The sequence below is a fragment of the Acinetobacter bouvetii genome (assembly GCF_902753875.1).
Lineage (GTDB): Bacteria > Pseudomonadota > Gammaproteobacteria > Pseudomonadales > Moraxellaceae > Acinetobacter > Acinetobacter bouvetii_A.
This window is the reverse complement of sequence record NZ_CADDTS010000039.1, coordinates 1-56,611: the sequence shown is the minus strand read 5'-3', so window position 1 is coordinate 56,611 and position 56,611 is coordinate 1. Positions and strand designations below refer to the sequence as shown.

Here is a 56,611-nt window from a genome sequence, read left to right as displayed (position 1 = left end):
GTTCTTGGGATGAATGACCAGGGAAACACCCATGGCTTGCGCTTTTGCACCGGCAATTTGCGGGTGTCGTTCTGTGGCAGAAGCAGGAAGTTTGGAAATGTTGATGTGCGAGAACATCACGCCACCTTTTTCAATCACCTCGCCATTTTGCAGCACACGGGAACGGCCACCACCGCCTTCAGGACGTTGCCATTCATCAATTTCAAACTGTGCCGTACTTCCACTTTCTGCCTCACGTTGCTCTAAAGCCGTGCAAATTCGGGCTTGTAAATCGAGAAGAAATTCGCGAACGCGTTGAATATCAGCGGAATTGGGATGCTGCATCAGAACCCTCATAGGGAAAGATAGAGAATGCCTACATCAAACCATAAAATCATAAAAAGATTAAGGGATTTTTCCCGATTGAGCTGATTGAAAATGCCGTCAAATTTTTAAAGCAAGTACATGAATCGAAAATATTCCGACTAAAAGGCTAGGTTGAATTCATCCATCAAGCTCAGCACAATAACAACAGCAGACCGTTCCTATTGGGTTCGTACGATTCATTTCTAGGGGGCAATCTTGATGTCAAAGCCGGCGAGTTCTTTAATTCAAAAATACAATGTGCCTGGGCCGCGCTATACCAGTTATCCGACTGTGCCGTATTGGGAAGAACAGGATTTTTCCCTAGAGCTTTGGAAACAAACCCTGAAACGTTCTTTTGATGAGTCGAATCAAAGCGAAGGGATCAGCCTGTATATCCATCTGCCATTTTGTGAAAGTTTATGCACCTTCTGTGGTTGTCATAAACAGGTCACCAAACGTCATGAAGTCGAGCAGCCTTATATTGCTGCGCTGTTGAGAGAGTGGGATTTATATTGCCAGTTATTGGTGGATAAACCGGTCATTAAAGAAATTCATTTGGGTGGTGGCACGCCGACCTTCTTTTCGGTGGAACATTTAACTCAGCTGATTGAAGGGATTCTGGACAAAGCTGCAATTGCTCCACAGCACGAATTTAGCTTTGAAGGACATCCGAACAACACCACGCGCGAACATTTACAGGCCTTGTATGATCTGGGCTTCCGCCGGGTCAGTTACGGGGTGCAGGACTACAATGAAAATGTGCAAAAAGCTATTCACCGCATTCAGCCTTTTGAACATGTAGAGCAGGTCACCCAGTGGGCACGTGAAATTGGTTATACGTCTATTTCACATGATTTGGTGTTCGGATTGCCATTTCAAAGTCTGGACGATGTCCTGAATACCATTGATCAGACCAATCGCCTGATGCCGGATCGTCTGGCATTTTATAGCTACGCGCATGTGCCGTGGATCAAGGGCAATGGTCAACGTGGTTTTAAAGATGCCGATGTGCCGAAAGATGACATCAAACGCCAGTGCTATGAAGAAGGTAAAAAGAAACTGCTCAGTCACGGCTATCATGAAATTGGCATGGATCATTTTGCTTTGGCGCAAGATGGCATGTATCAGTCATTTCAAGCCGGGACTTTACACCGTAATTTTATGGGTTATACCGCGTCTAAAACGCAAGTGATGATTGGCTTGGGCGTTTCATCGATTAGCGACAGCTGGTATAGCTTTGCGCAAAACGAAAAAAAACTGCCCGACTATTATGCGCGCTTAGAAAACAATGAAATTCCGGTATATCGCGGGCATGTGCTGAGTGCAGAAGATTTAATGATTCGCCAACATATCCTGAATTTGATGTGTAGCTTTAGCACCTCATGGGACAAGGCAGACCTGCGTTTTCCGGAAATTCCAGAAGTGCTGCAACAGCTTGAGGAAATGCAGCAAGATGGCTTGCTGGAGATTCAATCTGAGGGAATTGCCATTACCGAAAAAGGTAAACCCTTTGTGCGGAATATTTGTATGGCCTTTGATTTACGCTTAAAACGACGGGTGCCTGAAAACCGGATTTTCTCGATGACGATTTAAACCCCTTCAACCTCCCTTTAATAAAGAAGAGGCTTTTCCCCCTCTTGATTAAAGAGGGGTTAGGGGAAATTCTTGTAGAATGATTTTAAGTTTTAAAAATCGCCTTTTTTATACATATGCGCCATGCGTTCATGTTTGGTCTTTAAATATTCGGCATTAAACGGATTTAAACCGACAGTCAGCGGAACACGATCGACTACATCAATGCCTAACTCTTGTAAGGCTTTAATTTTGAGCGGGTTGTTAGTGATCAGTTTGACCTGTTTGACTTGCAGATAATCCAGCATGATGGTGCACATGTCATAACGTCGTGCATCGGCAGGTAGGTTGAGCATCAAATTGGCATCCACCGTATCGTGACCTTGATCTTGTAAGGCATAAGCACGAATCTTGTTGGTCAGTCCAATCCCTCGACCTTCTTGGCGCAAATACAAAATGACCCCTTGACCGACTTCATTAATCAGTTTTTGAGTGGCTTGGAGCTGGGGACCACAATCGCATTTGAGAGAGGCAAAGGCATCACCGGTTAAACATTCAGAATGGATACGCACCAAGACGGGTTCATCGGGTGGTGTATCCAAACCTTTAGAAAGTGCTACATGTTCTTCACCCGTTTTAGGATCTTGAAATACCGTGATTTTAAATTCACCAAAAGCGGTTGGTAATCTTGAAGTCGCGACAAATTCTATAGGCACTGTTTAACTCTTCAAATAGTTCATTAATTAGCTAAAGTATAGCTGAATGCTAGGACATTAGTTGAATTGCATTGAGGAATTTATGCAGAAGATTTTCTTTTTTGTATAAAGCGAACGATAATAGTTGATAAATAGTAAGATTATTCTGGATAATCTCGCTAATGAACAAACACCCAGTGTAGAGATTTGCCTCTAAACTGCATCGCTAGAAATGTGGCTGATTTAAAGGTGATACAATTCGACTATTATGCTCGAATAACCCATTTACCTAGCTTAGGATTTGCCAGGCTTTAGAAGGCTTTGCCATTTATGTTGTATACAGAAATACCGACTCACCGCCCTGTAACACCGTTGCTGGATGCGATTGATCATCCTCAACAATTAAGATTGCTCGAGCGCAGCCAATTAGAACAAGTGGCGGATGAGTTACGTCAGTACATTTTGTATGCAGCAGGCCAAAGTGGTGGACACTTTGGTGCCAACCTCGGTGTGATCGAACTGACGGTGGCTTTGCATTACTGTTTTAATACACCGCATGACCGACTGATTTGGGATGTCGGTCATCAGGCGTATCCGCATAAAGCCTTGACCGGTCGCCGTGAACAGCTCACGACTATTCGTGCCAAAGATGGTTTGGCTGCTTTCCCGGCGCGTGATGAGTCAATATTCGACACCTTTGGCGTAGGACATTCCTCAACTGCAATTTCAGCCGGTTTGGGTATGGCACTGGCACGCCGTTATCAAAAAGACCCATGTGAAGTGGTGTCAATTATTGGGGATGGAGCCATGACGGCCGGTATGGCCTTTGAAGCCATGAATGATGCCGTCGCACACGATGCCGATTTAATCGTGGTACTGAATGACAATGACATGTCCATTTCATGCAGTACCGGCGGATTTGCCAAGCATTTGGCCGCCATCTGGGAACGTGGCCAGTCGGTCAATATTTCTGATGCAGGTGAAGCCTATCTGCAGCCGCATCCAGAATGGAATTACAACTCACGTTTGCATAGCTCAGCGACCGATGCAGCGGACAACCTGTTTAAAGCCATTGGTTTTGACTATTTTGGGCCTTTTGATGGCCATGATGTCAATCAACTGGTTCAAGTGTTTAATGCGCTAAAAAAACGTAAAGGCCCACGTCTAATCCATGTCTATACCAAAAAAGGCAAGGGCTTTGCACCGGCTGAAACTGATCAGATTAAATACCATGCTATCAGTAAATTAAATGCAGCCGCTTCAAACAATACAGCACCAAAATATTCAGATGTCTTTGGACAATGGCTGTGCGATGAAGCTGCTCAAGATGAACGCTTACTGGCTATTACTCCGGCCATGTGTGAAGGTTCAGGCATGGTACAGTTTGCCAAACAGTTCCCGGAACGTTTCTTTGATGTGGCGATTGCCGAACAGCATGCGGTAACACTGGCAGCCGGAATGGCCTGTGAAGGCTTAAAACCGGTGGTGGCGATTTATTCGACTTTCCTGCAACGTGGTTATGACCAGCTGATTCATGACGTGGCTTTGCAAAATCTGGATGTGACTTTTGGCATCGACCGTGCCGGTTTGGTCGGTGAAGATGGCCCGACGCATGCCGGGGCCTATGACTATGCCTTTATGCGTACCGTTCCGAATATGGTGATCATGGCGCCTAAAGATGAAAATGAATGTCGTCAGATGCTGCATACCGCTTATTTATACAATGGTCCTGCAGCCGTGCGTTATCCGCGCGGTAACGGGGCAGGCGTTGAAATTCAGCAACAATTAACTGCTTTGGAGCTGGGTAAAGCTGAAATTGTGGCCCGTTTTAATGAACAGCAAGAAGAGCAAATCAGTCTTTTTGCGTTTGGTAGCCGTGTCAATGCGGCTGTGGAAGCAGCACAAGTTTTGGCCGCTGCTCATGAAGTTGGCGTACGTGTCGTCAATATGCGTTTTGTGAAACCGCTGGATGAGCAGATCATTGAACAACTTGCAGCGACAACCAGTTTATTTGTCACTGTTGAAGAGCATGCCGTGATGGCAGGTGCGGGCAGTGCGGTGAATGAGTATCTGGCTCAGGCACAAATTGTCAAACCGATCTTAAATCTCGGCTTGCCGGATACGTTCATGCACCAAGCCACCCATGCACAGATGTTGCAACAGGCCGGACTAGATGCCAAAGGCATTGAAAAATCAGTTGAATTGACCTGGTTGAAACTTGTGCAGTCAGCGTCTTTATAATTTTAGAAACATTTTTCCCCTAAAAGCTCTGACATTTGCTAAAATGTGAGGGCTTTTATGCATTATTCTTTATCAGTATCTTCAAATTTGTAGTGGGTGTTCAATGGAACCTATGGTGGTGATGGCTGCGCGTGCGGCTCAATTAGTTGGTCAAGAGCTTTTAAAAGCGCATCAAAATCGTCATAAACTCGATCTACAAGTCGAAGAAAAAGGAATTGATGGTCCAGTAACACGTGTAGACCGTTACTTGGAACAATTGACCATCGATACCCTACGTAAAAGCTATAAAAACCACAGCTTCCTGGGTGAAGAGTTTGGTCTGCAAGAAGGTAAAGGTCACGACGCTGATTGGTGTTGGGTGATTGATCCGCTTGATGGCACTCTAAACTTCATTAACGGTTTCCCGCATTTCTGTATTTCTATTGCTGTTCAACATAAAGGTGTGACTCAACACGGTGTTATTTATGACCCTGTGAAAGACGAGCTATTCTCTGCCAGCCGTGGTCGCGGTGCCATGTTGAACCAACGCCGTATTCGCGTAAATGTCAAAGACAGCCTGCAAAATACTTTCCTTGCTGTAGGTCATGCTTACCGCGCGAAACGTGGTGGCGAAGTAATCTCTTATGCAAAAAACCATTTTGATTCATTATTAAATGTTACTGAAGCCGGTGCACAATACCGTCGTGCAGGTTCTGCTGCATTAGACTTGGCGTACGTGGCTGCAGGTCGTTTGGATGGTTATTTTGAACTTGGTTTGAAACCTTGGGATATCGCAGCAGGCGAGTTAATCGTGAAAGAAGCGGGTGGTACTGTAGTGGATGCACGTGGTGGTGCCGATTCTATGGAAAATGGTCAAGTCATTGCTTGCTCTATGAAAATGCTTAAACCTTTAATGCAAGCTGTTGTTCCAGCTTGGGGTGACGCAGCCAAGTAAGCTTGATTGAATCGAGTGATATGACCAAGAAAAGCTCTCCAGGTGAGGGCTTTTTTTGTTTTTGAAGTAGCCTGATCCGCATGGATCACATCGCAGTTTTCATCTATAAACAGACATATTCAGTCATGGATATATTTTGAAATTAAAATATTTGCTTAAAATTTAAACAAAATTGAGTTGTAAAATAGACTGTTACTGAAAAAAACAGTATCTAATCCACATTTGATCGAAAAAAATGATTACTTTTTAAAATGATTCTGTTATCATGCCGCCACGCACTTAAATTTCCGTTCTTTACCTGAACATTATCTTCTAATCATTGTATGCGCGTCCTGTCCATAGAGAGGACATATCCTTCGCGCCCCAATCGCTTAAGCGATTCCTTCAGGTTTGCGGCCGTAATCATGCGTGCGTTATATCCACATCGTCGTTATTCGGATCGCTGCTGAATCCTAAATTTTCAGCGCTAATTGCTGTGCCGCTTTTTGCCGATGTCCATATTGTAATTTATTAAATGGAGCACCCATTTCAGGGTGAATACTCTCTATGAGCAAAACTTTTGCTGATTTTTCCCTTGATGAGTCATTAACTCAGGCTCTCGAAGGTTTAGGCTTTACTACGCCAACTCCTGTACAAGAACAAGCTATTCCTGCTGCGCTTGAAGGTAAAGACCTTTTAGTATCTAGCCAAACTGGTTCTGGTAAAACTGCTGCATTCTTGCTTCCAACTTTGAATGCGCTTGCAAATCAAGACACTTTTGTACCGTTCAAAGAACGTATGAAAGCAATTACACAACCTTCTATTCTGGTGATTTCTCCGACTCGTGAGCTTGCACAACAAGTATGTCAGGATGCGATTGCATTCGTTCGTCATATGAAAGGTGTTCGTGTAGCAGCGATCATGGGTGGTATGCCTTTTGGTAAGCAAATCCAACAGTTAAAAGGCGCACAAGTAGTTGTAGCGACTCCAGGTCGTTTGCTTGATCTTGTAAACCGTCGTCAAATTAAACTGGATAAAGTTGATTCATTAATTGTCGATGAAGCTGACCGTATGCTTGACCTCGGTTTCTCTGAAGACCTAGAAGCAATTGGTGATTTGGCTGCAAACCGTAAGCAAACACTTATGTTCTCTGCGACTTTTGCACCACGTATCATTACTCTTGCTGAACGCATGATGAATGATCCAATGCGTATTTCGATTGAAACTGGTCACTCTACAAATACTGACATTACTCAGACTTTGCACTGGACTGATGGTTTTGAGCACAAGAAAAAATTGCTTACTCACTGGTTAAACGAAGAAGACGTTGACCAAGCTGTGGTATTTGCTTCAACTCAAGAAGACACAGATATGTTGGCTGAAGAGCTTGCTGAAGCAGGTTTATCAGTTGTAGCACTTCACGGTGCGATGCCGCAAACTGTTCGTAACCGTCGTTTACGTAGCATCCGTGAAGGTCGTGCTAAGATTCTAGTTGCAACTGACGTTGCTGCTCGTGGTCTTGATGTACCAACAATCTCTCACGTAATCAACTTCGGTCTTCCAATGAAGAACGAAGATTATGTACACCGTATTGGTCGTACTGGTCGTGCAGGTCGTACAGGTAAAGCGATTACCCTTGCAACTTACCGTGAACGCGGCAAAATCCGTGCTTTAGAAGACTTCCTTGAAGCGCGTTTAAACGTTTCTGAAATTGAAGGTCTTGAGCCATCTCCACCTCCTGCACGTGGTGGCCGTGATGGTGGTCGTGGTCGTCGTGACGGCGGTCGTGGTGGCCGTGGTGGTTTCGGTGGCGGCCGTCGTTTTGAAGGCGAAAGCAACTTCAAACGTCGTGAAGGTGGTGATGACCGTCCACGTCGCAGCTATGATGACAAACCTCGTGGCGAGCGTCCTTCATTTGGTGAAGATCGTCCACGTCGTGAATTTAACAACGACCGTCCACGTCGCGAATATAATGGCGACCGTCCACAACGCAGCTTCGGTGGCGAAGATCGTCCACGTCGAGAATTCAATAACGACCGTCCACGTCGCGAAGGTGGTTTTGAAGATCGTCCACGTCGTGACTTTGGTGATCGTCCACGTCGTGAAGGTGGTTATGGCGACCGTCCACAACGCAGCTTTGGCGACAAACCGCGCTCGAATGATGACAACCGTGGCAACCGTGTAGACTACAAACCAGCTCGTGAAGGTGGTGATCGTCCACGTCGCGAATACAACGGTGACCGTCCACAACGTAGTTTTGGTGATCGTCCACAACGTTCGTTTGGTGATGACCGTCCTAAACGTGATTTTGGCGACCGTCCGCAACGTAACTTTGGTGAAGATCGTCCTAAACGCAGTTTTGGTGAAGATCGCCCACGTCGTAAATTTAACGACTAATCAAAATCGATAGATTTTGATAGAAAAAAACCGGTGGAAACACCGGTTTTTTTATGGGATTAATCTTTGACCTGAATCAATAAAAATGTATACTGGATCATATTTTATTTTAATTTCGTTAAATATGGATAATAAGTCAATTCCTTATGTTTCGAGCTTCAATCAAGAGGTGATTATGCCTTATATTGGTTTGATTTTATTGCTATGTAATATAGCGTATTATCTCTATAGTTCTGTTGTGTAACGCAGCGTCCTGTTTTTGGCGCTCTATTTTTAAAAAAATCAAACTATAATTAAAAGAATTAAAAATTATGGTAAATCGGTTACTTTTTATCTAGAGGTAACATTTCTAACCCGAATCCTTTATAGTATGCATGCTGAAAAATGTAGGAAAACGCTCAGCTATGAATAATCAAATCCCCCCTCAATCGCAATCATTGATTGAGATTAAAAATCTGAGCTTTAAACGCGGGGAGCGTGTTATTTATGACAATGTCAATTTAACCATCCGTCGTGGTCAAATCACTGCCATCATGGGACCGTCAGGTACCGGTAAAACAACTTTACTGCGTTTGATTGGCGGGCAACTGATTCCCGATCAAGGGCAAGTTTTGCTTGATGGTAAAGACATTGCACGAATGTCGCGTACTGAACTGTTTGCTACGCGGGCACGTATGGGTATGCTTTTTCAAAGTGGCGCCTTGTTCACCGATATGTCGACCTACGAAAATGTGGCATTTCCGCTGCGTGCACATACCCAATTACCAGAACATCTGATTGCGGAAATTGTGGCATTAAAATTGGAATCGGTCGGTTTGCGTGGTGCCGAGCAATTGATGCCATCTGAGCTGTCTGGTGGTATGAATCGTCGTGTCGCATTGGCACGAGCGATTGCACTAGATCCGGAACTGATTATGTACGATGAGCCATTTGCAGGTCAGGATCCAATTGTGAAAGGGGTGTTAACCCGTTTGATTCGTTCTTTACGTGAAGCGTTGGACTTAACCACCATTATTGTCTCGCATGATGTCGAAGAAACACTATCGATCGCCGACTATATTTATGTGGTGGCTGAAGGCAAGATTCAAGGCGAGGGCACACCTGCCGAATTGAAGCAGCATGCTTCATCTTTTGTCCGTCAGTTTCTGACTGGTTCTCTGGAAGGTCCGGTTGATTATCAATTTAGCCATCAAGCTTATTTAAGTGATGAGGTACGTTCATGAATGCCATTGCCTCATTAGGTAGACGCGTTATTGAACGTGTACGCGGTATCGGCGTAGCAACGGTAATGTTGCTGCAAATTTTATTTTCTCTGCCGACCAAACTGGGCGTCAAACTGTTTGTTTATCAGATGTACCGTGTCGGGGTCATGTCTTTACTGATCATCTCGGTTTCTGGTTTGTTTATTGGTTTGGTGCTGGGTTTACAAGGTTATTCCATTTTGGTCAATGTCGGTTCCGAAGCCATGCTGGGCACCATGGTCTCATTGACTTTATTGCGTGAGCTGGCGCCGGTGGTTGCTGCGCTGTTGTTTGCAGGTCGTGCCGGTTCCGCACTGACTGCAGAAATTGGCCTGATGAAAGCCACAGAACAGCTGTCCAGTATGGAAATGATCGGGGTTGATCCGCTGAAGCGTATTGTTTCACCGCGGTTGTGGGCGGGTATTTTCAGCTTGCCGATGCTCACCGTGGTTTTTGCTGCCATTGGTATTTTGGGCGGCAAAATGGTCGGGGTCGATTTTCTAGGTGTGGATGAAGGTTCTTACTGGAGCGGTATGCAAAGTAGCGTGCAATTCTATAAGGATATTTTTAATGGCACCATCGTCAAGAGTTTTGTTTTTGCATTAATTTGCACATGGATTGCGGTATATCAAGGTTATGCTTGTGAGCCAACATCAGAAGGTATAGCAACATCTACAACACGTACAGTGGTGTATTCATCGTTGTGTGTATTAGGTTTTGATTTCGTGTTGACTGCGGTCATGTTCGGAGGTGTTTAATGAAATCACGTACAAGTGAGCTGGCCGTCGGTTTTTTTGTCATTCTGTTTGGTGTGGCCTTATTTTTCTTGGCCATGAAAGTGAGTGGTTTAGTTGGCACTAATTTGCGTGACAGCTATAGCATGACGGCCAATTTTGACAATGTAAATGGTTTGAAACCACGTGCCAAAGTTACCATGAGTGGGGTCACCATTGGTCGGGTAACTGAAATTACGCTTGATCCTGTTTCGCGTTTGGCTACAGTTCATTTTGAACTGGATGGCAAGTTGACTTCTTTTAATAAAGAACAGCTGAAAACCGTCAAGAAAAATGCTCTGGAAGAATTGCGCTATAGCACAGAATATACTGAAGCAACGCCTGAGCAACAAAAAGTAATGGAAAAGCAACTTGCTGATAACATGAACTCCATTACCAGTATCGATGAAGATGCTTATATTATGGTCGCAACCAATGGTTTATTGGGTGAAAAATATTTGAAAGTAGTTCCAGGCGGTGGTCTGAACTATGTCAAACGTGGTGAGAGTATTGCTAATACGCAAGGCACCATGGATCTTGAAGATTTGATCAGCAAATTTATTACTGGTGGTGCAGCGAAGTCGTCAGATAAAGCCGCAGAAGAAAAGACATCAACTGAATCAACAGATGCGCAAACTTCATTTGTTGAGTAATTGGGAGGAGAGATTTTAGTGAATACTTTATTTAAACAATCGCTTACAGCAAGTGTTTTATCAACAATGATCGCAGGTACTGTCTTTGCAGCACCCACTGAAACTCCACCGGCTTTTGTTAAAAAAGTGGCCGATGGTTTGGTTTCACGTTTAAAAGCGGATCATGCCAAATTGCAGAATAATCCAGCTGCTGTCAAAGCGATTGTGCGTCAAAATCTTGACCCTTATATCGATTCACAATCTTTTACCCGTATTGTGATGGGAACTTATGCGACCAACCAATACAGTACTGCTGCTCAGCGTGCCCAATTTGAACGTAATTTCCGTGAATCTTTAATTGAAAACTATGGCAGTGCATTTGCCAAGTTCTCTAATCAAAGCTATAACCTTCGTCCATACAAAGACACCAACAGCAAAAACCCTGTAGTGACTATGGACTTCAATAACAAAGGCGAAAAAATTCCGGTCTCTTTCCAGTTGGTAGATAAAGGCAATCAATGGAAAATCCGCAACATGAATGTTTCAGGCATTGATTTAGGTTTGCAGTTCCGTAATCAGTTTGCGGCAACAGTAAAACGTAATGGCGGTAATATTGATAAAGCGATTGCGAACTTTGAGCCAGATGCAGACGCAGCTGTAAATAAAAAATAACAGAGTAGGTGTTTAGTGATTGAATTCATTCATCAGGAATTACAGGTATCTGGCAAAATTGATTATGCCAATGCTGAAAATTACTACCAGCAAGGTTTAAAGCTGATTCAATCTCAGAACCAGTTTCCTGTGGTCGTAAATTTGGCCCAGCTGGAACAAGGAAGTACCTTGGCACTGGCAGTACTGGTGCGCTGGTTACGCCAGACACCGAAAGCTCAAGGTCTGCAATTCAAAGCGGTGCCTGAGAAAATGATGAAAATCATTCAGGCCTGTCATTTGCAAGATGACCTGCAATTGATTGCCTGAACACTGAATTTAAAAAAGCACCTTAAGGTGCTTTTTTATGGTCGGCATCTTTTCCTCTACCAAAGGAAGATGAGGAATATATTCGGTAAAGGATAAAGGTTGCACATTTAGATTTTTTTATTTGTAGCTACATCATGACACGTAAAAACAGCATTAGGGAGCTATCACATTTAAGGGATGGACAAGACCTCCCTCTAACTCCCTCCTAAAAGGAGGGAGAATATAAATGTATTAGATCCATTTCCTCCAGCGGAAATAAATCAGTGGCCCAATAAAGAAGGCGACTAAAATAATACTGACGACGACAAAGCTGGTGGTTCCTCGGGCAAAAGGCAGCACGTCAGTGTTCATCCCATAGACACTGGCCACCAGCATCGGTGGTGCAAGCATACTTGGCAAGATCGAGAATCGACGGATGGTATCGTTCTGTTCGGTGTTAATGAATCCGGATGTCGTATCCAGCAAGAATCGAACCTTTTGGAACAGGAAGGCATCATGTTCAACCAGAGAGCGGACATCTTCACTGAGCTCTCGAATGTCGGCATCATAAATATGACTGCCTAAAGCCCGTGGACGGGACAAGAAGGTGAGGACACGACGTAAATCAATTAAACATAGCTGTGCTTTCCCCAGCATATCTTCCAATTGCGCCAAACGGGTAATCATGTCATCCAGATCTAGAATCTGTTCACGATGGCGGTTATTGAGTACTTCAGTGGAATATTTTTCCAAATCCTTGTGGATATCTTCCAAGATATCCGCAAGTTCATCCAGTTTGGCTTCCAGTAAACCTAACAAGACCCAGGTCGGATCTTTATAGTCAATTTCGTAGTCATTACGACGCGCACGGGCACGAAACGCGCGGAAAGCCACCAGTTTTTCACCACGTAGGGTAAACAGGCGTTCTTTATGTAGAATAAAAGCCACGGTTTGTACAGTGGCCAAAATACTCGAGTTGTCGTCAGTTTCACCATCGACCTGAAAATTTTTATTTTTAGTTAAAAAATAAGTACTGATATGTAAAATTCCGTCATCATCACGGTAAAATCGAGCAGATGAGGAAATATCTTCTAAGGATTTAAGTGTAGGCAGGTTTTGCTCATAAGCATCCAAGACCCATTGCTGTTCTTCTTGTGATGGGGCAATGAGGTCAATCCACACTAATTCTGGATGAAGATCAAAACCACCGTTAATGGTGGCATCTTCCAAACTACCGCGCTCTGTGGCGTAAAAGGCTTCAAGCATGCTGTCTTTTCTCCCTTGCGCAGTGTGGGTTAATCAATGGGTGTATTTTAGACAAGGAATTGAATAAAAACACTGATTCAAGCGCTTTTTTATTAAAAAATCTCCTGAAAATTTACTTTAATAGTATGACATCTTCAAAACATGGTGAAAAAATGACAAATGCTATCGCAGTTTTTTGTGGCTCGGCTGTGGGGACAGATTCCATTTTTTTAGATACGGCGCAAAAACTGGGCCAGACACTTGCAGAGCAAGGTAAAACTCTGGTGTATGGCGGTGGGCGTTCAGGCTTAATGGGGGTGGTGGCAGACAGCGCCTTACAGGCTGGAGGTAAAGTCATTGGAGTAATTCCAAATGTTCTGGTGGATCGTGAGCTGGCTCATCCCGATTTAACAGAATTGCATGTGGTGTCTAATATGCATGAACGCAAAACCAAGATGTCGGAACTATCCGATGCGTTTATTGCCATGCCGGGTGGGGCTGGCACCCTGGAAGAAATTTTTGAGCAGTGGACTTGGGCTCAGCTGGGTATACATTTGAAACCTTGTGCCTTTTTAAATGTGGCGGGTTTTTATGATGACTTATTAAAGTTTATTCAGTTAACCTCGGTGAAAGGTTTTACCCATCCACGCTTTGCTGACAGTATTATCGCCTCGAATGATATTCCAGATATTTTGCAGCAGTTTGATGCTTTCCAGGCTCCGCAGCCGAAATGGGGCATGGCGGATCAACAGCAGTTGGTGAAGTAAAGATGAAAGTGATTACGGTCGCTGCGGCGATTATTTTAAATCAACAACAGCAATTGCTGGTGGTGCGTAAGCAGAAGACTTCCTGTTTTATGCAGGTGGGCGGAAAGTTGGAACCGGATGAAGCGCCTGAACAGACCATGTTGCGTGAAATTCAGGAAGAAATTGGTTGTGTAGCTTCTATTCAACAATTTGTCGGGCGTTTTGAAACCGCTACCGCCAATGAGCCGGATCATCAGCTGGTGAGCTATGTCTATTATGTGAATTTAGATCAGGCCCCGAAAATTGATGCCGAAATTGCAGAGATGAAATGGGTCGATTTAGATGATCAGCATACCAGGCTTGCGCCATTGACCACTGAAATTGTCATGCCTTGGGTCAAGCAGCAGTTAAGCGTCAATGCGCTTTTGTGAGGGCGATTCTCTCTTGTAAAAATACCGGCGATCGATTAGAAAAAGGCTTGAGAATAGGGAAAGAATAAACTTTCCCTTTTTTTTTTAATGTTCTGCATTTTTAGCTGTCTGCAGCGGCGATACATGCCGCATAAATCTGCTGGCAGCCTAATTTCTGTAAGCTATTTTTTAAAGCATGTAGCGAACTGCCAGTCGTGACCACATCATCCAGCATCAGCACTTTGCGGTAACGGACTTTACTCTTTGTAGCAATCACGAATTGCTGCTCAATCTGGTCCAACCGTTCGATACGGCTCAAACCTTTTTGTGAATGTTGCGCCCGTCGTGCAACCGGTTGCCAGACTGGAATATTCAGCTGTTTCGCCAAAATCTTGGCAATAAGTAAAGACTGGTTATAACCACGTTCTGCCAAACGCTGATGGGAAATCGGCATGGGTACGATGGCCTGAATTTTGGGTAATCTCAGCCCGATGAGTGAGCCTGCAAGCAGGGTTTGAAAATGCAGCTGCTGTTCGTATTTGAATTTTTGAATAATACGATCCACCGGATAGGCATATTGAAAAGCCACTTGGATATCCATTTCCTGCCGTTGAATGGTCTGTTTCAACCACGGTAACTGCTGCCAGCAATCGGTACAGAGTGAATAATGCTGCTGATGGTCTATGCCGCAAAGTAGGCAAGGGGAAAGGTTTTGGATTACTTTTTGCAGTAATGGGTGAATCAATTGCAGCATGTTTTCTTCTTCTTTTTATTTTGCTTTAATTTTGCATAGTTTGTATCTGGCTTCAAGAAAAATGATTTTTAGTAGGTATTGGATTCATGAGTGTGGCATGGATGCCACACGTTTCCCATCCCTTGCGCTGCATTTTAAAGCAGTGCTTAAAACTGGCTCAGGATGTTGTGTGTGGGAAACAAAAGGTTTTTCTTGCGGACTTAAAATATATTTTAAGATCCTCATTTTGACCTTTCAAAAGTAGAGGTATTGCCTACACGAAGACATCAAAATGAAATTTATCAAATGGGGCTATGCTGATCTAAAAAATCTAATATTGAGCATTTTTTGATGTCTGGAAAACATCTATTGATGATTAAATCTATTTTTTGAAACTACTCTACTATACGTAGGCATAGCGTGGAGCTTCAGGCAACCAGCGTTTTAACAAGGCTTCGGCATTGTCAGGATAATCTTTTAAGATTTGCTGTGCGACATAATGGGCCTGATTCAGTAAATGATCATCGCGTTCTAACTTGGCCACCCGAAAACCCATATCGCCAGTTTGTTTGGTACCCAGCAATTCACCCGGCCCGCGAATTTCCAGATCCTTTTCGGCAATGATAAAACCGTCATTGGTTTCACGCATAATTCGCAGCCGTTCCTGTCCATTTTGCGAAAGCGGACTTTTATACAGCAGGGCGCAGAAACTGGCAGTCGCACCACGACCCACCCGGCCGCGCAGCTGATGCAGCTGTGAAAGTCCCAGACGTTCGGCATTTTCAATCACCATGATGGAGGCATTCGGTACATCCACACCAACCTCAATCACGGTGGTGGCAATCAGGAGTTGCAGCTGATTGTCTTTAAATTGCTGCATCACGGCCTGCTTTTCATCGGCTTTCATTTTGCCATGTACCAGACCAATGTTGAGCTGTGGAAAGCGTTCCTTAATTTCCTGAAAGGTGGCTTCTGCCGCTTGGGCATCCAGCGTTTCTGACTGTTCTACCAGCGTGCATACCCAATAGGCCTGTTTGCCTTCGGCACAGTTAGTCGCTATACGCTGCAACACTTCTTCACGGCGGTCCAAAGGAATGGTCACGGTCTGAATCGGGGTTCGGCCCGGTGGCAGTTCATCAATCACCGAGGTATCCAGATCGCCATAAGCAGACATCGCAAGCGTGCGCGGAATCGGGGTGGCAGTCATCACCAACTGATGCGGGGTCATGTTATTGGCGCCTTTATTACGAAGCGCCAAGCGTTGATCGACCCCAAAGCGATGCTGTTCATCAATAATCACCAGCCCGAGTTTGCTGAATTCGACATTTTCCTGAAACAGGGCATGAGTCCCCACCACCAGATTGGCCGTCCCTTGTTTAATGGTTTGTTCTGCCGCAGTACGGGCTTTGCCTTTCTGCTTGCCGGATAGCCAGGACACATTCAGTCCCAATGGTTCAAACCATTTTTTAAAATTCAGATAATGCTGTTCAGCCAGAATTTCTGTCGGTGCCATCAGTGCCACTTGCCAGCCTTCTTCCAGTGCATGACAGGCAGCCACCCCGGCCACCAGCGTTTTACCGGCACCGACATCGCCCTGAACCAGACGCAGCATTGGCTTGTTCTGTTTTAAGTCCTGCACAATTTCTTTGGAAACCCGTTTTTGTGCGCCGGTCAGACTAAACGGCAAACTGTCCAATAACTGCTTGGCAAAATTTTGACTTGGACTAAAAGAAGGGGCGGCAATCTGCTGAATATAGGCACGACGAGATAACAAGCTAATTTGATGCGCCACCAGTTCTTCAAAAATCAGCCGCTGTTGGGCCGGATGGGAACCTTGAGCCAGCTGTAGCATATTGGCATTCAATGGTGGTTCATGAATATATTCCAGCGCCTGTTTCAGCGCATAACCATTGGTAAATTTTTCTGGCAATAATTCAGGCAGCTCATCACTATGCTGTTTCAGAGCCTGTTTGACATATTCACGCAGCTTGGGCTGAGTTAAACCTTCGGTCGCGGGATAAATGGCGGTGAGCTGGGTTTTGGGTAGCGGCGTATGCTCAGTAATCAGCTGAATTTCAGGATGATACAGTTCCAGACCACGGGCACCGACGCGCACTTCACCAAAGATGCGGAGCTGGTTGCCGACTTTGGCCCGATCAGTCAGGGCTTTATAGACATGGTAAAACCGCAAGGTGACTTTGCCAAAATCATCCTGTAACTGGATGGCCATGGATTTTCGTTTGCCCGGCGGAAAATCGACACCTTTGACCAGACCTTCCAGCAAATAACTGCGCCCCACGACCAATTGGTTCATGGGGATGATCGTGCTACGATCTTCATAATCACGCGGTAGATGAAACAGTAAATCATCCGTGGTGAGAATATTCAGTTTTTCCAGTAATGCAGCAGAGGCAGTGCCTACCCCTTGCAATTGATGGACTGCAGCCATGTCCCCTCAACTTGAGTTAAATCATCAGGTGCTTAATGCATATATTATTTATCGGTTATGGTAAAACATCTACCCGGGTTGCTAAACAATTATTTCAGCAAGGGCACCAAATTACCACAATCAGCCAAAGTCCGAAAACTGATGCTTATGCAACCCATCTGATTCAGGATGTGCATCAGCTGGATTTAACAAAACTTCCGCCTATTGATTGGGTCTATGTTTTATTGTCACCATCACAAAGTACTGTAGAGGGTTATCAACAGACTTATGTCGATTCGGTTGCTCCGATTGCTAAAGCCTTAAAGGCACACCCGGTGCAAAGAATTGTGGTGGTGTCATCAACCAGAGTCTATGGTGAAAATGCAGGTGAGCGCATTGATGATGGATCAGCTATTCAACCTGTGGATGAGCAGGGGCAATTACTCTGGAAGATGGAGCAGCTCTACCAACAAGCCTTCGCTGAACGCTGCATAATCATTCGTCCAACTGGGATTTATGGCACGTCTGTGGCGAGGATGATCAAGTTGGCTGAAACGACCCAAAGCTATCCTCAAATTCACTGGTCTAACCGGATTCATGTTGATGATCTGGCCCGCTTTCTGGCACACGTGATTCACGTGGAACATCCTGAAAAATCTTATATTTGCACCAATAATCAGCCTATCCCTTTGCATGAAATCATTCAGTGGTTTCAAAGGCAACTCAATTTACCTGAACTGGTTGTGGAAAGTCAGAAGGAAACAGGGAAGCGGATTTTTGCGACTCGGATACGTGAAAGTGGATTTGAGTTAGAACATGAGGATTGTTTTAGGGATTATTTGCAGATGTTAGAAAAGTGATAAAAAATTCCCCCTCCTTTTTTAAAGGAGGGGGAACTTTTAAGGCTGTTATTTCTTCTTCCGTTTCAAACGACGTTTTGCCTGTTGTGCTGCAACTGCATCCAGAGCTTCCTTCAGCTCTTCATCACTAAAGGTAGTAATGTGCTGAAGCATTTGCAAGGTCACATCATCTAACACCAGATTGGCGTATTGGGCAACGTTCTGGAAGTTCTCATCAAACACAATCGCGTTATCTTCATTGTTACGAATATAACCTTGCTGAGTCAGCACTTTGATAAAACTTTGGAACAAGGATTTATCAAAGAACTCCGGCGAGTTAAATTCATACAGCACAGATAAACGCTGACCGACCAGATGACTGAGTTCTTCGACCTGACGGGTGGAGATATTGCCTGAACCACGCTGGGTGATTAAAGCCAGAGTCATGTAGTAACGTTCCAAACTCTGCATTACAGGGGCAGCAAGTACCACCAGCTGGTTATGATCTTCAGAATTAGGTGCCGGGGAAACCAGATTGCCTTCAATATCTTCAAAAATAAATTTGGCTTGAATCAAGGCTTCGACATAGGCACAGATTTGATCTTTGAGTTCCTCATCTTGCCATTTTAAGAACAATTCTGCTTTTAAGAATGGGTAGAGGGTGCGAATCACATTAATCAAATCGCCACGGCGGATTAAACCGTTGTGTTCCACCAGAGCTGCAATCAGGGATGGCAAGACAAAGGCATGCAGAATGTTGTTGCGAAAGTAGGTCAGCAACACCGCCTGATTGTCTTCAATCGCAATGATATCGCCTAATACATGCTTCACGCGTTTAATCAGTTTTAGTTTGAGGCCATAGGCAATAATTTCTTTGCCTGAAAGTGGCGTCACTTGAGTACGAGTATCATAAGGCAGGGCGGTAACCAGATTACGGTAAGCATCCAGCTGCTTGATGCAAATCTCTTCGTCTAGCGTATGTTTAGGCGTAGCCAGCAGAATTAGCGAAAGCAGTGATACCGGGTTAATCACCACCGCGCGGTTAATGTTTTCCAAAATCGCATGGGCAGAACTGTTGACAGCATCTGAAATTTCTTGCGGGATTGGATCATCATTTTTGGCAATTTTAATATTTTCTGCGCCATGTTTTTTCAACATGTCATCGAGGAAAACCGGCTCACCAAAGTTGACATGTACTTTACCGAAAATTTTCTCAATCTTGCGCAGGGTTTTTAAAATGCCCATGATGGATTCGGATTCTTTATCCTTACCGTTCATTTCACCGACATAAGTTGCACCTTCCATCAGGCGTTCATAACCCACATAAGTCGGGACAAAGACGATCGGTTTGGAACGGCCACGTAAATGTCCGTGAACCGTCATGGCCAGCATGCCGGTTTTAGGCGGTAGCAAACGTCCGGTTCGTGAGCGGCCACCTTCAATAAAGTATTCCAGTGGGGTATTACGGGAAAGAATGCTGAATAGGTATTCTTTAAACACGGTAGTGTACAAGCCATTGCCACGGAAGGTACGGCGAATAAAGAACGCACCGCCACCACGCAATAACTGACCGACAAAAGGCATGTTCAAGTTATCGCCGGCAGCAATGTACGGCACCATCATTCCGCGTTTGTAAATCACATACGACAGTAACAGGTAATCAATGTGACTGCGGTGACACGGGGTATAAATAATTTCGTAATCTTTGGCCAGTTCACGTACGGTACTGAAGTTATGTACTTCAACACCATCATAGAGCTGGGTCCATAAACGGGTCAGAGCCATGTCGGCAAAACGCACAGCCGAATGTGAATAGTCTGAGACAATCTCATTCAAATAACCAATGGCACGACGTTCAGCCTCAATCATGCTGATTTTGCTGCGAATGCTTTCACGGCGGATGGCATCCTGAACATCACTGGCTTTGATCAGTGAATGCATGACATTGCGGCGGTCTGAAAGATCAGGGCCGAGCACCACTTCACGTTGCCCATCCAGATAGTTATTTAAGGTATTGAGAATATAAGTCGCAGGCGACAGGTTCGGATGGGTCTTTTGTGCAAAATCGATCAGCGCACGCAAGGACTGTCCTTCATGGAATTCCAGATAAGATTGACGACCATGCAGACCAATATTAACCAGCTGTTTCACTGTACCCGGCGTTGCCCAAGTGTCGGTAAACAGGAGTTTTAACCAGGAATCTTCTTTATCAGGCGAACGACCCCACAGTACGGTCACCGGAATCAGTTCAATGTCGACTTGAGGATGATGTTCCAGAATGTCGATCAAACGCAATAAGCGCGGTGGAAACGCATGCGGAGGAGGATTGAGCAGGTTATTTTCATCATGATGCTGTAAAAACAGTACCGATGCTTTTTCCTTATGATCACCGACCACCAACGGGTTTAAAGCGGGTGACAGTTTCAGACGACGGGTTTCGCCATCGACAATCAGGGCATTACTGCGTGAATAATTCTGTAAAACATAGCACACCACTTTTTGCTGGATGAGCTGCGCTGTAGAGGAATTGATTTCTGTAGTCGGTTCAGTAGGAACCTCACCAAGAACATGCGGGGTTACCACCAGGTCAAGCAGCTTACTGGAAAGCTGGCGATAGATTTGACCAAAGCCACTCTTGGACATACATACTCCTACTTAAATGACCGAAACCACAGATTTTCTGAGGGGAAATAGTTTTGCATCATTGTAATTGAAAACAATATGTCATTTTCTGACAAAATGCATATTGATTGTTAAATTTTATCGTTAAAAATCGTATTTTTAGAAGACATTCAGTACAAATAAGGTGACAGACCAGTCAGCTTAACTCTAGGGATATAGTCGGGATTTGTGGCAGAATGGAATAAATAGCTTTGCTGATTGATTTAAAATTTTGCCTGTATTTTAGGTTTCTCCCATTAATAATAGGTCGCTTATGAATGCCTTAACTCAAGAACTGGTTGATTTACTTAGCCTTGAAAAAATTGAAGAAAATATTTACAGAGGTCAAAGCCGTAATCTGGTCGGTAAGCGGGTCTTTGGTGGGCAGGTATTGGGGCAGGCCTTACGTGCGGCATCCTATACGGCTGATCGACCTGCACATTCACTGCATGCCTACTTTTTATATGGTGGTGATGTCAATGCACCGATCATTTATGAAGTGGATCGTCTGCGTGATGGCAAGAGCTTTGTCAGTCGTCAGGTGCGTGCCATTCAGCATGGGCGGACGATTTTTACCGCCATGATATCCTTTGCCAGTCCTGAAGAAGGTTTGAATTATCAAATTTCGGAGCCGGAATATCCTGCGGTTGAAAATTTAAAAAATGAAGCTGAGTTAAAAGCACAACTGGTTGAATTTGTACCGGAGAATGTGCGTGCAAGTTTTATGCGCGACCGTCATGTGGAAATTCGCCCGGTGACGCCAATGAATCCGTTTCAGCCTCAACCTGAAGCACCGTCTTATGCACATTACATTCGCACTCATGACCGAATTACAGCAGAGGTCGACGAGATTTCCTTGCATCAGGCTATTGCTGCGTTCTATTCAGACTTTACTTTAATGACCACGGCCTTACGTCCACATGGTTTAAGTTATATTTCCCCAAGTTTGCAATGTGCCAGTATTGACCATGCCATGTATTTCCATAAGCCATTCCGTGTTGATGAATGGATGCTTTATGATATGGAAGCGACTATTAGTGCCAGTTCACGTGGATTGAATTTCGGTCGTATGTGGCAAAATGGTGAGTTGGTTTGCAGTACCACTCAGGAAGGTTTGATTCGCTTGCGTGAAATCGAAACCCAATAAACATTCAGAATTGATAAAAAAACCGGACAAGTGATCCGGTTTTTTTGTGCTGTTGTATGGGTTTATGAGCAATGCGGGATGTCATCGGAGACATCTTTATGGCAGCCATGACCTGAATGCGCAAAGGCTGTGCTAGTACTCAATATTAGTGCGATGATAAGCATGATTTTTTTCATAGTTGTGCTCTTGTAATTATTGAATAGGATAGGCTCTGTTGATGAAAAGTGAACGGCCTATTACCTCAAATTATCAACAGATTCTAACTGAATTAAAAGCAGATTTTATGCCATCTGCGGCTTTAGGTATTGCTTATTCTGATAAAGGGTAAAATATGCTTTTGTCTTATTTATGCTGAACTTGTGACAAAAAATTGCTCGATTCTCAAAATCTGCCATGGCATAGTGCCTGACAGGACTTAATGATAAAAAGCATGTCGTGATGAGCTTAAATACACAAATATTGATTGCTGCCATTTTAGGCGTGGCCTTCGGGTTTCTGTTAAATCTGTTTCCCCATACAGCATTCTTTGATTTCAGTCTGTATGGTTTGGGACTGGCCAGCAGTATTTTTATTGGCTTGTTGAAAATGCTCTTGATCCCGCTGATTTTCAGTTCAATTGTGGTCGGGGTGTCGAACTTGCAAGCGGGTGGACAACTGGGTCGGGTCTGGAAAATTACCCTGCTGTGCTGTGTCACCACCACGACTTTAGCGTTGATCTTGGGTATTGGCTGTGCGCATCTGTTTGATGTCGGTAAGGGCGTGGATATCGTGATGTTTCAGGATGCCATGAACAGCCATCAAACCCCGGATACCTTGACGCCATCGTCCTTTTTTAGCAACTTTATCCAAAATACCCTGATCAATCCCTTTAAAGCCTTTGCCGAAGGCAATGTGCTGGCGGTGGTGGTGTTTGCCTTGTTGATTGGTGTGGCGCTGGTCAAAGGTGGAGAGAATTTCCGTAGTGTGCGTAAATTAAGCCTGCAATTTTTTGACATCATGATGATGATGATCGGCTGGGTGATGAAGCTGGCACCAATCGGTATTTTTGCATTACTGGTCAAACTGATTTCAACCGAAGATATTTCAGTCTTAAGCCGTTTGGCCGAGTTTGCCGCCGTGGTGACAGGCACCACGATTTTTCATGGCGCGGTGGTATTGCCTCTGCTGCTGTGGATTTTTGGCAAGATGAGTCCGATCACCTTCTTTAGAGGTACCCGCGCGGCTTTAATCACAGCCTTTGCCACCAGTTCCAGTTCAGCTACCATGCCTTTATCGATGAAATGTGCGCAGGAAAATTTAAAGGTCCGTCCACAAACTGCGGGCTTTGTTATTCCTTTGGGCACTCAGTTGAATATGGATGGAACGGCACTGTATGAAGCGGCGGCGGCACTGTTTATTGCCAACCTGATGGGGCTGGATTTGAGTCTGGGGCAGCAGTTGATTGTTTGTGCCACCGCGATGATTGCCTCACTCGGTGCACCCGGCATTCCAAGTGCCGGCATGGTGACCATGATTATGGTGCTGCAATCGGTTGGTCTACCGGCGGAAGCCATTGCGATCTTGCTGCCGATCGACCGCTTGCTGGATACAGTGCGCACCGTGGTTAATGTTCAGGGTGACATGATGATTAGCGTAGTGGTGGATCGTTATTCACGTGAGCCGCAAGTCGATTAATCCATTTCCCAGCTGGGATTAAACACCAGTTCCCAGACATGACCATCCAGGTCTTGAAAATAACCTGCATAAGCGCCGTAAAAGGTCGATTGTGCAGGTTTAATAATTTTGGCACCGGCATGTTTGGCCTGAGCCAAGACTTGATCCACTTCCAGTGGGCTATAGACATTATGTCCCAAGGTCATCTGGGTTGGACACATCTCGCTAGGCTCCAGTCCGGTATCATGTTGAATGCTGTTTTGGGGCCATAAGGCCAGTTTCAGTCCGGCTTGTAGTTCAATAAACGCCACAGCGCCATATTCAAATTCCTGACCAATAATTCCTTCACTGGCAAAGCCCAAACCTTCGTGATAAAAATGCAGGAAAGCCTCCAAGTCACGCACGCCAAGCGTAATGACTGAAATCCGTGCTTGCATACGGTTATCCTTATTGTTGTTTTCATATCCTTTTATCTTAGAACAAATGCAAGGTAGGGCTTAAAGCCCTACTGTGGTGAAATTGTATATGGGGGAAGGAGAGTCCCGAAGCCTTTAAGCCACTTTGAGAACAGCACGCTTGGCTGCCGGTGAGTGATTGAGATAGGCAATAGCATCTTCCGTTTTGGCTTCATGCAAAGGGTCATACCACGGCATCAGATAGGCCAACTGCTGTGACACCAGCCAAAATGGACTGGGCATCAAGTTATTGTCGCGCTGGGCAATCGTATACCATTCGCGCCAAATCCACGGTTTGTAAACCGCTGGGCGAATAGATTGAAAACGCGGGTCCTGCTTGAGCAGATGCGCGGTTCCATCGACCCATAAACCAATCACTGCTACAATCACAATCAGGCTTAAATAATAACGGGCAATATAACCACCGCCTAAATGACGATATAAATCAAATGCCACGGTACGATGTTCAATTTCTTCTGCGCCATGCCATTTAATCAAATCCAGCATCGAAGGGTCAGCGCCCAGTTTTTCCCATTCCTGATTATAGAGCGCGTATTTGCCCAGTACGCAAGTCATGTGTTCTACGGTCGCGATAATGCCCAAGCGGAACAGGTCCCATTGATGATCAAGCCGTTTAGGGATTTTAAAACCCAAGGACTGATCTGCCAGTAATTTGTTGAACAGGAAATTCATGACATCCAGATTGCGCTGAATATCAATGTTGCGCACAGTTAAATATTCTTTATTGGCAGAATTATGCGCCTGAGCATGCATCGCTTCCTGACGCACAAAAGCCTGTACATCCTGTCTCAGTTTTTCATCCCGAATTTGCGGCAGAACCTTGTTGTATAAACGGCAGAACCAGAATTCACCGGCCGGCAAAATCATATTAATTTCATTGATGAAATAGCTGACATAGGGCTGATTGGGAATCCAGTCGACCGGGGTGTCCTGCCATTCAAATTTCACCTTGCGCGGCTGTATGTGATAAGCAATCGATGAGGCGATTTTGGAGTTTTTTAAACGGGAGAGAAGTTTCATCATACTGTCCTTTTTGTTCTGATTTATGGCGCGAGCGGCATTCAGGTTCAGTATGAAAAAAATGTCCTGCATTGTGTTTAGCAATACAGGACACGGAAATATCAATTGATGATGATTTTGGTCGGACAATCTGGATCAATCAGCCCCGATTAATCGGCTTGTCGGCTCTCATCGGTTGCATCTTCAGCGATTTCGGTCTCACACTCATCTTCTATGGCATCTAAAGATTCGAGGGGTTCGTCCAGATCATCTGCACTAGCTTCAGGAATGCTATCCAGGTCAAACTCAGTTGATTGTTCAAGGGTAAAGTTCAAACGACCCGCCATGACGCTGGCCAATTCTTCCAAACCTTGCTTGTTGAGTGATGAAAACAATTGAATAGAGAATTGCAGTTTCATCTTTTTCAATTGCGCTTTGACTTCTTGCAGCGCTTTGGAAGCAGGACCGCGGTTTAATTTGTCTGATTTGGTTAATAACACATGCACAAACAGCTTACGTGAATAGGCCCATTCCAGCATCATGATGTCAAAGTGTTGCAGTGGATGGCGAATATCCATCAGCAGTACTAAACCTTGTAAGCTCTCACGATGAATCAGGTAATTTTCCAGTTCTTTTTGCCACACGATTTTCATTGCTTCAGGCACGGCCGCATAGCCATAACCGGGTAAATCGACCAGACGCTGGTCCGGATTGCCCAGGCTAAAGAAGTTGATCATTTGCGTGCGTCCCGGCTTTTTAGAAGCGCGGGCCAACTGCTTTTGATTGGTCAAGGCATTGATAGCACTGGATTTCCCGGCATTGGAACGACCGGCAAATGCAATTTCATAGCCGGTGTCTTCTACACATAGATTGAGCTTGGGCGCACTCATTAAGAATTCAGCTTTACGCAGCCAGTTCAACGCGCGAACAGAGTACTCAGTAATGGCAGGATCCACTTTTTTCTCATAGCTGATCTTTTGCTTGGGCGCGTGGGCTGTCTTACTGTTTTTGGATTTTCCTCTGTGCTGATGCATAACTCAACTTCAATAAATGATCTACAAGCGAACATTATAAAGGAAGTCGTTGAGGCAAGCGAATTTTGCAGTCGAAAGAGCTGGAATTAAAAATGCAGTATTCAAGATGAGGTGTTAAAGATTGATCATCTGGATGGGCGACTGGGTGGTGTATTTGGCCGCCGGTGCGTTATTTAACACTTGTCCCAAGCTGTATTGGTCCAAACTCAGATAAAATTGTTCCAGAGCCTGATCTAAAATGCCTTTGAGTCCACATTTGGAACGCAGTACGCAGGGTGGGGTATTGCATTCGACAATCTGGTTTTCACCTTGCAGGATGCGCACGATCTGACCCAGATTCAGTTCCAGCGCTTGCGGATTGAGCCGGATACCTCCGCCTTTGCCACGGGTGGTAATCAGCCAGTCCTGTTTACCCATAAAGTGCACAATTTTCACTAAATGGTTTTGAGAAACATGCAGGTCCTGAGCAATTTCTGCAATGGTATAAGGCATATCTCGCGGCTGGGCGATATACATTAAAATGCGCAGGGCGTAGTCAGTAAATTTATTCAGTTGCATGATAATACTGATGTTTTTGAGTAAAAATTAGGGCTAGTCTAGCATAACCAGACTAACCCTCTCTTTATTTTATGCTGACGCTGCAGGTTAGTGCTTGACGCCACCTGTGCCAAACGCTTCACTGTGAATATTTTCAGCAGGAATACCGCGAGCAACCAGCGCCTTTTGCTGTTCAGCCATAAATGGCATTGGACCACACAGGTAGTAGTCAGCATTGACTGGTAACAATGCACTATCGAGGCTGCTTAAGTCCAGACGACCGGCAACATCATAATCCTCACCTAATTTGTCGCCTGCATGTGGGAACTCATAAGCGGTAAATGTGCTAAGGCGCGGATATTTTGCTTTTAAATCCTGAATGTGCTGATGCATCGCATGCACTTGTTTGCTACGACAAGCATGGATGAATGTCACAGGTTGAGGCATGTCCTGAGTCACCAGCTGATTCAGCATGGCAATCATTGGAGTTAAGCCTACACCACCACTGATGAACACATTACGCTTATTTGAATCAATCAGGTAGAAATTACCAGTTGGTGCAGAAACTTCAATTTCAGAACCTTCTGGCAGACTATGTAGTGTATTAGACACCCAGCCTGGTACGAAATCACCTTTTTGATCTTCACGTTTTACCGAGATGCGTAAGTAATCCGCTTGTGGGCTGGTTGAAAGCGTATATTGGCGAGGCTGTTTCAAGCCAAGTTCTTCGACGAAAACACGCACTGAAATATATTGACCAGCTTCGTATTTCGGCAATGCACCGCCATCTGCAGGTTGAAGATAGAACGAGGTGATTTCACTGCTTTCCTGCACTTTTTTGGCAATTTTAAAATTGCGCCAGCCTAACCAGCTACCCTTGGTTTGTTGATGCTGATCGTAAATGGCTTTTTCAGTGCTGATGAACAGGTCTGCCAATTGACCATAAGCTGCTGCCCAAGCGCCAATTAGCGGATCGTCCATTGAAATGCTTAGCACTTCACTGATGGAATGTAACAGGTTTTCACCGACGATATTATAGTCAGGTGCCTGAATGTTCAGACTAACGTGTTTGTGCGCGATTAACTCAACTACAGGTAATAGCACAGAAGGATCTTCAATGTTTTCAGCATAAGCCAGCACGGCACCTGCCAAGGCTTGCGCCTGTGCACCACTGCGCTGGTGCCCCATATTAAACGTTTCTTTTAGATCTGGATTATTGCCCAGCATGCGGTTATAAAAATAACCAGTCAGGGCTACGCCATTTTCACGGAGTACAGGAACTGTTGCTTTTACTAGGTCAATTTGCTGCGGAGTCATGTTTGATCTCTCATGGCGGTTATTTATAAGATGTATTTAAAATACATCTTATAAAGTGCTTTGACAATAGGATGAATTTAAAAACCATAAAAAAATTATGGGATATAAGAATATCCCATAATTTTTTACTTATTAATCAGATTATTGAATTATCGTTTACCAAATAGCGAACCCAGTAAACCACGCACGATTTTCTGCCCAGTGCTGCCACCCAAACTGCGGGCAGCGCTTTTGGCGAATGTGCCGACAATGTCCTGTGTGAATTTTTCACGTTGTTTGGCTGCACGTTCAGCTTCTTTTTCTTGCTCGCGTGCAATGCGTTCTTGTTCACGTGCCTGCTGCTTAGCTTGTGTCTCGGCTTCTTTGGCTTGCTGTTTGGCTAAGGCTTCCTGTTCTTTGGCTTGCAATTTCGCCTGCTCATCGGCGACGGCCTGTTGCTGACGTTGTTCGACTTTCTGTTGCAACATTTCAAATGCACTTTCACGATCCAGGCTCTGTTCATAGATTCCTGCAACCATGCTTTGGCTCATCAGGACTTTGCGTTCTTCAGCCGCAATCGGGCTAAAGGCAGAGTAGGGCGGCATCACCCAGCCACGTTCCACCATTTGCGGTGTACCTTGCTCATCCAGACAACTGATCAGGGCTTCACCCACGCCTAGTTCAGTAATGGCCTGATCGACATTGAATTCAGGATTGGCACGGAAGGTATCTGCGGCAGTTTTGACTGCTTTCTGGTCTTTCGGGGTGAAGGCGCGCAAGGCATGTTGCACCCGGTTGCCCAATTGTCCCAAAACACTTTCCGGCAGATCCAGCGGGTTTTGGGTGACAAAATAAATACCCACGCCTTTGGAGCGGATCAGGCGTACCACCTGTTCAATTTTTTCTTGTAGTGCGGGACTGGCATTATCAAACAGTAAATGTGCTTCATCGAAAAAGAACACCAGTTTCGGCTTGTCCATATCGCCCACTTCTGGCAGCTGTTCAAATAACTCGGACAGCATCCACAACAGGAAGGTGGCATAGAGTTTGGGGGTATTCATCAGCTTGTCAGCCGCCAGTAGGTTGATGATGCCGCGGCCCTGACTATCAGTCTGAATGAAATCCAGAATATTTAAACTTGGCTCACCAAAGAATTGATCACCGCCCTGATCAGCAAGTGCCAGTAAATTGCGTTGAATGGACCCTAAGCTGGCTGGAGAAAGATTGCCATATTCCGCTTTAAACTCGGCGGCATGCTCGCTGACATAACTCAGCATGGCTTTGAGATCTTTAAAGTCAATCAGCAATAAGCCCTGATCATCGGCAATGCGAAAGACGGCTGAAAGTACACCTTCCTGCGTATCATTCAGATTCAGCATTTGCGCCAGTAATAACGGCCCAATTTCAGAGATAGTGGTGCGAATAGGATGGCCTTGCTGACCGAACAGATCCCAAAACACCACCGGTGAAGCCGTAAAAGGAACCGATTCCACATTCAGCACTTTTAGTCGTTCTTCAAACTTGGGGGTGCTTTCACCGGCTTTGGCTAAGCTGGACACATCACCTTTGGCATCGGCGAGAAAGACAGGTACACCAATACGGGAAAAACTTTCGGCCAATACCTTTAAGGTCACAGTTTTACCGGTTCCTGTTGCCCCGGCAATCAAGCCATGACGGTTGGCAAACTGGGAATGTAAAACAATATCTTGCTGTGTATTGGTGGTTTTCTTGGCAATAACGATTGGTGTACCCATATATTTTCCTGTCTCTTTCTTATTGAACTATTCGAGTTTTTGCGTATTCAATTGTTTTAGCGCATTTTCTATATCTTGTATCAAATCTGCAGGATGTTCTAGTCCTATACAAAAACGAACCAGCAAACCTTGTTGTAAATGTGTATGTGCCAACACCCGCATATCGCTCAGGTTATATAGCATGACCAGACTGACCGGACCACCCCAGCTAAAGCCCAGTTTAAACAGTTGCAGTGCATCGCAGAAAGCCCGGATATCTTTTAGCGTATATTCAGGTTTAAAGATTACACTGACCAAGCCGGCACTTTGCCCATCGCTACAAATTTCTTTCCAGTATTCATGTCCAGCTGAAGCCTCATCGGCAGGGTGCAAGACCTGAACAAACTCCGGTTGTTGTTTGAGCCAATCTAATAGTGTTAAGCAGCTTTGAGATTGATGCTGATAGCGAAGTTGCATCGATGCCAGACTGCGTTGTACCTGAGCGACATCATCACCGGACACGCTAATGCCTTGGATGGCATGGGCACGAAACAGTTGGTGATGCAGCTTCTTATCACGGGTTACGACTGAGCCCATCAGAATATCTCCGCCACCACTTGGATACTTAGTCAGGGCATGCACGCTTATATCCACACTTAAATGTTCGTCGCCAAAATCGAAGGCGTTAAATGCTAGTCCCGCGCCCCAGGTATTGTCCAAAGCGGTAAGAATGTTGTGCGCTTGAGCTTTTTTCACCAGACCAGTCAAATCTGGAAATTCTAAAGTGACTGAACCTGCTGCTTCCAACCACAGCAGCTTGGCTTTCTCTGTGGGCTGGAATGTAGCTACGTCAATCGGGTTATACACTTGAACCCGAATGCCATAACGCGTTTCCAGATTGCGCAGATGTTCCATGTTTGGCCCATAGATATTATCTGCCACCCAGACTTCATCCCCCTGACTTAAGAAACAGGAATTGACCAAGTTAATCGCTGATAAACCACTAGGGGCAAGCAAAGAATAAGTCCCACCTTCAATCTGGGCAATGTTATCGCCTAAAGTGAATGTTGTGGGTGTGCCATGGGTGCCATAACTATAGTCATAGTCATCAGTCCAGTGGCGATTAAATAGTGCATCAGTGTTGTCAAAAATGATGGTCGATGCACGAAACAGGGGAGGTTGAACGGTAGAAATATATTGCGGGGCTTTTCGTGGTGCATGAATCAGCGCGGTTTGTGGATTCTTTTTCAAGATGCAGCTCTAAGTTGTATCAAAATTGCTCTTAGCTTAAGAGAATCACAACAATTAGGCTATATAAATGCTGAAATGTATAGAAACGTTAATTTGCACATAAAGTTGGCTTCATTCTTGCTAAACCTATAACAGAGCTAAAACAATAGGCGGAGGCGCATGAAGTCGCATTTAAAAGTACATTATTTTCAGCATATTGCTGGTGAAGGGTTCGGCAGTTGTTATCAATTTTTAAAACAACACCACGCTAAAATTAGTGCAACGGAATTTTTTGCTTTACCTGTGGATCGGCCACTCGACATAGAGGCTTTGCCTCAAGTGGAAGATGTAGATTTGCTTATCATTATGGGTGGGGTGATGAGCGTGAATGATGAAGCTAATTATCCCTGGTTAAAAATTGAAAAACGCTGGATTAGACGTTACTTATCCATGGGCAAACCTGCGATTGGTTTATGCCTGGGTGGGCAGTTAATTGCCAATGCCTTGGGAGCAGCGGTCAGACGTAATGAACAGCAAGAATTAGGTTGGACAGAAGTGTGTAAGGTCAACCGTGTGCCGGAAGAGTGTTTTGAATTGCCAGAACAGTTTAAGGTCATGCAATGGCATAGTGAAACCTTTGAAATCCCTAAAGGGGCAATTCATCTGGCAGAAAATGAGGTTTGCCGTAATCAGATGTATCAAATTGGAAAAAATGTCTTGGGATTTCAATTTCATCCAGAAATTACACCAGAGGTATTACAGTTGTTTTTGGAAAATGATGAAGAGTTGGATCACTTTTCAGGAGCATATGTACAAACAGAACGACAGTTAAAAAGCTCAAATAAAAGTAACTTTATTCAAGGAAATCAGATACTAAACCAAGCAATAGAGTACGTTTTGCAAAAAACTTCAACTTGATTAAATTATAAGCAGTTGATCTTTCGAATAATTTGAAAAATAGGACAAAATAAGGAAAATGGATTTGCTTATGCATTAAACAATGGATATAATGAGCGACCCTTTGATGAAAGGGGGTTGGCTACGAATAAAGTAGTTAACATCGTGACAGTCGCGGCATCGATCGTGACCTTAGTGATAATTCACTGCTCTTGACACTTGCCTCTATAAAGTGGGGTGAGATGCGTCAAGGGTGATTCTTTATATATTTGGCTTGGAGTTAACTGGTATGTCTAACCAGAGAATTCGTATCCGTCTTAAGTCTTTTGATCATCGTTTAATTGATCAATCTGCTCAAGAGATCGTAGAAACAGCAAAACGTACTGGCGCACAAGTTTGTGGTCCAATTCCGATGCCTACTCGCATCGAACGTTTCAACGTTTTAACATCACCACACGTTAACAAAGATGCGCGTGACCAATACGAGATCCGCACTTACAAACGTTTGATCGACATCGTTCAACCTACAGATAAAACTGTTGATGCGTTGATGAAGTTAGATCTTGCAGCTGGTGTTGATGTTCAGATCGCATTGGGTTAAGGCTTTCGGTTAATTAACGCTCTAAGTTAATTAGGCCGCTTTTTTAGAGGTTTATGCACATGGCTATTGGTTTAGTCGGTCGCAAGTGCGGTATGACCCGTATCTTTACAGATGCTGGTGTTTCTGTACCTGTAACAGTGATTGAGGTTGATCCTAACCGCATCACTCAAATCAAAACGCTTGAAACTGATGGTTATCAAGCGATTCAAATCACTACTGGTGAACGTCGCGAATCTCGCGTAACTAACGCTCAAAAAGGTCACTTCGCTAAAGCGGGTGTTGCTGCTGGTCGTTTGGTTAAAGAATTCCGCGTTGCAGAAGCTGAGCTTGAAGGTCGTGAAGTTGGCGGAACTATCGGTGTTGATTTGTTCACAGTAGGTCAAATTGTTGACGTAACTGGTCAATCAAAAGGTAAAGGTTTCCAAGGTGGTGTTAAGCGTTGGAACTTCCGTACGCAAGATGCGACTCATGGTAACTCTGTATCTCACCGTGTTTTAGGTTCTACAGGTCAAAACCAAACTCCTGGTCGCGTGTTCAAAGGCAAGAAAATGGCTGGTCACTTAGGTGATGAACGCGTAACAGTACAAGGTCTTGAAGTTGTATCTATTGACGCAGAACGTTCAGTTCTTGTTGTTAAAGGTGCGATTCCTGGTGCTACTGGTGGCGACGTTATCGTTCGTCCTACGATCAAGGCCTGAGGGGAAATAACGTGAATTTAAATACTGTTTCCGGCTCTGCTGTTGAGTTGTCTGAAGTTGCTTTCGGACGTGAGTTTAACGAAGCTCTTGTACACCAAGTTGTTACAGCTTATTTGGCTGGTGGTCGTCAAGGTTCTAAAGCTCAAAAATCACGTGCTGACGTATCTGGCGGTGGTAAAAAACCATTCCGTCAAAAAGGTACTGGTCGCGCTCGTGCGGGTTCTATTCGTAGCCCTATCTGGGTTGGTGGTGGTAAAACTTTTGCTGCACGCCCACAAGATTGGTCTCAAAAAGTTAACCGCAAAATGTACCGCGGTGCAATGCAATGTATCTTAGCTGAACTTGTTCGCCAAGATCGTCTTGTATTAGTTGAAGAGTTTGCTGTTGCTGCTCCAAAAACTAAAGAATTGCTTGCAAAACTTAACGACTTAAATGCTGTTCGCGCATTGATCGTTACTGATGCTGTAGATGAGAATCTATATCTTGCAGCTCGCAACCTTCCACACGTTGATGTGGTAGATGCTGCTGCGATTGATCCTGTAAGCTTGATCGCGTTCGATAAAGTTGTTATGTCTGTTGCTGCTGCTAAGAAAATTGAGGTAGAACTCGGATGAACAACGAACGTATCTATCAAGTCCTACAAGGACCTGTATTCTCAGAAAAAGCACAAGTTTTAGGTGAGACTGCTGGTGTTCAAGTATTTAAAGTTGCACTTGATGCAAACAAACTTGAAATCAAAAAAGCAGTTGAACAACTCTTTGGTGTTCAAGTTGTTAAAATTAACACTACGATCACTAAAGGTAAGACTAAACGCTTTGGTAAAACATTAGGACGTCGTTCTGATGTTAAAAAAGCATACGTCACCCTGAAAGCTGGCCAAGATGTTGAAATGGCTGACTTGGGCGATACCGCTGAAAGCGCAGCGGAATAAGGACGAGAATTATGCCTATTCAAAAATGTAAGCCAACGTCACCAGGACGTCGCTTTGTAGAGAAAGTCGTTCACGACCATCTTCACAAAGGCGCACCTTATGCTCCGTTGGTTGAAGCTAAAAAACGTACTGGCGGTCGTAACAACAACGGTCACATTACGACTCGTCACGTTGGTGGTGGTCATAAACAACACTACCGTATCGTTGACTTCAAACGTAACAAAGATGGCATTCCTGCTGTTGTAGAGCGTATTGAATACGATCCTAACCGTACATCGCATATTGCTTTATTGAAATATGCAGACGGTGAACGTCGTTACATCATTGCGCCTAAAGGTTTACGTGCTGGCGATAAAGTACAATCTGGTAACGATGCTCCAATCCGTCCAGGTAACTGCTTGCCACTTCGTAACATGCCTATCGGTTCTACTCTTCACAACATCGAGCTTAAAATCGGTAAAGGCGCGCAATTAATGCGTTCTGCTGGTACATCTGCTCAATTGTTGGGTCGTGACGGTTCTTACGCAATTATTCGTCTACGTTCAGGCGAAATGCGTAAAGTACACGTTGAATGTCGCGCTGTGTTAGGTGAAGTATCTAACTCAGAAAGCAACCTTCGTTCACTTGGTAAAGCAGGTGCATCACGCTGGCGTGGTGTTCGTCCTACCGTTCGTGGTATGGCGATGAACCCGGTTGACCATCCACACGGTGGTGGTGAAGGGCGTAACAAAGGTATTCAACCTGTAAGCCCATGGGGTCAAAAAGCTAAAGGGTACAAGACACGTACCAATAAGCGTACGACTAAGATGATCATTCGCGACCGTCGCGTTAAGTAACAAGTAAAGGAATCTGACAATGCCTCGTTCTCTGAAAAAAGGCCCATTCGTCGATGCGCACTTGTTCGCTAAGGTTGAAGCGGCTGTAGCGAGTAACTCTCGCAAGCCGATCAAAACTTGGTCGCGTCGTTCGATGATCCTCCCAGATTTTGTTGGTTTAACAATTTCTGTTCACAATGGTCGTAACCATGTTCCAGTGATCGTATCTGAGCATATGGTTGGTCATAAACTCGGTGAATTCGCGCCAACTCGTACCTATCGTGGTCACGGTGTTGACAAGAAATCTAAACGTTAAGGTGCTATGATGGAAGTTACTGCTAAATTACGCGGTGCCGCTATCTCGGCACAAAAAGCTCGTTTGGTTGCAGATCTAATCCGTGGCAAATCTGTTGCTCACGCTTTAAATGTCTTGAACTTCAGCAACAAAAAAGCTGCAGTTTTAGTGAAAAAAGCGTTGGAATCTGCAATTGCAAACGCTGAACATAATAACAGTTTAGATGTAGACGACCTTAAAGTATCTACGATTTACGTTGATGAAGGCATCAGCCTTAAACGTATTATGCCACGTGCGAAAGGCCGTGCAGATCGTATTACTAAGCGTACTTGTCACATCACCGTTAAGGTAGGGGTTTGATATGGGTCAGAAGGTTCATCCAATCGGTATCCGCCTAGGTGTTGTGAAACGTCATAACGCTAACTGGTATGCGAATCCGAAACAATACGCTGAATACTTGCTTAAAGATTTGCAAGTTCGTGAGTTTTTGACTAAAAAACTTAAGAATGCAATGGTTAGCAATATTCTTATCGAACGTCCAACAGGCGCTGCTAAAATTACGATTAGCACTGCTCGTCCTGGTATCGTAATCGGTAAAAAAGGCGAAGACATTGAGAAATTACAACGCGAATTAACATCTATTATGGGTGTTCCTGCGCAAGTAAGCATCAACGAAATCGATCGCCCAGACTTAGACGCTCGTTTAGTTGCTGAAGCTATCGCTTCTCAATTAGAAAAACGTGTAATGTTCCGTCGTGCTATGAAGCGTGCGGTTCAAAACTCTATGCGTGCTGGTGCTAAAGGTATCAAAGTTGAAGTTTCTGGTCGTTTAGGCGGTGCTGAGATTGCGCGTACTGAATGGTATCGTGAAGGTCGTGTACCTTTGCATACACTTCGTGCAGACATCGACTACGCTACTATGCGTGCTGAAACTACTTACGGTACGATTGGTGTTAAAGTTTGGATTTTCCGTGGCGAGATCTTAGGTGGCATGAAACAAGTCATGAACCCTGCTCCTGCTGAAGAACGTCCAGCTAAACGTGGTCGCGGTCGTGGTGAAGGTCAAGAGCGTCGTGGTCGTCGCAATGATCGTTCTGCTGAAAAAGGAGAATAATCCATGTTGCAACCTAAACGTACTAAGTTCCGTAAGGTTCAAAAAGGCCGTAACACTGGTCTAGCGCATCGTGGTAGCACTGTATCTTTCGGTTCTATCGCACTTAAATCTGTTGAGCGTGGTCAAATGACAGCTCGTCAAATTGAAGCTGCGCGTCGTACAATCAGCCGTCGTGTAAAACGTGGTGGTAAGATCTTTATCCGTGTATTCCCGGACAAGCCAATTACTGAAAAACCATTAGAAGTTCGTATGGGTAAAGGTAAAGGTTCTGTGGAGTACTGGGTTTGCCAAATCAAACCAGGTAAGATCTTGTACGAAATGGAAGGTGTAAGCGAAGAATTGGCACGTGAAGCATTTACGCTTGCTGCTGCTAAACTTCCGTTTAAAACCACTATCGTGACTCGGACGGTAATGTAATGAAAACTAAAGATCTACGTGAAAAATCGGTAGAAGAGTTGACAGCTTTGCTTGATGAGCAACAGCTTAACCAATTCCGTCTTCGTATGGCTAAAGCAACTGGTCAATTGGGTAAATCGCATGAAGTTGCGCTTACTCGTAAGACTATTGCTCGTATCAAGACACTCCTTACCGAAAAACAGGGGAACGGACAATGAGTGAACAAACAGTTCGCACGTTAACCGGTAAAGTCGTAAGCGACAAGATGGACAAGTCTATCGTTGTACTTATCGAACGCCGCGTTCAACACCCGTTGTATGGCAAATCAATCCGCCGTTCAACTAAATTACACGCTCACGATGAGAACAACACTGCTAAAACTGGCGACGTTGTGACTATCAAAGAAAGCCGCCCAATTTCTAAAACTAAGTCTTGGACTCTAGTTGAAGTTGTTGAAGCTGCTGCTGAGTAATTAGACGTATCTGTTGCATCATCGGTTAATTTCGAGTACTCTTTGAGCCTTTCGAAATTGTGACCGGTGATGCTCGGTTTTGGAGTAGGGCAATGATTCAAACCGAAACTATGCTAGACGTAGCAGACAACAGTGGTGCTCGCCGCGTACAATGTATTAAAGTACTTGGTGGTTCACATCGTCGTTATGCTTCTGTTGGCGACATTATTAAAGTTACTGTAAAAGAAGCTATTCCACGCGCACGTGTTAAAAAAGGTGACGTGATGAATGCTGTAGTTGTACGTACAAAATTCGGCGTACGTCGTCCAGACGGTTCTATTATCCGTTTTGATGATAACGCTGCTGTTATTTTGAACAACAACAAAGCGCCGATTGCAACTCGTATTTTCGGACCAGTGACTCGTGAACTTCGTACTGAACAGTTCATGAAAATTATTTCATTGGCTCCTGAAGTTCTATAAGAGGCACTCATGGCTAAGATTAAAAAAGGCGATCAAGTAATCGTGATCGCAGGTAAAGAAAAAGGCAAACAGGGAACTGTTCTGTCTGTTTCAAATGACCGTGTTATGGTTGAAGGCCTTAACCTGGTTAAGAAGCATCAAAAGCCGAACCGTGCAACAGGTGCTGAAGGCGCTGTAGTTACACAAGAAGCTTCGCTTCATATCTCTAACGTGGCAATTTTTAATGCTACAACCCAAAAGGCTGACCGTGTTGGTTACCAAACGATTGAAGGCGTGAAAACTCGCGTTTACAAATCTAACGGTGAATCAGTGGCGGTAGCGAAGTAATAGGTTGAAATAGGCAATGGCCAGACTTAAAACACGTTACAACGACGAACTTAAAGCTCAGCTACAAGAGCAATTGAGCGTTAAGAATGTGATGGAGATTCCTCGCATCACTAAAATCACCATTAACATGGGTGTTGGTGCGGCATCAGCTGACAAGAAATTGTTAGATGGCGCTCTTTCTGATATGCAAGCGATTGCTGGTCAAAAACCAGTTCTAACGTTAGCTCGTAAATCAATCGCGGGTTTCAAAATCCGTGATGGTTGGCCAATTGGTTGTAAAGTTACTTTACGCGGCGAACGTATGTACGAATTCTTAGACCGTTTGATCTCTATCGCGATCCCTCGTATTCGTGACTTCCGCGGTTTTTCTGCGAAATCATTTGATGGTCGTGGTAACTATTCGATGGGTTTGAAGGAACAAATCATGTTCCCTGAAATCGATTTCGATAAGATTGATCGTATTCGTGGTATGGATATTACCATTACTACGACTGCTCGCACCGATGACGAAGGCCGTGCGCTTATGCGTGCATTCGGCTTCCCGTTCAAATAAGAGGTCGATATGGCTAAGAAAGGTATGATTAATCGCGAATTGAAACGCGAAAAAACTGTTGCTAAATACGCTGCAAAACGTGCTGAATTAAAAGCAATCATTGCAAACGTAAATGCATCAGACGAAGAACGTTTCGAAGCGATGATGAAGTTTCAAGCATTACCACGTAATGCATCTCCAGTACGTCTACGTAACCGTTGTGGTTTAACTGGTCGTCCTCATGGTTACTTCCGTAAGTTCGGTCTAAGCCGTAACAAACTACGTGATACAGTAATGCAAGGTGATGTACCGGGCGTTGTTAAGGCAAGCTGGTAAGGAGCACTATAAATGAGTATGCAAGATACCGTTGCCGACATGTTAACACGTGTTCGTAACGCACAAATGGCAAAGAAACAAACTGTTTCTATGCCAAATTCTAAGTTGAAGGTTGCTATTGCAAACGTACTTCAACAAGAAGGTTATATTTCAAACGTAGAAGTTGCTGATGCTGAAGGCAAACCAACTTTAACAATTACGTTAAAATATTTTGAAGGCAAACCAGTTATCGAAACTGTGAAACGCGTAAGCCGTCCAGGTCTTCGCCAATATCGCGGTAAAGATGCACTTCCGAGCGTTAAGCAAGGTTTAGGTATTGCAATTGTTTCTACAAGCAAAGGCATCATGACTGATCGCGCTGCACGTGCTGCAGGTATCGGTGGTGAAGTTATTGCTTTTGTATCTTAATAGGTGATTCCTCATGTCTCGTGTGGCTAAAGCCCCAGTAACTGTACCTAACGGTGTAACAGTTACTCAGAACGGCCGGCAGGTCGAAGTGAAAGGCAGCAAAGGTACATTGTCTTTCAACCTGCATGCGCTGGTCGAGCTAAAACAGGAAGAAGGTAATCTTCAAGTTGCTCCAGTTAAAGAGTCGAAAGACGCTTGGATGCAAGCTGGTACTGCTCGCGCTGTACTTAACAACCTTGTAAAAGGTGTTAATGAAGGCTTCGAACGTAAGTTGCAATTAATCGGTGTTGGTTATAAAGCTGCAGTTAAAGGTGATGTTGTTAACCTTAACTTAGGTTTCTCACACCCTATCGATTATAAACTTCCTGAAGGTGTAACTGCTGAAACTCCTACAGCAACTGAAATCATTCTTAAATCAGCTGATAAAGCTCGTTTAGGTCAAGTTGCTGCAGATATCCGTGGTTATCGTCCGCCAGAACCTTATAAAGGTAAAGGTGTTCGTTATTCTGACGAAGTTGTACTTCGTAAAGAAGCTAAGAAGAAATAAGGCGCGAGGTTCTTATGAACGAAAAGAAACAATCCCGTTTGCGTCGTGCGAAAAGCACACGCTTGCACATTCGTGCATTGGGTGCGACTCGTTTGTGTGTAAACCGCACTCCGCGTCACATCTATGCTCAAGTTATCTCAGCAGATGGTGGCAAAGTTTTAGCTCAAGCTTCAACTTTAGATGCTACTTTACGTGCTGGTACAACTGGTAACGTTGAAGCGGCTACTAAAGTAGGTGCTTTAATCGCAGAACGTGCTAAAGCAGCTGGCGTTACTAAAGTTGCATTTGACCGTTCTGGTTTCAAATATCATGGTCGTATCAAAGCCTTGGCTGATGCTGCTCGTGAAAACGGCTTGGAGTTCTAATCATGGCTAAAGTTGAACAAAACGAAGGTCTTGTTGAAAAGCTGGTTGCCGTTGATCGTGTAGCCAAAGTTGTTAAGGGTGGTCGTATTTTCTCTTTCACAGCATTAACTGTTGTGGGTGATGGTAACGGTCGTGTAGGTTTTGGTCGTGGTAAGGCACGTGAAGTTCCAGCTGCTATTTCTAAAGCACTTGAAGCTGCTCGTCGCAACATGATCACAGTTGACCTTGCAGGTACAACTCTGCAACACCCTGTGAATGCTCGTCATGGCGCAAGCCGTGTGTACATGCAACCTGCTTCTGAAGGTACTGGCGTAATCGCTGGTGGCGCAATGCGTGCCGTTCTTGAAGCTGCTGGTGTACATAACGTACTTGCTAAATGTTATGGTTCTACTAATGCTGCTAACGTAGTAAACGCAACTTTCAAAGGTTTGCGTGATATGACTTCTCCAGAGAAAGTTGCTGCGAAACGTGGTCTTTCAGTAGAACAAATTCAAGGGTAATCAATCATGAAAACGATTAAAGTTACCCAGACTAAATCTTCTGCGCATCGTTTGAAAAATCACAAACTTTGCCTACAAGGTCTAGGTCTGCGTCGTATTGGTCATACTGTAGAAGTTCAAGATACACCTTCTAACCGTGGTATGATCAACAAAGTCTACTATATGGTTAGTGTAGAGGAATAAGCCATGACTCTGCGTTTAAATGAGCTTGCACCTGCTGAAGGTGCAAAACGTGATAATCTGCGTTTAGGCCGTGGTATCGGTTCTGGCGTTGGTAAGACTGGTGGCCGTGGTGTCAAAGGTCAAAAATCACGTAAAAGTGGTGGCGTTCGTCCAGGATTCGAAGGTGGTCAAACTGCGTTATATCGTCGTTTACCTAAATTCGGTTTTACTAGCCAACTCGCTTTAAAAACTGCTGAAGTACGTTTATCAGAGCTTGCTAAAGTTGAAGGTGATATCGTTTCACTTGAAACTTTAAAAGCTGCGAATGTTGTACGTAAAGATATGACTCGTGCTCGTATCGTACTTTCTGGTGAAATTACTCGTGCATTCACTGTTCAAGGTGTTGCATTGACTAAAGGCGCTAAAGCTGCTGTTGAAGCTGCTGGCGGTAAAGTCGAGGAGTAATCGCTAGTGTCTATGTCTCCTAGTTCTTCAGGTCATGTCAACATGATGAAAGGGCAACCGTTTCATGTGAAATATCGTGAAATTATTCGCCGGATGATGTTTCTTATCGGGGCATTAATCGTCTTTCGACTAGGAGCACATATTCCAGTACCAGGCATTAATAATGCTGCACTTGAAAATTTATTTAATGCAAACCAGGGGACTATCCTTGGTTTGTTTAACATGTTTTCAGGTGGTGCATTAGAGCGGATGTCAATTCTTGCCTTAGGTATCATGCCTTATATCTCTGCATCTATTATTGTGCAGTTGATGTCTACGGTTGTTCCTTCGCTGGAAGCTTTAAAGAAAGAAGGCGAGCAAGGTAAACGTAAGATTAATCAATATACGCGACAAGGTACGTTGTTACTTGCACTTGTACAGTCAGTAGGGATGTGTGCGGGGCTGATCAGTCAAGGAATTACTTTGACCTCAGGTCTGGCATTTTACGTTCCGGCGGTGACTTCTTTAGTTGCGGGTACTATGTTCTTAATGTGGTTAGGTGAGCAAATTACTGAACGTGGGGTGGGTAATGGTATTTCCATGATCATCTTCGCTGGTATTGTTGCTGGTTTACCAAACCACGTTTTGCAATCATTTACATCTATTGATAATGGTCAATCAAGCTTAATAGGCTTGGCTGTATTTGCTTTATTATCTGTTGGTGTACTTGCAGCAATTGTGTTTATCGAAAAAGCGCAACGTCGTATTCCGGTAAACTATGCACAAAAGCAACAAGGTCGTCGTGTATTTACAGCACAGCAAACCCATTTGCCATTAAAAATTAATATGGCTGGGGTGATTCCTGCAATTTTTGCCAGCTCATTACTTTTGTTCCCAGCGAGCTTAGGTCAGTGGGTAGGTAGTGCAGATCCAAATGCTGGATTGATTAAGCGTAGCTTACAAGACTTGGCACTCGTGTTATCGCCTGGACAGCCGTTGTATTTGGTGCTCTTTGGTGCGTTAATTATCTTTTTCTGCTACTTCTATACTGCGCTAGTATTTAGCCCGAAAGAAGTGTCAGAGAACTTGAAACGCAGCGGAGCTTATGTACCTGGTATCCGTCCAGGTGAGCAAACTGCTCGTTACTTAGATCATATTCTCAATCGTTTGACTTTTATTGGCGCGATTTACATCACAGTCATCTGTTTAATGCCGATGATTCTGCAAAGCTCTTTTGGTATTCCATTTAGCTTGGGCGGTACGTCTTTACTGATCGTAGTGGTTGTGGTGATGGACTTTATGGCTCAGCTACAAGCACATCTCACCTCGCACCAGTATGACAATCAAACATTAATGAGAAAAACGACTGCTCATCCTAAGGGATAAGCGCACTTGAGGTTTCATCATGAAAGTACAAGCTTCTGTAAAAAAAATTTGTGGTAGCTGTAAAGTTATCCGTCGTAATGGGGTTATTCGCGTAATTTGTAGCGCTGAACCTCGTCATAAGCAGCGTCAAGGTTAATCTAATCAAGACCTGTTGATTTCAGTAGGCGAATTGGGTTAATATCCGCCCCTCAAGGTTTTTGTGGGGCGGTTGATTATCTCTACTGCCTTTTTGGAGAAAGTGAATGGCTCGTATTGCCGGTGTAAACATTCCGGATAACAAGCATGCTGTTATCTCCCTCACGTATATCTTTGGTATCGGTCGCCACACTGCTAAGAACATCTTAGCTGCTGCGGGTATTGCACCTACTACTAAGATCCGTGAATTGGATGATGCTCAGCTTGATGCGATTCGTGCAGAAATTACTAAGGTTCCGACCGAAGGTGATTTACGTCGCGAAATTTCCATGAACATTAAACGTTTAATGGATTTAGGCTGCTACCGCGGTCTTCGTCATCGTCGCAGCTTGCCTGTCCGTGGACAACGCACCAAAACTAACGCACGTACCCGTAAAGGTCCGCGCAAACCTATTAAGAAATAAGATTTCTGGAAGCTAAAAGATGGCTAAAGATACACGCACACGCAAGAAGGTCACTCGTACCGTCTCTGAAGGTGTTGCACACATTCACGCTTCTTTTAATAACACCATTGTGACTATTACCGATCGTCAAGGTAATGCACTGGCTTGGGCTACCTCTGGTGGACAAGGCTTCCGTGGATCACGTAAATCAACTCCGTTTGCTGCTCAGGTAGCTGCTGAAGTTGCTGGTAAAGCTGCTTTAGATTACGGTTTGAAAAACTTGGACGTCCTTGTAAAAGGTCCTGGTCCTGGTCGTGAGTCTGCGGTTCGTGCTTTAGGTGCAGTGGGTTATAAAATTAACAGCATTACCGATGTGACGCCAATCCCGCACAACGGTTGCCGTCCACCTAAAAAACGTCGCGTGTAAGGAGAAACATTCATGGCTCGTTATATTGGTCCAAAATGCAAACTCTCTCGCCGCGAAGGGACAGACCTGCAATTAAAATCTGGCGTTAAACCATTTGACGTCAAAACTAAAAAACATGCTAAAGCTCCTGGCCAACATGGTCAAAGCCGTGCTAAGCAATCTGAGTACTCACTACAATTACGTGAAAAACAAAAAGTACGTCGTATGTACGGTGTGTTAGAGCGTCAATTTAGTAACTACTATAAAGAAGCTGCTCGTGTTAAAGGCGCAACAGGTGAAAACTTGTTGAAATTGCTTGAAAGCCGTCTTGATAACGTAGTTTATCGCATGGGTTTTGGTTCTACACGTGCAGAAGCTCGTCAGCTTGTATCTCACCGTTCTATCACTTTAAATGGTCGTCGCGTTAACATCGCGTCTATCCAAGTTAAAGCTGGTGACGTGATTGCAGTTCACGAAGGCGCTAAACAACAATTGCGTATTAAAAACGCAGTTGAATTAGCTGCTCAACGTGGTATTCCTTCTTGGATGGAAATTGACCATTCTAAATTAGAAGGTACATTTAAAGCTGCACCAGATCGTTCTGATTTACCTGCTGAAATCAACGAAAGCTTGATTGTAGAATTGTATTCTAAATAATCCTTGAGGTAGCAATAATGACGCGTACTGCAAATGAGTTTCTAACTCCGCAAGCGATCAAGGTCGAAGCGGCAAGCGGGACCTCGGCAAAAGTTATTCTAGAACCCTTAGAGCGTGGCTTTGGTCATACTCTTGGTAATGCTTTACGTCGCATCCTTCTTTCTTCTTTGCCTGGCGCTGCCGTGGTTGAAGTTGAAATTGAAGGGGTCGAGCACGAGTACAGTACTTTGGAAGGCTTGCAGCAGGACATCGTCGAGCTCTTGCTGAACCTAAAAGGATTGTCGATTAAGCTGTTCGATCAAAACGAAGCATATTTGACATTAGAAAAACAAGGTCCAGGCGATGTAACAGCTGCTGATCTTCGTTTACCTCATAATGTTGAAGTGGTAAACCCTGAGCATTTGATTGGCACTTTAAGTGCTTCAGGCAATCTAAAAATGCGCCTGAAAGTTTCTCAAGGCCGTGGTTATGAAACTTCTGACTCACGTTTCCCAGAAGGCGAGACTCGCCCTGTGGGTCGCTTACAGTTAGATGCTTCTTATAGCCCGATCAAACGTGTGTCTTACACAGTGGAAAACGCTCGTGTAGAACAACGTACTGACCTTGATAAATTGATCATTGATCTTGAAACCAATGGTACAGTTGATCCTGAAGAAGTGATCCGCAAAGCGGCAACAATCTTGCAACAACAAATTGCAATTTTTGTTGATCTTCAGAAAGATCAAGCTCCTGTTGCTCAAGAGCCTCGCGAAGAAGTGGATCCAATCTTGCTTCGTCCAGTAGATGATCTAGAGCTTACTGTTCGTTCTGCTAACTGTTTGAAAGCAGAAAATATTTACTACATCGGTGACTTGGTTCAACGTACTGAAGTTGAGTTGTTAAAAACTCCTAACCTAGGTAAAAAATCGTTAACTGAAATCAAAGATGTTCTGGCTTCAAAAGGCTTACAACTCGGCATGCGTTTAGAAAACTGGCCACCAGCTAGTTTACGTATGGACGATCGTTTTGCCTATCGTAGCCGTTAATTAAGTAGGACTATCACCATGCGTCATCGTAATAGTGGTGTGAAATTAGGCCGTACAAGCAGTCATCGTAAAGCGATGTTCCAAAACATGGCTAACTCTTTGTTCGAGCACGAGTTGATTAAAACAACTGTGCCTAAAGCTAAAGAGTTACGTCGTGTAGCTGAGCCTTTAATCACTTTAGCTAAAAACGATACTGTTGCAAACCGTCGTTTAGCGTTTGCTCGTACTCGTTCAGCAGCAACTGTTGGTAAATTATTTACCGTTCTTGGCCCTCGTTACAAAGAACGTAACGGCGGTTATCTACGTGTTCTTAAAGCGGGCTTCCGTGCAGGTGATGCTGCACCGATGGCTTACGTTGAGCTAGTAGATCGCGAAGTTAAATAATTTCGCAAGAAGAACTTTAGTTGTTCTAAAAAAAGACCGGTGTTTCACCGGTCTTTTTTTGTTTTGATTGTTTGACACTTTCTGACTTTGTCCTGAACTGACATATTTTTTATAAGATTTAAACAAACTTGACATTGTGTATTGTCAGTTTTATGGTTTAATAAAATAAAGTCTAAACAAGGTTATAAAAAGAACATGGAAAAACATATTGATATTTTGATTGCTGGTGCTGGTATTTCTGGAATTGGACTAGCAGTACATCTTTCAAAGCATTGTCCGCAACGTCAGTTTGAGATAATTGAACGTCGTGAAAGTTTTGGTGGGACTTGGGACTTATTTAAATATCCAGGTATTCGATCAGATTCGGATATGTCGACCTTTGGTTTTAATTTCAAGCCTTGGCAAAAAGCCAGTGTTCTAGCTGATGGTCCATCCATCAAAAATTATCTATCAGAAGTCATCACTGAAAACCATCTGAAAGAAAAAATTCATTTTCAGCACCGTGTTATATCTGCCAATTATGATTCAGCCATTAAAAAGTGGGTTGTTGAAATTGAAGATGCCTCTCAACAAAAACAAATCTGGATTACTAATTTTGTGTTCGGTTGTACCGGTTATTATAATTATGATCAGGGCTTTCAGCCTCAATTTCCCAATCAGTCCGCATTTAAAGGTCAGTTTATTCACCCACAGCATTGGCCAGAAAATTTAGATTATAAGGGTAAAAAAGTAGTGATTATTGGCAGTGGTGCTACTGCTATCACTTTGGTTCCTGCAATGGCAAAAGGTGGAGCAGGGCATGTCACCATGTTACAACGCTCACCAACGTACATAGCATCTGTGCCTTCTATCGATATGGTTTACGACAAGATGCGTAAAGTCTTACCTGAAGATTTGGCTTATAAGTTGACGCGTGCACGAAATATTGGCATGCAACGCGGTATATACGCTCTTGCACAAAAGCAGCCCAAGTTGCTTCGTACCTTGTTGTTGAAATCGATTGAATTTCAGCTTAAAGGTAAAGTGGATATGAAGCATTTTACCCCTGATTATGCACCTTGGGATCAGCGTCTTTGCGTGGTACCTGACGGGGACTTATTCAAAATTTTACGTGAAGGCCACGCCAGTGTAGAGACCGATCAAATTGAAAAATTGACCAAAACCGGTATTCAGCTGAAATCTGGCAAGCATTTAGATGCAGATATTATTGTCTCAGCGACTGGTTTGAATATTCAAATTTTAGGGGGCATACAGGCCACGATAGATGGTAAGCCTATGGATACCTCTAAACATATGTTATATCAAGGTATTATGGTGAGTGATGTTCCGAATATGGCGATGATTATTGGTTATATCAATGCCTCATGGACACTTAAAGTGGATATTGCTGCTGAATATATTTGCCGCCTCATCAATTATATGGATAAAAATGGTTTTGATGAGGTAATTCCTCAAGGTAATGCCACCGAGTTAATGGAAGATACGGTGATGGGGAGTTTATCTTCGGGTTATATCGCGCGTGCAGCGGATGTCATGCCGAAACAAGGTAAACATGCTCCTTGGAATGTGACCAATAATTATCTGGCTGATCGTAAAATCTTAAAAAATGCCAAATTTGAAGATGGTGTGCTGAAATTTCATAAAAGAACCGATCAGTTAGACCAGAAACCAAGACTGGTATCATAAGTTAAGCCAGATTAAAAAGGAGCATAATTGCTCCTTTTTTTATGGTGAAAATGAACTGCAAGTTCAGTCTTGCTTGCTTTTATTTCAGCCAAAACTGTTGGATGATCTTTCAAGAAAAAATAGCAAGACGGGGAACAGTTTTGGATATTGTCGCTCAAACTCATCAGATTCAAATGCAATCACATTACATTCATGCTCACTCATGGCAGTCAGGGGCTGTAGATCTCAGCCTCACACCAATTGTCCTGATGCATGATTCTTTGGGATGTATCGAGCTTTGGCGTGATTTCCCGGCACGATTGGCTATACAAACGCGTCGTCCGGTCTTTGCCTATGACCGTCTTGGTTTTGGATTGTCTGCAAAGCATCCATCATCTTTAGCTGTGGATTTTGTGCTGATGGAAGCAAACAGTACTTTCAAATCAGTATTAGAATATTTTGAAATTCATAATTTTGTCATACTGGGTCACAGCGTGGGTGGGGGAATGGCGGCTGCGATTGCTGCGGCATATCCTGATCGTTGTCAGGGACTGATCACGATTGCTGCGCAATATGAGGTAGAAGAACTCACCTTGTCCGGAATCCGTGAAGCCAAAGCAGGATTTCAGCAAGCGGGACAACTTGAGCGTCTGGCAAAATATCATCCTGAAAAAGCACAATGGGTATTGGATGCTTGGACAGAAACATGGCTGGCTCCGGTCTTTAAGGACTGGAATTTAAAGACAGCGCTGCCACAGGTGAGGTGTCCAACTTTGGTCATTCATGGTGAATTGGACGAATATGGGAGCGTACGGCAAGCTCAGCAAATTTTTGAAGGGGTGAAAGGTGCTGCTGAATTACAGATACTGGAAGGTTTACATCATATGCCGCATAAAGAGCAGCCCGAGTTGGTCGTGGCACTAATCACTGAATTTTTGGAAAATATCGCGTAAATAAAAGCCCATATTTTATGGGCTTTTTGATTTATAAAGATCGAGAGATCAGTTCTTTCATAATCTCATTGGTGCCGGCATAGATCCGGTTAGCCCGATTATCGATATAAGCACGGGCAATCGGATATTCCATCATGTAACCATAACCGCCATGCAATTGCAGACATTCATCCACTACTTTGGAAAACATTTCCGAAATTTTGTATTTGGCGGCTGCAGCTGCATCAATGCCCAGATTTTCAGTGAGTTGTAGTTGCATACAACGGTCTAAATAGACACGGCAGAAATCGATTTCAGTACGTAATTCAGCCAGTTTGAAACGGGTGTTTTGAAAAGCGCTGATTAGTTTGCCGAAAGCCTGGCGCTGTTTGGTATATTGCACGGTGTGTGCAAAGGCTGCTTCAGCACCGGCTTGGCAAATAATTGCCACCAGCATGCGCTCCCAAGCCAGCTCTTTCATTAGCATCATAAAACCCATGCCTTCCATGCCTAACAGGTTTTCTTTCGGCACGCGGACATTTTCAAAGAACAGTTCACAGGTATCTTGTCCTTTCATGCCAATTTTATTTAACGGTTTGCCTTTGCTAAAACCGCAACGATCTGCCTCGACCATGATTAAAGACAGATTGGCAGAGCCTTTATCACTACTGCCGGTTTTGCAGACCACAATTGCCATATCGCATAAATAACCATTGGTGATAAAGATTTTTGAACCATTGATCACATACTCATCACCCTCTGCTACAGCGGTGGTACGCACCGCTTGCAGGTCGGAGCCGGTTCCCGGTTCGGTCATGGCAATGGCAGTGACGACTTCACCGGAAGCCATTCTGGGTAACCATTGCTGTTTCTGTTGTTCATTGCCAAAATTGAAGATGTAATTTGCGACAATATCTGAATGCAGCGAGAAGCCGGTGGATGAATCCATGGCGTAAGCCTGTTCTTCAATCAGGATCATGCTATACAAACGATCTACCCCTGAGCCGCCATACTGTTCTGGCATGGTGGCGCACAACAGTCCCATGGCACCGGCTTTATTCCACAAGTCACGGTCGACATGCTGCTGCTGTTCGTATTTGGCGGTATTGGGCACAACTTCTTTGGCATAAAATTTTCGTACTGTTTCACGAAAAGCCTCATGCTCTGCATTAAATAAATTACGTGGCAACATATTGGCCAGTGGTCGAATCATCCCTGATTGCATGGTGATATTGTCCATTAAATAATAATAATGATTTAAAAATTAGAAGATTGCTAAAGCAGTGACAATGAGATGAATGCTCAAATCCATCACGGCAATGATGAATTTGGTCAATTCAGGGAAATGAGTCGAAATAGGGCAGGCGGATGGGTTAAACTAGCAAAAATTTTCACACACTTGGGGACAGCTATGAGCGAAGAAATCAGTCTAGAAGAACGTAAAGTCATTTATCGTGCTCGTCGTGGCTTAAAAGAAATCGATGTGTACTTTGACCCCTATGTTAAAAATTATTATCTGAAGGCGGATGAAGCAGAAAAACAAGTGTTTGCTGAATTGGTGGCACAAGAAGATCCTGATTTACTGGACTGGTTTATGGAAGTTTCTGAACCACCGCGTCCTGAAATGAAAGATTTAATTGTCAAACTGAAACATTATGTCCACGGCTAATCGCGCTTTTCTGCTGAAACGTAGCCGTTTGGCTTTTGTCTTTCAGCTGACCATTTTTACAGTAGTGATCGTACTGTTGCAGCAACTGTTGCCTGTCTGGTTGTGGTTGCTGTGTACCCTGTTGGGCGTGCTGGCCTATGTCTATGGTTTAAAAGCACTCGAGCCGATCAGTCTGGAACATCTGGATGCGCGTGAGTGGTCACTTTCTCATGCAAAAACCGAGTGGGTGCAACGTGTTTCGATGAGTCACATGATTGATCATCAGCTCTATATTGTGGTGTATTTCCAACATTTTCAGGCCAGACCAGTATTAATCTGGATGGATCAATTACCCTTTCAGCAATGGAAAGCCTTGAAAAAATTGGCGAAATTAACCTGATTGTTAGACAGTTGGGTTTATTTTATTTTTATAAAAATATTAATAATCAAACAGATAAATAAAAAATAAGATTTTTTGTAAGACAGATTGAGCATAAAAATACGAAAAATTTGAATTGTTAGACAATTTTACCTCAGAAAAATTTACACAAAATGTACATTAAATCTACCAACAGCAAATGAGGACATCATCATGGTGATTCCAACTTGGATGTTTCTGGTGGTAGCAATTGTTTTAGCAATTGTTATTGGACGACTAGGAACTGTGCTGAAGGATCGATTTGCACAACATGAAAGCCGTTAGGCTTTGACCCCTTGATAAGTAGCATGTGCCGAACCGTCGCAATGCTACTTTTTTTTGCCCAAAATTTCTAACTTGATGGAATACAGTCAATTTTCTTGAGCTCATTTCATGGCAAAGTATTAAATCCAATTAGAGTAAATACTCTTTTATTCAGATTTCTCATCTGATATGTTTAGTTGCTATGGACATAAACACAATTATAGAGGACAGGAAAATGTCGAAAGTCCAAAAAATATGCCAAGGTATGGCTGTTATAACAGTTGCAAGTTTTTTATTCTCAGGTTGTTCTCAAGTGGTGAAAACAGGTGCCAATGTTGCACTGGGTTTTAGTGAGAAGCATATTGTCCCGCCAATTTTGGCCATGGATGATGCCGATATGGCATGTAATTCAGGCAATGCATTAACTCCCGCCATTATGTCAACCAAAGATATGGGGGCAGATCCAACCCGTATTGCCGTACTTTTATACGCTTCTTCCGGTATTTGTGCTGAAAATCAGGCGCTGGAAGCAGAACTGCATTATTTACGCGCCTCTAAAGCAGGACAAGTCTCAGAAGCTCAAGATGCACGAATCCAGCAAAAACGCTGGGCTGCCATTGCTGCACAGCGCCAGTACGCAGGCTACCAACTTTTAGAAAAGCGTTGGGAAGCAAAATATAATAAAGCACTGGGTGATGGTTGCCCGAAAATGAGAAGTGATCTGGATCAAACTGTCTATCTGATGGGGATGATCAGTGGTTTACAGGCCATGACCAACGATATTAATTCTGGTGGTGCAGTCAATGTACCTAAAGATATTGCAGCGGTGGTGGAGCGCGGTATGGTGTGTCTGGACAATGCCAAATTTTGGGGTGCGCCTAATGCGGCACGTGCCGTGATTTGGACTTTATTACCAGGTGCGGGAGATGGAAAACCTGATCCTTATCAAACCTTAAAAGAATCGGTGCAATTAGGTGAGCAAAAAGGGGTGCGTCTGTCGCATGCCTTGTATGCAGTGGCAGCTCAGGCCAGTGGTGATGATGGCAAGATTCGTGATGCACTAAAAACTTTTGCTGCTTCACGTTCTGAAGAAAAGCCAGTCAATCCACAATTCAGGTTAGTAGACAGCATGGCCCAGAACATGGTTCAGGGAATTTCTGACCGTTACTGGACGGAACATACCGGTATTCGTTCTAGCGATGAAGGCATGCAGCGTTTTTGGGATGAAAAGGATGACTCAGCAAATCTAGATGATTTGTTTGATGAAAAAGAAGCATCTTCATCCTAAATTGTAGTCATTCAAAGTAAATTTTAACTGGCCTGAATAAATGGTTTTTGATAAACCATTTCTAAGCTGAGGGCATGTCAATGAGAGACCAATTTGTAATGCAAAAAATTATTTTTATTGCATTTGTTGTGTCATTTTCGGCATGTCTTCAGGTTTTTTCAGATTGGTTTATTTATTGGCAAGCTGGTTTATTGAAAGAATTTTGGCGTTTATGGACCGCACATTGGGTTCATGTGGGCTGGACTCATTATGCACTGAATATGCTGGCTTTCGCTTGTTTACCTTTTATTTTTCCACGCGTCAAAATATGGCATTTCGCAGCCTTATTACTTCTACTTCCTCCTTTTATTAGTCTTAGTTTTTATTATTTCTTTCCAAATATTGAAGCCTATGCAGGCCTGTCTGGGGTTTTACATGGTGCTTATGTCGCAGTTGCAAGTGTCCATCTGCTATATAAAAAAGAGCGCAGCTTTGCAGCTTTGGTTTTGTGTCTTATCTTGGGAAAATTGATTTGGGAAAATACCATGGGCAGTGTCGGAACTGCTGAATTGATTGGTAGTCCTGTTTTGGTTGAAGCACATTTATTGGGGGTGATTGGTGGTGTCATGATCGCAATGATATATGTTTTATGGGAATATTTTTTTGAATAGTACTGAGATTGACATTTAAAACAGAAAAGAAAATGCATATTGTCATTTTCATTCACAGGTAGTTCATGCAAATTTGTAGACAACAATAAAGAGATTGGATAGGGAAAGGATATTCTCTGTTCATAAAGCAAGATTGGCATTACTGAATCGCTTGTAATGACCAAAATAAAAATAGGAATACACATGCAAAATGATGAAAACAACAGATCAGGATTAGGTCTGTTACGTTATATATGGACAGAGTGGATTTCGACTTTTGTCATTCTATTATTACTTTTGCTAACACTCATCATTGGTACAGGTGAGATGATTCATGGTCAGCTATTACGTGTAGGCGAGCGTTTGTATGGCAATGAAGAAATTGGCATGCAATACTCTTTTCTGCGTGCAGAACCGGCTAAACCTAGCTGTGACCGACATCCGAATATCGATGCGCAAGTTCAAAAGCAGATGAAAGCCAATGCCAATGATGAATTTGCCGATATATTTGGAACAACTTCTGAAGCCGATGTTCGTGCCTCAGTACTGGCAGGACAGCAACAGTGCGAAGAAAAATATCAGTTCTACGACAAAGCGGTTAAATATATTAATGATCATCCAACCATCAGAAGCTACCGTACTCTTGAAACCTCATTCTTTGGTGTTTTTAAATTTGGTACTGAAAACCGGGTCATTATTTTATTACTGATGGTGGTGGTTGCGGCTATTACTGCATCTGTGAAGTTTCATCATATTGGTTTGCGTGCGCCAACTACGAAACTGGATTATCGGGTTTATGCGCTGTTTATGGTGCTGGGGAATGGTCTATTGACAGCTTCGGTACTCAGTCAGTATCACTCGATTATCAATTCAGGCGTGACCTCCACCTATGAAACGCTGGTGGTTTACTGGCTGTGGATTTTCCTGTTTATTAGCTTGACCTTGATCAGTTTATTACAATTTTTTAAACCACCAGTAGCCAAAGAGGAAAGTAAAGGTAATTTGGGTTTAGCGCTATTGAGCGTACCTTTATATGCCTACATGGCCTTGCTGACCGGGATTGTGTTTACCTTCTTCATGGACTATCCAATGGGGCAAGGGATTTATCTGGGTATTTTGGTAGAGTTCTCAGGCATTTTCTTGAACCTTGCGCTGTTCATCTGGGCAGGGATGTTACTGACTCAAACCCGGGTGATGGATTTGTTCCTGGGTATTTTACGTCCATGGAACCTGGCACCTGAAACGCTCACCTGGCTGATCTTGATTGCGGCGGCCATTCCAACTGCTTATACCGGTGCATCGGGGATTTTCGTTGTGGCTGCCGGTGCGATTATTTACAAGGAAGTCTGGAACTCGGGTTCTCGCCGTCAATATGCCTTGGCGGTTTCGGCAATGTCAGGCTCGCTGGGTGTAGTGATACGTCCGTGCTTGCTGGTGATTCTGATTTCCATGCTGGATAGCCGTCATGTTACTTCGGATGAGCTGTTCAATCACGGGATCTATGTTTTTTGGCTGACCGCGTTGATTTTCCTTGGGGTATCGTTGTATCTGGCCGAAACCCGCTTCCGTGTAAACTCGCCTAAAGTGGCGGTACCGGGCATGTTAAAAGCAATTGTGCCAGTGATTCCGTATATTGTGATTACAATTGTAGTGATTGCTTTCTATAAGTATGGTCTGGATACCAAGATGGATGAATTCACAGCACCTGTGATTCTGCCAATTATCCTGATCGCATATATTATGTTTGATAAATGGTGGGGCGATCGTTTTGCAACGCCACCAGACCGTCATGCTGCTTTAGCTTTGGAACATGAACAGCAATCGACCTTTATGCGTGAGCATACCCCGCATGCGGGTGAGAAATCACGTGGTTTTGGTCATTCGCTCTGGTTCGCTTCAGCAGAAACTGTAGGACATATTGGTGCCCTGATTATTTTGATGGCGCTGTCGGCAAGTGTCGGTGGTTTGATTGAGCGTAGTGAAATTGTTGAATTATTGCCAACGCATTTAGGCAATATCTATATTTCACTGGCATTTATTGCATTGCTGTTGGCAATTGTCGGGATGACCACCGATCCGTTTGGTGCGGTCATTTTAGTAGCTGCAACCATTGCACCTGTGGCCTACGAAAATGGTATTCATCCAATTCATTTCTGGATGATTGTACTTGTTGCATTTGAGTTGGGTTATGTGACACCACCTGTGGCACTGAACCATCTATTGACCCGAATGTCTGTAGGGGATGATGAGGTTCGGGCGGCCGATGCCGAAGCCAAAGCCAAATACACCAAGTTCTATTATCGTTACGAACGCTGGTTGTTACCAATTATGGTGTTGTTCCCATCCTTGTTGATTGTGACCTATGCACCATACATTTTTAAATTGTTTAATTGGTATCATTAACTCATAATGCAAAAAACAGTATCTTTAGTTATTATTAGTTAAGTAATCTATATAAAGTATACAAAAAAGATCTCTTAATGGGATCTTTTTTGCTTTGATGAAAATAATTTCAAATGAATCTTACTGGTAAATTATATATAAATTATAAAAGCTAAAATGAATTGTATTGATTGATCATGGCACTTCCTCAGTAAGTGATTTGACTTAATAAATCATTGTGAATAGGCTTCAATTTATATTTTCCACTTAGCAAGGAATGAATGTGGAGTTGCGATATGAATTTTCAGAAGATGATTTTCTTGCACTATGCCTGAAGAATCTTGAACGAAAAAAAACGACTATTTTTGAAGATATATACGAAGCTCTTAGGCATTTTCTTAGCATTCCTGATTCAGTCTTGATAACCGATGTAAGGCATAAATACCACAATGAGTATTATGATCATCACTTATCTCTAAAAGAGTATATGGACGAAGGGAAGATGACACTCCCTTATGTTCAATTTGACCTAAGCAGCCATAAGGATACTGATCTGGAGGTTACAGACATTATACTTCCTTCATTTGTGCAGTTGTCTGATTTCCAATATGGTGGAGGAATTACTAGGAACTATAAGATCAAAAACACCAAGCTGAAGACAAAAAACAAAACATCAATAAATCTTCTTTCTGTAGAAATTCCACTAGATTTTTTAAATAAACTATATTTACAAATGACAATAACCTCCGAACTCTTGCCATCGAAATTAGGTATGTATGAGTGGAGGCAAACTTTCTATAACAAAAAGACTGGGGAGAGTTTCTTTTGCTCATGTTTTAAAAAAGCACTCATTAAAAAACGTGATGAAATCTTAAATATGCATTCGCATCTTAAGAATGCGTTGGCACTTAATTCATTTAAAGATTCGATTTGTCACATTTGCACCCAAATAAACTCAGATTTAATGTATTGCAATCCAATGTATGGTTCGGCATTTAAGGCCAGATATGGTGCTTACATTGCTAAGCACGCAATACAAGAAGGTATTGATGAAAGGGAAGCTGAAAACCAGATCAGAGATTTGAAAAGTGTAGCTAGAATAGGTGAAAGATGGATTAATGAAACATTGTTGTTCAATTACATTAATTTGTTATTCCCACAATTCACAGTTCAAAGAGAAGCATCACCTAGTTGGTTAAATAGGCAAAGATTTGATGTCTATGTACCTGAACTAAATCTAGCTATCGAGTATCAAGGTAAACAACATTATGTGGCTGTTGATCTGTTTGGGGGAGAAGAAGGTCTGAAAAAAACAAAACAAAGAGATAAGGAAAAGCTCCATCTCAGCAAAATTAATGGTGTGGATATTGTCTACTTTAGTTACAAAGATAATTTAACTGAAAAATTAGTGCTTAATCGGTTAAAGAGTTACCTGAAAGAAGATAGATAATAGGCAATAAAAGCGGTTTAAATTATATATAAACATGGGAAATTAATTAAATACACGATATGTATCATTAATTTCCCATGTTATTCAATTTTAGACACTTTCAACTAGAAATATTCAAAGGTGCTTTTTTTATGATGCTTAGATTCTCAAATGAAGTGCAACAGAGATTAAATTATTGGAAGGAAGCAAGATGAGCTAGCATTTTGCTTCCGACCGACCAAAGTCAAAGTTGCATCATGAACTATACTCATCTCACTCTAGAAGA

64 protein-coding genes and 1 pseudogene (1 of these 65 cut by a window edge) are annotated in these 56,611 nt (G+C 43.6%); 51 read left to right on the top strand and 14 right to left on the bottom strand.

All coding sequences use genetic code 11. The features are described 5' to 3' along the window. A protein-coding gene (hemF, locus tag FB6_RS11635) for an oxygen-dependent coproporphyrinogen oxidase (protein WP_174560147.1) crosses the window boundary here: on the bottom strand, positions 1-324 show its 5' portion. The gene continues 621 nt to the left of window position 1, outside the view; 324 of the gene's 945 nt are visible here — the first part of the coding sequence; it begins with the start codon at positions 322-324; the stop codon falls past the left edge of the window. Positions 325-564: 240 nt separating this feature from the next. On the opposite strand from hemF, the gene hemN reads away from it, so the two are divergent. Then, the gene (gene hemN, locus FB6_RS11630) at positions 565-1,938 is read left to right on the top strand and encodes an oxygen-independent coproporphyrinogen III oxidase (RefSeq protein WP_174560146.1); all 1,374 of its coding nucleotides are present in this window, start codon (positions 565-567) and stop codon (positions 1,936-1,938) included. Between the two features lie 92 nt (positions 1,939-2,030). Here hemN and ribA read toward each other — a convergent pair whose 3' ends face one another. Next, the gene (gene ribA / locus FB6_RS11625; protein WP_174560145.1) at positions 2,031-2,633 is read right to left on the bottom strand and encodes a GTP cyclohydrolase II; all 603 of its coding nucleotides are present in this window, start codon (positions 2,631-2,633) and stop codon (positions 2,031-2,033) included. A gap of 309 nt (positions 2,634-2,942) precedes the next feature. Between ribA and dxs the strand changes: the two genes are divergently transcribed. The 8 genes from dxs to FB6_RS11585 all read left to right on the top strand — a co-directional run bounded on the left by dxs (position 2,943) and on the right by FB6_RS11585 (position 11,787). Next, the gene (gene dxs, locus FB6_RS11620) at positions 2,943-4,853 is read left to right on the top strand and encodes a 1-deoxy-D-xylulose-5-phosphate synthase (protein ID WP_174560144.1); all 1,911 of its coding nucleotides are present in this window, start codon (positions 2,943-2,945) and stop codon (positions 4,851-4,853) included. A 103-nt stretch (positions 4,854-4,956) separates the two neighbouring features. After that, positions 4,957-5,787 (top strand): inositol monophosphatase family protein, encoded by an 831-nt coding sequence (locus FB6_RS11615; protein WP_174560143.1) that lies wholly within the window; start codon positions 4,957-4,959, stop codon positions 5,785-5,787. Positions 5,788-6,333: 546 nt separating this feature from the next. After that, complete coding sequence (locus tag FB6_RS11610) at positions 6,334-8,163, top strand: DEAD/DEAH box helicase (protein WP_174560142.1); 1,830 nt, start codon at positions 6,334-6,336, stop codon at positions 8,161-8,163. 404 nt (positions 8,164-8,567) lie between these two features. Then, on the top strand, positions 8,568-9,386 hold the full coding sequence (locus tag FB6_RS11605) for an ABC transporter ATP-binding protein (RefSeq protein ID WP_217427340.1): 819 nt from the start codon (positions 8,568-8,570) through the stop codon (positions 9,384-9,386). Beyond that, positions 9,383-10,162 (top strand): lipid asymmetry maintenance ABC transporter permease subunit MlaE, encoded by a 780-nt coding sequence (gene mlaE / locus FB6_RS11600; RefSeq protein ID WP_174560140.1) that lies wholly within the window; start codon positions 9,383-9,385, stop codon positions 10,160-10,162. The genes FB6_RS11605 and mlaE overlap by 4 nt, the downstream gene beginning before the upstream one ends. After that, positions 10,162-10,830 (top strand): outer membrane lipid asymmetry maintenance protein MlaD, encoded by a 669-nt coding sequence (gene mlaD, locus FB6_RS11595; RefSeq protein WP_174560139.1) that lies wholly within the window; start codon positions 10,162-10,164, stop codon positions 10,828-10,830. Before mlaE ends, mlaD begins: the two co-directional genes overlap by 1 nt. Before the next feature lie 18 nt (positions 10,831-10,848). Beyond that, complete coding sequence (locus FB6_RS11590) at positions 10,849-11,481, top strand: MlaC/ttg2D family ABC transporter substrate-binding protein (RefSeq protein WP_174560138.1); 633 nt, start codon at positions 10,849-10,851, stop codon at positions 11,479-11,481. Between the two features lie 15 nt (positions 11,482-11,496). Beyond that, a complete protein-coding gene (locus FB6_RS11585; RefSeq protein WP_174560137.1) occupies positions 11,497-11,787 on the top strand; it encodes an STAS domain-containing protein in 291 nt (96 codons plus the stop codon). A 231-nt stretch (positions 11,788-12,018) separates the two neighbouring features. Here FB6_RS11585 and FB6_RS11580 read toward each other — a convergent pair whose 3' ends face one another. After that, positions 12,019-13,032: a CorA family divalent cation transporter gene (locus FB6_RS11580; RefSeq protein ID WP_174560136.1), complete on the bottom strand. Its 1,014-nt coding sequence runs from the start codon at positions 13,030-13,032 to the stop codon at positions 12,019-12,021. A 152-nt stretch (positions 13,033-13,184) separates the two neighbouring features. Between FB6_RS11580 and FB6_RS11575 the strand changes: the two genes are divergently transcribed. Both FB6_RS11575 and FB6_RS11570 read left to right on the top strand, forming a co-directional pair. Continuing rightward, entirely contained in the window at positions 13,185-13,778 is a 594-nt protein-coding gene (locus FB6_RS11575) for a TIGR00730 family Rossman fold protein (RefSeq protein WP_174560135.1), read from the top strand. Positions 13,779-13,780: 2 nt separating this feature from the next. Continuing rightward, a complete protein-coding gene (locus tag FB6_RS11570; RefSeq protein ID WP_174560134.1) occupies positions 13,781-14,188 on the top strand; it encodes an NUDIX hydrolase in 408 nt (135 codons plus the stop codon). A gap of 100 nt (positions 14,189-14,288) precedes the next feature. Here FB6_RS11570 and FB6_RS11565 read toward each other — a convergent pair whose 3' ends face one another. Continuing rightward, positions 14,289-14,921, bottom strand: a complete 633-nt coding sequence (locus tag FB6_RS11565) for a ComF family protein (RefSeq protein WP_174560133.1) — start codon at positions 14,919-14,921, stop codon at positions 14,289-14,291. 382 nt (positions 14,922-15,303) lie between these two features. Continuing rightward, a complete protein-coding gene (recG, locus tag FB6_RS11560; protein WP_174560132.1) occupies positions 15,304-17,349 on the bottom strand; it encodes an ATP-dependent DNA helicase RecG in 2,046 nt (681 codons plus the stop codon). Between the two features lie 35 nt (positions 17,350-17,384). On the opposite strand from recG, the gene FB6_RS11555 reads away from it, so the two are divergent. Next, positions 17,385-18,188 carry a sugar nucleotide-binding protein gene (locus FB6_RS11555; RefSeq protein ID WP_174560131.1) on the top strand — a complete coding sequence of 268 codons (804 nt, stop codon included), beginning with the start codon at positions 17,385-17,387 and terminating at the stop codon, positions 18,186-18,188. A 48-nt stretch (positions 18,189-18,236) separates the two neighbouring features. Here the strand turns inward: FB6_RS11555 and plsB are convergent, their stop codons facing one another. After that, a complete protein-coding gene (gene plsB / locus FB6_RS11550; RefSeq protein WP_174560130.1) occupies positions 18,237-20,810 on the bottom strand; it encodes a glycerol-3-phosphate 1-O-acyltransferase PlsB in 2,574 nt (857 codons plus the stop codon). Positions 20,811-21,102: 292 nt separating this feature from the next. Between plsB and FB6_RS11545 the strand changes: the two genes are divergently transcribed. Continuing rightward, positions 21,103-21,975 (top strand): acyl-CoA thioesterase, encoded by an 873-nt coding sequence (locus FB6_RS11545; RefSeq protein ID WP_174560129.1) that lies wholly within the window; start codon positions 21,103-21,105, stop codon positions 21,973-21,975. Between the two features lie 438 nt (positions 21,976-22,413). Then, positions 22,414-23,649 carry a dicarboxylate/amino acid:cation symporter gene (locus tag FB6_RS11540; protein ID WP_174560128.1) on the top strand — a complete coding sequence of 412 codons (1,236 nt, stop codon included), beginning with the start codon at positions 22,414-22,416 and terminating at the stop codon, positions 23,647-23,649. On the opposite strand, the gene FB6_RS11535 is transcribed toward FB6_RS11540, so the two are convergent. The 7 genes from FB6_RS11535 to FB6_RS11505 all read right to left on the bottom strand — a co-directional run bounded on the left by FB6_RS11535 (position 23,646) and on the right by FB6_RS11505 (position 30,954). Beyond that, positions 23,646-24,065: a VOC family protein gene (locus FB6_RS11535; protein WP_174560127.1), complete on the bottom strand. Its 420-nt coding sequence runs from the start codon at positions 24,063-24,065 to the stop codon at positions 23,646-23,648. The two genes, FB6_RS11540 and FB6_RS11535, sit on opposite strands and share 4 nt — an antisense overlap. A gap of 114 nt (positions 24,066-24,179) precedes the next feature. Next, the gene (locus tag FB6_RS11530) at positions 24,180-25,124 is read right to left on the bottom strand and encodes a metal-dependent hydrolase (protein WP_174560126.1); all 945 of its coding nucleotides are present in this window, start codon (positions 25,122-25,124) and stop codon (positions 24,180-24,182) included. A 149-nt stretch (positions 25,125-25,273) separates the two neighbouring features. Beyond that, positions 25,274-26,137 (bottom strand): ribosome biogenesis GTP-binding protein YihA/YsxC, encoded by an 864-nt coding sequence (yihA, locus tag FB6_RS11525; protein ID WP_174560125.1) that lies wholly within the window; start codon positions 26,135-26,137, stop codon positions 25,274-25,276. A gap of 114 nt (positions 26,138-26,251) precedes the next feature. After that, positions 26,252-26,695: an RrF2 family transcriptional regulator gene (locus tag FB6_RS11520; RefSeq protein WP_174560124.1), complete on the bottom strand. Its 444-nt coding sequence runs from the start codon at positions 26,693-26,695 to the stop codon at positions 26,252-26,254. An 87-nt stretch (positions 26,696-26,782) separates the two neighbouring features. After that, positions 26,783-27,991: an NO-inducible flavohemoprotein gene (gene hmpA / locus FB6_RS11515; protein ID WP_174560123.1), complete on the bottom strand. Its 1,209-nt coding sequence runs from the start codon at positions 27,989-27,991 to the stop codon at positions 26,783-26,785. Positions 27,992-28,140: 149 nt separating this feature from the next. Beyond that, positions 28,141-29,724 carry a helicase HerA-like domain-containing protein gene (locus FB6_RS11510; protein ID WP_174560122.1) on the bottom strand — a complete coding sequence of 528 codons (1,584 nt, stop codon included), beginning with the start codon at positions 29,722-29,724 and terminating at the stop codon, positions 28,141-28,143. 27 nt (positions 29,725-29,751) lie between these two features. Continuing rightward, positions 29,752-30,954 (bottom strand): PLP-dependent transferase, encoded by a 1,203-nt coding sequence (locus FB6_RS11505; RefSeq protein ID WP_174560121.1) that lies wholly within the window; start codon positions 30,952-30,954, stop codon positions 29,752-29,754. Between the two features lie 159 nt (positions 30,955-31,113). Between FB6_RS11505 and FB6_RS11500 the strand changes: the two genes are divergently transcribed. The 31 genes and pseudogenes from FB6_RS11500 to FB6_RS11350 all read left to right on the top strand — a co-directional run bounded on the left by FB6_RS11500 (position 31,114) and on the right by FB6_RS11350 (position 48,288). Then, positions 31,114-31,851 carry a type 1 glutamine amidotransferase gene (locus FB6_RS11500; protein WP_174560120.1) on the top strand — a complete coding sequence of 246 codons (738 nt, stop codon included), beginning with the start codon at positions 31,114-31,116 and terminating at the stop codon, positions 31,849-31,851. A gap of 268 nt (positions 31,852-32,119) precedes the next feature. Continuing rightward, complete coding sequence (rpsJ, locus tag FB6_RS11495; protein WP_000070912.1) at positions 32,120-32,431, top strand: 30S ribosomal protein S10; 312 nt, start codon at positions 32,120-32,122, stop codon at positions 32,429-32,431. A 59-nt stretch (positions 32,432-32,490) separates the two neighbouring features. Beyond that, positions 32,491-33,129 (top strand): 50S ribosomal protein L3, encoded by a 639-nt coding sequence (gene rplC, locus FB6_RS11490; RefSeq protein ID WP_174560119.1) that lies wholly within the window; start codon positions 32,491-32,493, stop codon positions 33,127-33,129. A gap of 11 nt (positions 33,130-33,140) precedes the next feature. Next, complete coding sequence (gene rplD, locus FB6_RS11485) at positions 33,141-33,743, top strand: 50S ribosomal protein L4 (protein WP_174560118.1); 603 nt, start codon at positions 33,141-33,143, stop codon at positions 33,741-33,743. Beyond that, positions 33,740-34,060 (top strand): 50S ribosomal protein L23, encoded by a 321-nt coding sequence (gene rplW / locus FB6_RS11480; protein WP_174560117.1) that lies wholly within the window; start codon positions 33,740-33,742, stop codon positions 34,058-34,060. The genes rplD and rplW overlap by 4 nt, the downstream gene beginning before the upstream one ends. Positions 34,061-34,071: 11 nt before the next feature. After that, positions 34,072-34,896, top strand: a complete 825-nt coding sequence (rplB, locus tag FB6_RS11475; protein ID WP_174560116.1) for a 50S ribosomal protein L2 — start codon at positions 34,072-34,074, stop codon at positions 34,894-34,896. A 19-nt stretch (positions 34,897-34,915) separates the two neighbouring features. Next, a complete protein-coding gene (gene rpsS / locus FB6_RS11470; RefSeq protein ID WP_004869548.1) occupies positions 34,916-35,191 on the top strand; it encodes a 30S ribosomal protein S19 in 276 nt (91 codons plus the stop codon). Between the two features lie 9 nt (positions 35,192-35,200). Then, positions 35,201-35,530: a 50S ribosomal protein L22 gene (rplV, locus tag FB6_RS11465; RefSeq protein ID WP_174560115.1), complete on the top strand. Its 330-nt coding sequence runs from the start codon at positions 35,201-35,203 to the stop codon at positions 35,528-35,530. Between the two features lies 1 nt (position 35,531). Then, positions 35,532-36,348, top strand: a pseudogene (rpsC, locus tag FB6_RS11460) (30S ribosomal protein S3). Beyond that, positions 36,288-36,701, top strand: coding sequence for a 50S ribosomal protein L16 (rplP, locus tag FB6_RS11455; RefSeq protein WP_174560113.1), 414 nt, complete (start codon positions 36,288-36,290; stop codon positions 36,699-36,701). Before rpsC ends, rplP begins: the two are co-directional and overlap by 61 nt. Next, positions 36,701-36,898, top strand: coding sequence for a 50S ribosomal protein L29 (gene rpmC, locus FB6_RS11450; RefSeq protein ID WP_004650482.1), 198 nt, complete (start codon positions 36,701-36,703; stop codon positions 36,896-36,898). Before rplP ends, rpmC begins: the two co-directional genes overlap by 1 nt. Then, positions 36,895-37,152 carry a 30S ribosomal protein S17 gene (gene rpsQ, locus FB6_RS11445; RefSeq protein WP_004691314.1) on the top strand — a complete coding sequence of 86 codons (258 nt, stop codon included), beginning with the start codon at positions 36,895-36,897 and terminating at the stop codon, positions 37,150-37,152. The genes rpmC and rpsQ overlap by 4 nt, the downstream gene beginning before the upstream one ends. 92 nt (positions 37,153-37,244) lie before the next feature. Then, positions 37,245-37,613, top strand: a complete 369-nt coding sequence (gene rplN / locus FB6_RS11440) for a 50S ribosomal protein L14 (RefSeq protein WP_174560112.1) — start codon at positions 37,245-37,247, stop codon at positions 37,611-37,613. A 9-nt stretch (positions 37,614-37,622) separates the two neighbouring features. After that, positions 37,623-37,940 (top strand): 50S ribosomal protein L24, encoded by a 318-nt coding sequence (gene rplX / locus FB6_RS11435; RefSeq protein ID WP_174560111.1) that lies wholly within the window; start codon positions 37,623-37,625, stop codon positions 37,938-37,940. A gap of 16 nt (positions 37,941-37,956) precedes the next feature. Further along, positions 37,957-38,493 (top strand): 50S ribosomal protein L5, encoded by a 537-nt coding sequence (gene rplE / locus FB6_RS11430; RefSeq protein ID WP_174560110.1) that lies wholly within the window; start codon positions 37,957-37,959, stop codon positions 38,491-38,493. Between the two features lie 9 nt (positions 38,494-38,502). Continuing rightward, complete coding sequence (gene rpsN / locus FB6_RS11425) at positions 38,503-38,808, top strand: 30S ribosomal protein S14 (RefSeq protein ID WP_016654889.1); 306 nt, start codon at positions 38,503-38,505, stop codon at positions 38,806-38,808. 12 nt (positions 38,809-38,820) lie between these two features. Beyond that, entirely contained in the window at positions 38,821-39,216 is a 396-nt protein-coding gene (rpsH, locus tag FB6_RS11420; protein ID WP_086174451.1) for a 30S ribosomal protein S8, read from the top strand. Between the two features lie 13 nt (positions 39,217-39,229). Beyond that, positions 39,230-39,763 (top strand): 50S ribosomal protein L6, encoded by a 534-nt coding sequence (rplF, locus tag FB6_RS11415; protein WP_174560109.1) that lies wholly within the window; start codon positions 39,230-39,232, stop codon positions 39,761-39,763. Positions 39,764-39,777: 14 nt separating this feature from the next. Continuing rightward, positions 39,778-40,128: a 50S ribosomal protein L18 gene (gene rplR / locus FB6_RS11410; protein ID WP_004650473.1), complete on the top strand. Its 351-nt coding sequence runs from the start codon at positions 39,778-39,780 to the stop codon at positions 40,126-40,128. Between the two features lie 2 nt (positions 40,129-40,130). Beyond that, a complete protein-coding gene (gene rpsE / locus FB6_RS11405) occupies positions 40,131-40,628 on the top strand; it encodes a 30S ribosomal protein S5 (RefSeq protein WP_004657688.1) in 498 nt (165 codons plus the stop codon). A gap of 6 nt (positions 40,629-40,634) precedes the next feature. Then, entirely contained in the window at positions 40,635-40,811 is a 177-nt protein-coding gene (gene rpmD / locus FB6_RS11400) for a 50S ribosomal protein L30 (protein ID WP_087619473.1), read from the top strand. Positions 40,812-40,814: 3 nt separating this feature from the next. Then, positions 40,815-41,255, top strand: coding sequence for a 50S ribosomal protein L15 (gene rplO / locus FB6_RS11395; protein ID WP_174560108.1), 441 nt, complete (start codon positions 40,815-40,817; stop codon positions 41,253-41,255). Between the two features lie 45 nt (positions 41,256-41,300). Then, on the top strand, positions 41,301-42,620 hold the full coding sequence (gene secY / locus FB6_RS11390; protein ID WP_174560152.1) for a preprotein translocase subunit SecY: 1,320 nt from the start codon (positions 41,301-41,303) through the stop codon (positions 42,618-42,620). Between the two features lie 19 nt (positions 42,621-42,639). Further along, on the top strand, positions 42,640-42,756 hold the full coding sequence (gene rpmJ, locus FB6_RS11385; RefSeq protein ID WP_000867907.1) for a 50S ribosomal protein L36: 117 nt from the start codon (positions 42,640-42,642) through the stop codon (positions 42,754-42,756). Between the two features lie 106 nt (positions 42,757-42,862). After that, on the top strand, positions 42,863-43,219 hold the full coding sequence (rpsM, locus tag FB6_RS11380) for a 30S ribosomal protein S13 (protein ID WP_086174447.1): 357 nt from the start codon (positions 42,863-42,865) through the stop codon (positions 43,217-43,219). A gap of 19 nt (positions 43,220-43,238) precedes the next feature. Then, complete coding sequence (gene rpsK, locus FB6_RS11375) at positions 43,239-43,625, top strand: 30S ribosomal protein S11 (RefSeq protein WP_001040166.1); 387 nt, start codon at positions 43,239-43,241, stop codon at positions 43,623-43,625. Positions 43,626-43,637: 12 nt separating this feature from the next. Continuing rightward, positions 43,638-44,261, top strand: a complete 624-nt coding sequence (gene rpsD, locus FB6_RS11370; RefSeq protein WP_016168587.1) for a 30S ribosomal protein S4 — start codon at positions 43,638-43,640, stop codon at positions 44,259-44,261. Positions 44,262-44,278: 17 nt separating this feature from the next. After that, positions 44,279-45,286: a DNA-directed RNA polymerase subunit alpha gene (locus FB6_RS11365; protein ID WP_174560107.1), complete on the top strand. Its 1,008-nt coding sequence runs from the start codon at positions 44,279-44,281 to the stop codon at positions 45,284-45,286. An 18-nt stretch (positions 45,287-45,304) separates the two neighbouring features. Beyond that, entirely contained in the window at positions 45,305-45,670 is a 366-nt protein-coding gene (rplQ, locus tag FB6_RS11360) for a 50S ribosomal protein L17 (protein WP_004691290.1), read from the top strand. Between the two features lie 195 nt (positions 45,671-45,865). Next, positions 45,866-47,356: a flavin-containing monooxygenase gene (locus tag FB6_RS11355; protein WP_174560106.1), complete on the top strand. Its 1,491-nt coding sequence runs from the start codon at positions 45,866-45,868 to the stop codon at positions 47,354-47,356. Positions 47,357-47,496: 140 nt separating this feature from the next. Next, positions 47,497-48,288, top strand: a complete 792-nt coding sequence (locus FB6_RS11350; RefSeq protein WP_174560105.1) for an alpha/beta fold hydrolase — start codon at positions 47,497-47,499, stop codon at positions 48,286-48,288. Positions 48,289-48,319: 31 nt separating this feature from the next. Here the strand turns inward: FB6_RS11350 and FB6_RS11345 are convergent, their stop codons facing one another. Further along, a complete protein-coding gene (locus FB6_RS11345; RefSeq protein WP_174560104.1) occupies positions 48,320-49,492 on the bottom strand; it encodes an acyl-CoA dehydrogenase family protein in 1,173 nt (390 codons plus the stop codon). A gap of 186 nt (positions 49,493-49,678) precedes the next feature. Here FB6_RS11345 and FB6_RS11340 point away from each other — a divergent pair, with 186 nt between their 5' ends. From FB6_RS11340 to FB6_RS11315, 6 genes are all read left to right on the top strand, one after another. Continuing rightward, entirely contained in the window at positions 49,679-49,936 is a 258-nt protein-coding gene (locus tag FB6_RS11340) for a succinate dehydrogenase assembly factor 2 (RefSeq protein ID WP_174560103.1), read from the top strand. Next, on the top strand, positions 49,923-50,315 hold the full coding sequence (locus FB6_RS11335) for a hypothetical protein (protein WP_174560102.1): 393 nt from the start codon (positions 49,923-49,925) through the stop codon (positions 50,313-50,315). The genes FB6_RS11340 and FB6_RS11335 overlap by 14 nt, the downstream gene beginning before the upstream one ends. A gap of 517 nt (positions 50,316-50,832) precedes the next feature. Continuing rightward, entirely contained in the window at positions 50,833-51,885 is a 1,053-nt protein-coding gene (locus FB6_RS11330) for a hypothetical protein (RefSeq protein WP_174560101.1), read from the top strand. Between the two features lie 80 nt (positions 51,886-51,965). Then, positions 51,966-52,535, top strand: a complete 570-nt coding sequence (rrtA, locus tag FB6_RS11325) for a rhombosortase (RefSeq protein WP_174560100.1) — start codon at positions 51,966-51,968, stop codon at positions 52,533-52,535. Positions 52,536-52,718: 183 nt separating this feature from the next. Then, positions 52,719-54,917: a TRAP transporter large permease subunit gene (locus FB6_RS11320; protein WP_174560099.1), complete on the top strand. Its 2,199-nt coding sequence runs from the start codon at positions 52,719-52,721 to the stop codon at positions 54,915-54,917. A gap of 262 nt (positions 54,918-55,179) precedes the next feature. Next, positions 55,180-56,346 carry a hypothetical protein gene (locus FB6_RS11315; protein ID WP_174560098.1) on the top strand — a complete coding sequence of 389 codons (1,167 nt, stop codon included), beginning with the start codon at positions 55,180-55,182 and terminating at the stop codon, positions 56,344-56,346. Positions 56,347-56,611: the final 265 nt, after the last annotated feature.

Coding starts and splice junctions, on each gene's coding strand:
- hemN (WP_174560146.1), top strand. CDS start 565: ATGTCAAAGCCGGCGAGTTCTTTAATTCAAAAATACAATGTGCCTGGG.
- dxs (WP_174560144.1), top strand. CDS start 2,943: ATGTTGTATACAGAAATACCGACTCACCGCCCTGTAACACCGTTGCTG.
- FB6_RS11615 (WP_174560143.1), top strand. CDS start 4,957: ATGGAACCTATGGTGGTGATGGCTGCGCGTGCGGCTCAATTAGTTGGT.
- FB6_RS11610 (WP_174560142.1), top strand. CDS start 6,334: ATGAGCAAAACTTTTGCTGATTTTTCCCTTGATGAGTCATTAACTCAG.
- FB6_RS11605 (WP_217427340.1), top strand. CDS start 8,568: ATGAATAATCAAATCCCCCCTCAATCGCAATCATTGATTGAGATTAAA.
- mlaE (WP_174560140.1), top strand. CDS start 9,383: ATGAATGCCATTGCCTCATTAGGTAGACGCGTTATTGAACGTGTACGC.
- mlaD (WP_174560139.1), top strand. CDS start 10,162: ATGAAATCACGTACAAGTGAGCTGGCCGTCGGTTTTTTTGTCATTCTG.
- FB6_RS11580 (WP_174560136.1), bottom strand. CDS start 13,032: ATGCTTGAAGCCTTTTACGCCACAGAGCGCGGTAGTTTGGAAGATGCC.
- FB6_RS11575 (WP_174560135.1), top strand. CDS start 13,185: ATGACAAATGCTATCGCAGTTTTTTGTGGCTCGGCTGTGGGGACAGAT.
- FB6_RS11570 (WP_174560134.1), top strand. CDS start 13,781: ATGAAAGTGATTACGGTCGCTGCGGCGATTATTTTAAATCAACAACAG.
- FB6_RS11565 (WP_174560133.1), bottom strand. CDS start 14,921: ATGCTGCAATTGATTCACCCATTACTGCAAAAAGTAATCCAAAACCTT.
- recG (WP_174560132.1), bottom strand. CDS start 17,349: ATGGCTGCAGTCCATCAATTGCAAGGGGTAGGCACTGCCTCTGCTGCA.
- FB6_RS11555 (WP_174560131.1), top strand. CDS start 17,385: ATGCATATATTATTTATCGGTTATGGTAAAACATCTACCCGGGTTGCT.
- plsB (WP_174560130.1), bottom strand. CDS start 20,810: ATGTCCAAGAGTGGCTTTGGTCAAATCTATCGCCAGCTTTCCAGTAAG.
- FB6_RS11545 (WP_174560129.1), top strand. CDS start 21,103: ATGAATGCCTTAACTCAAGAACTGGTTGATTTACTTAGCCTTGAAAAA.
- FB6_RS11540 (WP_174560128.1), top strand. CDS start 22,414: ATGAGCTTAAATACACAAATATTGATTGCTGCCATTTTAGGCGTGGCC.
- FB6_RS11535 (WP_174560127.1), bottom strand. CDS start 24,065: ATGCAAGCACGGATTTCAGTCATTACGCTTGGCGTGCGTGACTTGGAG.
- FB6_RS11530 (WP_174560126.1), bottom strand. CDS start 25,124: ATGAAACTTCTCTCCCGTTTAAAAAACTCCAAAATCGCCTCATCGATT.
- yihA (WP_174560125.1), bottom strand. CDS start 26,137: ATGCATCAGCACAGAGGAAAATCCAAAAACAGTAAGACAGCCCACGCG.
- FB6_RS11520 (WP_174560124.1), bottom strand. CDS start 26,695: ATGCAACTGAATAAATTTACTGACTACGCCCTGCGCATTTTAATGTAT.
- hmpA (WP_174560123.1), bottom strand. CDS start 27,991: ATGACTCCGCAGCAAATTGACCTAGTAAAAGCAACAGTTCCTGTACTC.
- FB6_RS11510 (WP_174560122.1), bottom strand. CDS start 29,724: ATGGGTACACCAATCGTTATTGCCAAGAAAACCACCAATACACAGCAA.
- FB6_RS11500 (WP_174560120.1), top strand. CDS start 31,114: ATGAAGTCGCATTTAAAAGTACATTATTTTCAGCATATTGCTGGTGAA.
- rpsJ (WP_000070912.1), top strand. CDS start 32,120: ATGTCTAACCAGAGAATTCGTATCCGTCTTAAGTCTTTTGATCATCGT.
- rplC (WP_174560119.1), top strand. CDS start 32,491: ATGGCTATTGGTTTAGTCGGTCGCAAGTGCGGTATGACCCGTATCTTT.
- rplW (WP_174560117.1), top strand. CDS start 33,740: ATGAACAACGAACGTATCTATCAAGTCCTACAAGGACCTGTATTCTCA.
- rplB (WP_174560116.1), top strand. CDS start 34,072: ATGCCTATTCAAAAATGTAAGCCAACGTCACCAGGACGTCGCTTTGTA.
- rpsS (WP_004869548.1), top strand. CDS start 34,916: ATGCCTCGTTCTCTGAAAAAAGGCCCATTCGTCGATGCGCACTTGTTC.
- rplV (WP_174560115.1), top strand. CDS start 35,201: ATGGAAGTTACTGCTAAATTACGCGGTGCCGCTATCTCGGCACAAAAA.
- rplP (WP_174560113.1), top strand. CDS start 36,288: ATGTTGCAACCTAAACGTACTAAGTTCCGTAAGGTTCAAAAAGGCCGT.
- rpmC (WP_004650482.1), top strand. CDS start 36,701: ATGAAAACTAAAGATCTACGTGAAAAATCGGTAGAAGAGTTGACAGCT.
- rpsQ (WP_004691314.1), top strand. CDS start 36,895: ATGAGTGAACAAACAGTTCGCACGTTAACCGGTAAAGTCGTAAGCGAC.
- rplN (WP_174560112.1), top strand. CDS start 37,245: ATGATTCAAACCGAAACTATGCTAGACGTAGCAGACAACAGTGGTGCT.
- rplX (WP_174560111.1), top strand. CDS start 37,623: ATGGCTAAGATTAAAAAAGGCGATCAAGTAATCGTGATCGCAGGTAAA.
- rplE (WP_174560110.1), top strand. CDS start 37,957: ATGGCCAGACTTAAAACACGTTACAACGACGAACTTAAAGCTCAGCTA.
- rpsN (WP_016654889.1), top strand. CDS start 38,503: ATGGCTAAGAAAGGTATGATTAATCGCGAATTGAAACGCGAAAAAACT.
- rpsH (WP_086174451.1), top strand. CDS start 38,821: ATGAGTATGCAAGATACCGTTGCCGACATGTTAACACGTGTTCGTAAC.
- rplF (WP_174560109.1), top strand. CDS start 39,230: ATGTCTCGTGTGGCTAAAGCCCCAGTAACTGTACCTAACGGTGTAACA.
- rplR (WP_004650473.1), top strand. CDS start 39,778: ATGAACGAAAAGAAACAATCCCGTTTGCGTCGTGCGAAAAGCACACGC.
- rpsE (WP_004657688.1), top strand. CDS start 40,131: ATGGCTAAAGTTGAACAAAACGAAGGTCTTGTTGAAAAGCTGGTTGCC.
- rpmD (WP_087619473.1), top strand. CDS start 40,635: ATGAAAACGATTAAAGTTACCCAGACTAAATCTTCTGCGCATCGTTTG.
- rplO (WP_174560108.1), top strand. CDS start 40,815: ATGACTCTGCGTTTAAATGAGCTTGCACCTGCTGAAGGTGCAAAACGT.
- secY (WP_174560152.1), top strand. CDS start 41,301: ATGAAAGGGCAACCGTTTCATGTGAAATATCGTGAAATTATTCGCCGG.
- rpmJ (WP_000867907.1), top strand. CDS start 42,640: ATGAAAGTACAAGCTTCTGTAAAAAAAATTTGTGGTAGCTGTAAAGTT.
- rpsM (WP_086174447.1), top strand. CDS start 42,863: ATGGCTCGTATTGCCGGTGTAAACATTCCGGATAACAAGCATGCTGTT.
- rpsK (WP_001040166.1), top strand. CDS start 43,239: ATGGCTAAAGATACACGCACACGCAAGAAGGTCACTCGTACCGTCTCT.
- rpsD (WP_016168587.1), top strand. CDS start 43,638: ATGGCTCGTTATATTGGTCCAAAATGCAAACTCTCTCGCCGCGAAGGG.
- FB6_RS11365 (WP_174560107.1), top strand. CDS start 44,279: ATGACGCGTACTGCAAATGAGTTTCTAACTCCGCAAGCGATCAAGGTC.
- rplQ (WP_004691290.1), top strand. CDS start 45,305: ATGCGTCATCGTAATAGTGGTGTGAAATTAGGCCGTACAAGCAGTCAT.
- FB6_RS11355 (WP_174560106.1), top strand. CDS start 45,866: ATGGAAAAACATATTGATATTTTGATTGCTGGTGCTGGTATTTCTGGA.
- FB6_RS11345 (WP_174560104.1), bottom strand. CDS start 49,492: ATGCAATCAGGGATGATTCGACCACTGGCCAATATGTTGCCACGTAAT.
- FB6_RS11340 (WP_174560103.1), top strand. CDS start 49,679: ATGAGCGAAGAAATCAGTCTAGAAGAACGTAAAGTCATTTATCGTGCT.
- FB6_RS11335 (WP_174560102.1), top strand. CDS start 49,923: ATGTCCACGGCTAATCGCGCTTTTCTGCTGAAACGTAGCCGTTTGGCT.
- FB6_RS11330 (WP_174560101.1), top strand. CDS start 50,833: ATGTCGAAAGTCCAAAAAATATGCCAAGGTATGGCTGTTATAACAGTT.
- rrtA (WP_174560100.1), top strand. CDS start 51,966: ATGAGAGACCAATTTGTAATGCAAAAAATTATTTTTATTGCATTTGTT.
- FB6_RS11320 (WP_174560099.1), top strand. CDS start 52,719: ATGCAAAATGATGAAAACAACAGATCAGGATTAGGTCTGTTACGTTAT.